Origin of the sequence: Rhizobium sp. C1, assembly GCF_021026335.1 — a bacterium.
Lineage (GTDB): Bacteria > Pseudomonadota > Alphaproteobacteria > Rhizobiales > Rhizobiaceae > Ensifer_A.
In genome coordinates this window covers 1-57,671 of record NZ_JAJNCY010000001.1, presented here as the reverse complement: position 1 = coordinate 57,671, position 57,671 = coordinate 1, and the positions used below count along the sequence as shown (strand labels likewise).

Sequence of the window (57,671 nt, the reverse complement as noted above, 5' to 3'; positions counted from 1 at the left end):
TCGGCTTGCACAGATCGTGGCAGCGGCTGTCGAGCGAGCAGCAGAGCGAACAGATCGGCGCGGAATAGGCCGGGCACCACGCCATATCCTCCGGCTCGAACGGATGTTCGCAGATTGAACAGGTGATGGTGGAAAGGTTCTTCCACTGTGCCCGCGGCTTGCGTGCAAGGTAATACTTGCCCTTCGTGGCCCAGGCGATGGCGGGCGCGGCAATGAAGGCAACCACGGGTGCGATATAGATCGCGAGCGATGCCGCCAGATCGCCGAAGGCGCCGAAATGCGCAGCAAGCGCAATCGCCGCCGTGATCAGCATCGAGCCCGTACCGACAGGATTGATGTCGTAGAGATGCGCCCGCTTGAACTCTATCCCCGGCGGGGCAAGCCCCAGCGGCTTGTTGATGAATAGATCGGCGGAAATCGTGCAGAGCCAGGCGGCCGCGATGATCGAGAAGACGCCCAGCGTCTCTTCTAGCAGCCGGTAGATGCCGAGCTCCATCAGAAGAAGCGCAATCGCCACGTTGAAGAAAAGCCAGACGACGCGACCGGGATGGCTATGCGTGAGGCGTGAGAAGAAATTCGACCAGGCGAGCGACCCGGCATAGGCATTCATCACGTTGATCTTCAGCTGCGAGACAACCACGAAGGCCGCAGTCAGGCCGAGCGCCACGGTATGGTTCGGCACCATGTAGCCAAAGGCGGTGACATACATATGTGCCGGATCGGCCGCCGAACCAGACGGTACGCCGGAGGAGAGCGCCAGTACCGCAAGAAACGACCCGGCCAGAAGCTTTGGCGCGCCAACCACCACCCAGCCGGGCCCGGCGAGAAACCGCATGATGCGCTGCCGGATCGTCGCCGGCTTGTGATCGGCGGGCAGGAAGCGCAGAAAATCCACCTGCTCTCCGATCTGCGACATCAGCCCGAGGATTACTGCGGAGGCCGCACCGAATTCGGCGAGATGGAAAGGCGCAAACTGCCCCTGGGGTGCCGGCGCATGTCCCACCCCGGAAAAGCCGAGCCACAGGATTACTTTCTGCCAGTCGGCAAAGGCGATGAAGATGAAGGGCAGGATATTAAGCACGATCCAGACAGGCTGAGTCAGCAGCTGGAAGCGCGAGATCAGGCGCACCCCGTGCGTGACCAGCGGAATGACGACCAGCGCCGAAACGACATAGCCGAGCCATGGCGGAATGCCGAAAGCCAACTCCAGCGCCCCGGTCATGATGGACGCCTCAATGGCGAAGAGCATGAAGGTGAAGCTCGCATAGATGAGCGAGGTCACTGTCGAGCCGATATAGCCGAAGCCGGCACCGCGCGTCAGAAGATCGATATCCACCCCGTGCCGAATGGCATAGCGGCTGATCGGTGTGCCGATGACGAGGAGCAGCAGACAGGCCGCAACGGTCGCGAAGATCGCATTGGTCGTACCGGAGGAAAGCGTGATGGCCCCGCCAACCGCCTCCAGCGCCAGAAACGAAATCGCCCCGATGGCCGTTTGAGAGATCCGCGCGGAGGAATATTGCCGCGCGCTCTTGGCCGTGAAGCGCAGCGCATAATCTTCCAGCGTCTGGTTCGCCACCCAGCGGTTATAGTCCCGCCGAACGGGTATGATACGCTGTCTGGCCGTCATCTCTGTCGCTTCACTGGCATGGACTATCAAAAGCACGGGCGGTGAAAGCGTTCAAGCGCAAGGCGCAGCGGACGATTACGTTAAACGACGTAAGAGAGCTCCTCGCATCCCTTGTGGGAGAGAAGACGCCATGGACGCCCGCGCCCAAAAAGCCAACATTTTCAGCTCTCCACCTCGCAATCGTCCCCGCTCTGCCCACGGGCTCTAGCCTTGTCCGCATCACCCGCGAACGAGGCCATGCCATGAGCGACACGACGCCCAACCTGAACCTGCCCTATATCCTGCCGTCGCAGGCCATGAAGCACATCACCCATAACGAGGCGCTGCAAATCCTTGATGCCGCGACGAATACGGTCATTCTCGCAACGCTGACAGCCCCGCCCGCCACACCGGCAGAAGGCGCCCTCTACCTCATCGGACCATCCGCCACCGGCACCTTTGCCGGCAAGGACGGGCGGCTTGCTTTCTTCATTGACGGCGCATGGATTTTCCTCGTGCCCCGCGCCGGCTGGCGGGCTTGGTTTGCACTAGACGGCCGCACACGGGTCTTCGACGGAACGGCATGGGTCGATCCACTGGCCAGCCCCGTCGTCGACCGGCTGGGGATTGCCGCCACACCGGACGCGACGAACCGCTTCACGCTTTCGTCAGAGGCAAGTCTCTTCAACCATGCGGGCAGTAGCCACCGCATGAAGCTCAACAAGCAGGCGGCAACCGACACGGCCTCGCTGCTTTTCCAGTCCAGCTGGTCGGGCCGGGCCGAAATCGGCCTACTCGGCAGCGACACGCTGCAATTCAAGGCGAGCGCGGACGGCAGCGCCTGGAAGATCAGCCTCGAACTCGGCAGCGACGGCGTCGCCCGCCTGCCCGGCCGACCGGTCGTCTCGGCAACGCTGGCCGCCGCAAGCTACACGCTCGCCGCAAATGATCTAGTCGGCGTGGATACGCTCAGCCTCCAGCAAGGGGGCTTCACCCGTGGCGGCGCGCTGGCAGGCGGACGCGGCAACGCGCTGATCGTGCCTGCCTCCGGGCTTTATGCGGTGTCTTTCCGCGCCAGCCTGCAGGCAACCGCCGCCGCCTCTCTCGCTCTCGCCGTCAATGGCAGCGCCTCGGGTCTGCGCTGGAGCGCCGGTGGAGCAACCTCGCCGATGGCGACAGCGACCGTCTCCGGCATCCTGTCGCTCTCGTCTGGTGACGCTGTGGCGCTGATGGCCGGCGGCCCGCTCAATCTGCAGACCGGCCTCAATGCCTACGAACTCGCCCTGCAATTTCTCTAGGCGTAGAAGCGGACGATCTCGGCACCTGCCGACCACATCATCTTCAGCCCGACCAGCAGAAGCAGCACGTTGATGATCTTGTAGAAGCTCTCTGTCGAGAACCGGCGGACGAGCTTCACGCCGAAATAGGTGGTGATCAGCGCCAGCGGCGCCAGTACCAGCGACACTTTCACGATATCAAGGTTCAACTCGCCCAGCATCAGATAGGGCGGCACCTTGATCCAGTTGACGGCGGCGAAAAACAGCGTGCTGGTTCCGATGAAGAGATCACGCTCGAGCTTCTGCGGCTGGACATAGATCTGGAACGGCGGCCCACCGGCATGCAGGATCATGCTGGTAAAACCGGCAATCACGCCCCAGAAAATCCCCGCCGGCACATCCGCCTTCTTGGCGGGTGCCAGCTCGGTCTTGGCAAAGAACAGGCTGCGGATGGCAAAGACGGTGGAAATCACACCGACGATGGCGCTGATGATGAATTCCGACATGTAGGCGGCCAGAAAATAGCCCGTCGCAATACCGACGACGGCGGCCGGCAGCAGGATTACGATATTGCGCCGGTCGATCGTGCCGCGATAGGTCCACAGACTATAGGCGTCCTGCACCAGGAGGATCGGCAACATGATCGCCGCCGCCTCGACAGGCGGCACGACCAGCGCCAGGATCGGCGTGGCAATGATCCCCGCCCCGGCAAATCCGCCCTTCGAAAGGCCGGCCACCCCCACGGCAAAAATGGCGGCCACCAGAAAGGCCGGATTATACAACAGCTCCACCCGTTTCCTCCCAAGGCAGCCTTACTATTTTTGCTTTTAATCGATTGAGCCGGCAGGTAAAGCCGCTATTCGCGCTTCCCCAGGTTTGCTTGCGTATGGCGACCTTCTGCGTTTTAAGCGAATTGACACGCTTCACGCGCATGATCGCGTGCAATGTCCGGAGAACTGCTCTCAATGCCCATGCCGAAACCGCTCGTCACCCATGTCGTCAGGCAGTTTCTGCCGAATCGCGGCGGGCTGGAGGACGTCGTGGCCAATCTCTGCAGACAATTGCCGGAACTCGGCTATCGATCGCGCGTCGTCACGCTGAACCGGCTCTTTGGCGAACCCGATCAGGAGCTTCCGGCCCGCGAGATCATCGACGGCATCGAGATCGTCCGCATCCCGTGGCGCGGCTCGACGCGCTACCCGGTCGCGCCACAGGTTTTCCGACATCTTGGCGACGCCGATCTCGTTCACGTCCATGCGGTGGATTTCTTCTTCGATGCGCTGGCGCTCGGCTGGCCGCTGCACCGCAAGCCGATGATCGCCACCACGCATGGCGGTTTCTTTCACACCAGAAACTATGCCGCGATCAAGGCGGTCTGGTTTAATACGCTCACCCGTGTCTCGACCTCTGCCTATCGCGAACTCGTCTGCTGCAGCCAGTCGGACCTCGCCCGCTTCGCGCCCATTGCCGGTGCGCGGGCCACCCTTGTGGAAAACGGTACGGATACGGAAAAATTCGCCGATCGCGCCAGCCGAGCGCCGGTCAAGGGCATGATCACCATCGGCCGTTTTTCCATCAACAAGCAGTTGCCGCGACTGATTGCCGCCACACGCGCGCTTGTCGAGCGTGATCCGCAATGGCGGCTGACCATCGCCGGCGTTCCCTCCGATTTGAGCGAAGCTGATCTCAGGCAGGCTATTGCCGAGCACAAGCTGGAACACGCCGTCAGTGTGGTGGTCGATGCCTCCAACACCGAAATTGCCCATCTGATGGGCGAAACGAGCCTCTTCGTCTCGGCCTCAGAATATGAAGGCTTCGGCCTCGTCGCCGTCGAGGCGATGAGCGCCGGGCTGATCCCGGTTCTCCATCCGAACGACGCCTACCAGACGCTGGCCGCCCGCCACGGGACCGTGCGCCTCGCCGACTTCTCCGACGCGAGCGCCGCAGCGGCCGCCATTGCCGCCAGTTTCGATGCACTTGTCGCGGACGGTAATGCGCGCGCGACGGCGATGAACGAGGCTTCCGATTACGCCTGGACACATGTTGCCCGTCGCTACGCCGATCTCTACGATCGCGTTCTGAAACGATAAGCTTGTGGAGACAACGACGATGCGCATGATCACCAGGAGCCTGCTCGCTCTTCTGCTATCGGCTTCCATGGCCGCGCCCGCGAGTGCCACCTGCTTTCGCGGCATCAACCTGTCGGGCGCGGAATTCAACGGCCGCGGGGCCAAGATCAACGAGAAATACACCTACCCGTCGCAGAAGATCATCGACTATTTTGCCTCGAAGAAGCTGAACACGGTGCGCCTGCCGATCCTGTGGGAGCGCCTGCAGCCTATCCTCAACCAGCCGCTCGATCCGGATGAACTGGCCCGCCTGAAGACTTCCGTCGTGCAGATGCGCAAGGCCGGTCTCGGCGTCATCATCGACCCGCACAACTTCGCCACCTATGACGACATCCAGATCGGTACGCGCGTGGTTTCAAACGCCGATTTCGCCGATTTCTGGCGTCGCGTGGCCGAGGAATTCGCCAATCAGGACGGCATCTATTTCGGCCTGATGAACGAGCCCTTCCATATGCCTGCCACCCAATGGCAGCCCGCCGCCAGCGCGGCCGTTGCGGCGATCCGGGAGACAGGCGCGAAAAATCTCATCATCGTGCCGGGCGTCGAATGGACCTCCGCGCGTGAATGGGAACGAGCAAGCGCCACCGAGATGATCAAGGTCACCGACCCGGCGAACAATTTCGCCTTCGAGTTTCACCAGTATCTCGACAGCGATTTCTCCGGCACGCACGACACCTGCCCGCGCGCCGCCGATGCCCTGGATGCAATCAACAAGGTGACCGACTGGCTACGGACAAACAAGCGACGAGGCTTCCTGGGCGAATTCGGCGGCAGCGGCAAGCCGGAATGCCTCAAGGGCATTGCCGATATGGTACAGGCCATGAACACGGCGAAGGATGTCTGGATCGGCTGGACCTATTGGGTCGCCGGTGACTGGTGGCCGGCGACCGAGGCCAACAACATCACGCCGACCAAGGACGGCGACAGACCTCAGCTGGCCTCACTTCTCGGGCCCGGACTTGAAGACAAGTCCTGTGCCGGGTTCTGAACCATGTCCTCTTCCGGCCTGACACCGTTGGCTGTGCCGAGAATGAACCATAGGAGACCGGCGGTCTTCAACGAATAGCCCGAATTCGAGATGATCATCAGAAGCAGCAGATAGATGATCGCCATGGTATGGAAATTCCATGCTCGCGCCGTCCGGCCTGGCGCGAAGACGAAGAGCGCCCAGAGCCCGACGAACCCGATGATCCCGAACTGCGTCAGCGAATAGGCGATCCCCGAATCCGCGGTGAACTTGTCGGTCACCTCCGTGCCCATGATCACCCCTGACCCGAGCTGCGTGATCAGATGCGCCGTCACGTTCAGGCGGCCGCTGATATCGTTCGGTCCCCCATTCGTGCCGCTGACCAGACCATAGATGGTCAGCAGCGTCAGGATGAGGAACGGCAGCACCAGCCAGACCGTGCGCGGGATGATCTGGAAGAACGGCCTGAGCAAGGTCATGACAATGCAGGAATAGAGACCGAAACGGGCATCGGCGAACACGATGAGCGTCAGCGCACAGACGAATGTCACCCAGCGCCAGATCCGCATTTCCTTCCGGAATAGCGCCCAGGCATAGATGATCACGCCGTAATTGCCCGTCGATACCGGTTCGAGGAAGATCGACGAGACGCGGTGTTGTCCAAGAAACGGGAAAATCGTGCGCGGCTCAGGTCTCAGACCGCTGATGAACAGGCCGCGCGTGTGGCCGAATGTGTCGGTCAGTGTCAGCGACCCGCGCGCAAGATAGTAGCCGAGCACGTTGAAGTTATCGAGGAACTTCTCGACCGCGAAATATTCGAACATGCCGAAGGCGACCACGAAAACCGCGGAAGACGCGACGAGAAAATCGGCAAACCGCAGATTGGCGATCCGGAGCCCTGCGAAATAGAAGGCGAAGGGCACCAGAATGTCGCGGATCGGCTTGGGGTCGAATTGCTGCCTTAAGGCGAACAGCACCAGCATATAACCGAAAAACACGCTGAAACTGAGATAGAGTCCAATCTTGCGATCAAGCGCGACGATCAACGCGCAGCCGATGCACACAAGTTCGCCGAGCATGACATAACTGTCGCGCACCGCGAACATGCGCGTGTTGACGAAGCAGAGGAACGTGTTGTTGAGCATCCCGCCGAGGACGGCGATGATCGCCAGCATGTAGAGGGAGCGCGACAGGCTCTGGCCGCGCTCTTCAGGCGTGACGGGCGCGCGCCCGCCCACGGGCAGAGGCGGAACGGTCCCCGTCATGCTCGCCATGTCAGGCCTGTCCTGTCGTCACGATCGCGCCGAGGAACTTGCCGCCCCATTGCGAAAGGCTGTCGATCAGGTTCTCGATTTCGTCCACAGACGTGTCAGGGCCGATGACCATGAACGTGCCGTCGGCGCGGTCGAGAATGTGCGGCAGCATAGCGATGGCAGCATCCCCCGCCCCGTTGGCGAGATGGACGATCGGGCCCTGATCTTCGCGGCGCACGAGTGACGTGCCGGGCGCGGCACGATAACGCAGTGATCCATCCCGCGGATCGCGCGGCGCAGCTAGGGCGACGCGGGGACCGCGCCGGACGAGACGGGACCGCGCCTGCGCAATTGCCTCCATGCCATCCGACAGAAGAACGACGGAGCCGAGATCGACCAGCGACGCAGCGACCCCGGAGATCACCTGATCGACATTATCGACGCCGCTGGCGGGATAGAACAGGATTTCGGCGCTCGCCGCACCGCTCCGACCGAAGCTGCTGCGAATGGTCTTGGCGGCGCGCTCGACTTCCGACTGTGCCGCCTGCACCACCGGCGACTGGAGCCGCGTCGCTGCGGGGGCTATGCGGATCACCGGCGAATTCGGCCGCGCCTTGCTGACTGGGGCGGACGAGGCGACTTCCGTCGTCGCCGCCGTCGTCGGCGGCGGTGTCGGTGTCGGCGTTGGCGGCGTTGGCGTCGGCGTTGGCTTCGGTTCCGTCACCTGAGGCGCGGGTGCGGGCTGCATACGGCCCTGACCGGGACCACCGGACTTGTCCGGGCGGCTGAGCAGTTCACGCAGAACCGCCAGCGCCGAACCCGCCGCCGCGCCGAACAGAAGGCCGGCAATGAGAAGGAGGATCTTCGGCGCGCCCGATGGTTTGACCGGCGGAACCGCAGCGGAAATGATGCGGGCCGAAGTCGGGTCCGCCGCCACCCTTCCACCCAGGGTCTCGGCCCTGGTCAGGGTGCTCTGATACATGTCCTTGAGCGCCTGTGCCTCGTTCTGCAACTGGATGAGCGTCGTTCGCGCTTCGCTGGATTGCGCCAGCGTCTTTTGCATGCTGTTGTAACGAGCCTGCAGCGCATCCCGGTCGCCGATGGCGCGCTGGTAATTGTTCTTCAGAGACGCACGAATCCGGTCCAGTTCCGCCGTGATCGAGGCGCGCATGCTGGCCGCCTGCGCACGGGCGGCCTTGAGCTGCGGATGCTGCTCGCCCAGATTGGCCGCAAGCTGCGCCTCCGAATCGAGCAGCTGCGCGTAGCGGGTTCGCAGGCTGACAAGCGCATTCGATTGCAGGGCCTCGGGGATGGATCCTGCCTGAATATCGGCCATGGTGATCTTCTGGGCCTGGTCGTAGATCGTCTTCTGCTGTTCGACGCGCGTCTTGGCAGCCGCGAGTTGCTGGTTCAGCGCTTCAAGCTGCTGGTCGGCGACAAGTCCGCCCGCGGGCGTGGAATAGAGCCCGTGAGTCGCCTTGTAGCTTTCGACTTCCGCCTGCGCCTTTTGCAGCTTGGCGCCAAGCGCATCGGCCTGATCTTTCAGCGAATTGCCGATACGCTGCGCCGTGCCGGAGCGGCTTGCGTTGATCTGGCTGAGATAGGCATCCGCCGTGGCGTTCGCGATATCCGCTGCAGTCTTGGCATTCGGATGCTTGGCGGAGATGACGAAGACAAGGGACTGGTCGGCGCGCTGCACCGACAGATCGTCTGCCAGCCCGTCCATGGCCTCGCGCCGTCGCTCTGCCTCGGTCAGAACCTTTCCGCCGATGAGATGCGCAAGGAAACCGCCGGAGCGCGGCGGCGCAATCCAGCTGTCGTTTTGCAGATTCAGCTTGTCGACGACGCTGCCCAGGATTTCGGCCGACTGCATGACGTAAAGCTGGCTGTCCGTCGTCGCCTGAGTGAGAGCACCGGCACTCCCCGCTGCATTCGGATCGACGGTCGGCATCTGCAGGGCAGCGGGATCGACAATCAGCGACACACTGGCGCGATAGGTCGGCGTCTGGAGAGATGCAAACCCCAACGCCAGAACACCGCAAAGCGCCGTTGACGCGGCTGGATAGATCCAACGGCGACGCAAGATGCCCGGCAGTTGAAAAATGTCGATATCCATACGCAATACGATCCCGATAAACTGACGAAACAAGAAATGGCTTCGGGCATCGAAACTGGCAGATTATGATTAATATTCGGTCAACCGGAGCGTGAGCCGATTCACCATGTTTTCCGCTTTGGATCAGGTCCGCAGCCAATCATTAACGCCGGTCTTTTATGCTCGGGCACATGACGTCTGACCTGGACCCGATAATGCCGCAACAACCAATGATGCATGACACGAAGCCGCTGATCTCGATGGTCGCCTCGACTCTCGGCCGCGATCAGGAGATGCGGCTTCTTCTGGATACACTGAGCGCCCAGAACGACGATGGCTTCGAACTGATCGTCGTCGACCAGAACCAGGACGACAGGCTGGTTCCCATCCTTGCGGCCTATGAGGGACGCTTTCCCATCCGCCATGTCAGATCGCTCGAAAAAGGTCTCGACCGCGGACGCAATCTCGGTGCGCGCCATGCCGCAGGAGACTGGCTGCTCTTTCCCGACGACGACAGCTGGTATCCGCCCGAGTTCCTGAAGACACTGCGCCGCCTTATCGCCACGGAGCCGGCCGACATCTATTCCGGCCGTTCGCTCAACAGGGACGGCAAGGAAATCATGGTCTCCTTCGTCGCTGAAGACGCGGAGATTTCCCGCCGCAACATCTGGCACGTTCTGATCGAGTGGGTCATCGTTTTCCGCACCGAAACCTTCCGCAAGGCGGGCGGCTTCGATGAAGATCTGGGAGCCGGGTCCGGCACGCCGTGGAATTCCGGAGAAGGCCAGGATCTCGTGCTGCGCTGCCTTTCGCAGGGCGCGAAAGGTCTGTTCCGTCGCGCGCTCTATGGCTTCCACCCGGAAGAACAGCCCAACACCAACCCCGATGCCCATATTTCCAAGATGCACGGCTACAGCCGGGGCAAGGGCTTCGTCATGCGCCGCCACGGCTATTCCCTGCTAGAATTCCTGCCGGAGTTGCTGCGCCCCGCCGCAGGCATCGTCGTCTATACGGCGACCGGAAAGCAGACGCTGGCGCGTCGCTCGCGCGCCATTCTGAGCGGTCGGCTCTATGGCTGGCGCAATTTTAAGCCACGATAAACCATGGCAGGAAATCGCCAGACCCGGCAACGCCTCATCTGTCTATGTCTTAAGCTTTGACCTCTAGGCTCTGCCCCGATATGGCACAACGTCGTGCCACGAGGGCAACGGCATGGCAATGGGGCCGAGCGGCGGGTTTGAGCGGGTCGTCTCCCGAACAAAGAGAGACACGGCATCCAGACAGGAAACTTTCCGGGGTGCCGGGATGTTTGACACCCAATGGGCGTGAGATGAAGACGGCAGATAGTGGCATCGTGAAGAATTCGGTTCTCAATGCGGCCGCCGGCCTGGCGCTGCTGCTGACCGGATTCGTCTCCTCTGTCATCGTCGCCCGCTTTCTGGGACCGGAAGCGAACGGCATGATTGCCTTTTCGCTCTGGATGGTCGTGACGGGCGCGCTCATTGCCGAACTCGGCACCGGCATTTCCATGCTGCGCATCCTGCCGCAGCTGGCGGCCCGAGGCTATGACAGCAACGCCCGGCGCGGATTTGGCGCCTTTCTCGCCTGGCCGGTGACGCTTGCGACGCTGGTTCTTGCGATCGCCGCGACCATCTGGCTGCATGTCGAAGGTCCAAGCCACGGCCTTCCCTCCACGCCGGCCATTGCACTGCTGACCGGCGGGCTGTTCATCGCCCAGTCGCTCGCCTCGTTTGCCAAAAGCTTTCTGATCGGCGAGCAGCAACTTGGCACCTTCTTTCGAATCTCTGCGCTGAGCGCGATCCTTCAGGTTTTGGGCGTCGGCATCGGCGCCTGGGGCTGGGGTATCGAAGGCGCACTGGCGGGCTATGCGTTCGGCCAGATTCCGCTGTTCCTCACGACATTGTCGGTATTGCGCAACCGACCCGACAGCTGTGGCATGGCCCCTCGCCAGATCGCCAGCACCTCTTCCCTCATCATCATCGAATTCATCGTCGCAGCAGTCTTCCTGACGCGGCCGGAAATCGTCTTCCTGCAGGAATTCAGGTCTGCGGAGGCTGTGGGCTTCTACGCGGTGGCGACCTCGCTGGCCAATCTGGCGCTGCAATTGCCGATGCAGCTGACCGGTAGCCTCGTTCCCTATTACGCCGCCCATTCCGAAAGAAACGGCAGCCTGAATTCCGACCTGCTGATGACGGTGATGCGCAACTTCGCCTATCTGACGCTTCCGATGAGCTTCGGGCTCGCCGCCGTCGCAGAGCCGCTGGTCACGAGCATCTACGGCCCCGCCTACCGCGAGGCCGGCTTCATCGTCACCATTCTGGCCGCGGGCGTCCCTGCCGCCGTATTCCTGCAACTGTGTACGCAATATGTCTTTGCGATGGACCGCCAGGACATCCGTCTGCGCACCACGATTGTCGGCGCGATCGTCATGGGTATAGGCCTTTTCGCCGCCGTTCCCCTCCTTGGCGGCGAAGGCGCTGCCGCCATGCGCAACATCACGCTGATCGCCATGGGCGCATTCATCCTGCGCTACATTCCGAAGTCGGGAAACAACAACGGCATCGTGTTGCGCCTCCTGCGTATCGGCACCGCCGCTCTGGCGACGGCCGCGCTGGCCTATGCCGCAACCCTGCTCGTGCCGGGCGTCGGCGGCGTCGTGCTCGGCATTATGGCCGGGGCGCTCATCTATGTCCCGGCGCTGCGCCTGATGCGCGCCGTGGACCCCGTCGACAAACTGACCCTTTCCAGCCTCTCGGTGCGTGTCCCCGCGCGTCTGCGCCCTCTTTATAGCCGCCTCATCGATATTGCCGCGCCCGATAATGCTCAGGTGCACACACCATGAACGCCCACATCCTGACAGAGACCTTTTTGCCCCATCCCGGCGAGCCCGTCCGCTTCGGGCAGACTGCCGCCATCTTCACCCCCGCCCTCCACCAGGCCGCCACGTCCGACACGGCGGCGCTTCTCGTCAGCCCCTGGGGCTTCGAGGACATGTCGGTGCGCAAGTTCTATCGCGAGATCTCCGAAGCGCTGGCAGCCGAAGGCATTTCCAGCATGCGTTTCGACCTGCCCGGCACAGGGGATTCCGCCGAGGCATCCGCAGACATCGCGCTGGACGACTGGCTCCATGCGATCGCGCAGGCCGCCCGCGAAACAGGCCGCCTCTCCGGCGCATCGAAGATCGTCCTGCTCGGTCACGGCCTGGGCGCCACGCTCTCAGTCCTCGCCGAAACGAGGATCGACAATCTCTCGGGCCTCGCTCTTCTCGCCCCCGTCACCTCCGGCCGCATCTATGCGCGCGAAACCGGCCTCTGGTGGAAGATGATTGCCGCCGATCTCGGCCTTGGTCCCGACTACACGGAGACGGCGACACTCTCCATTGCCGGCATGACCATGCCGGACAACATCGCCGCCTCCATCCGCAAGCTGCGCGACACAGACCTGACGCTCACACGCCCGCTTCCCGTTCTCACCGTGTGCCGCAAGGGCCGTGACAGCGACAGCCAGCTTGCCGATGCGCTGGCTGGCAAGGGTGCGACCGTGACCCGCCTGCCCTATGACGGCTTCGACGCTCTGGTGGTCAACCCTCTGGTTTCGCGCTCCCCAGCCCATCTTGCCACCGATATCGCCCGCTGGCTGCGCGGGATATCCCCGCTTGAAGCCCACGCCGCCCGGCCGGAGCAGGCGACACAGACCCCGATCACCGGCGACGGCTATCGCGAGATCGGCCACAGCTTCGCCGAACACGGCCGCCTCATCGGCACCTTCTGTCAGCCTGAAGGCGAACCGCTCGGCGCGCCGGTGCTGCTTGTCGGGACGAGCTACGACCGCGCCTCCGCCTGGGGCAATTCAGGCGCGGTGATTGCGCGCGAGTTGGCGCGGCGCGGGATCGCAAGCCTCCGCTTCGATGCTGCGGGCATTGCCGACAGCCCGGCTGTTGCGGGAGATCCGGAGCAGATGCTCTATTCGAAAAGCCTTGACCGCGACGTCGTCCTTGCGCTCGAGGAACTGAAGGCGCTCACCGGAAGACCCGCCGTGCTGGCGGGCCGCTGCAGCGGTGGTTACCATGCCTTCCGGGCCAGCCTTGCGAATCCGGAAGCGGCCGCCGGTGTGGTGGTCGTCAATTCCTACGCCTTCGTGTGGGATGAGAGCAAGACCGCGGAGGATGCACTGAAGAACGTCGCCCGCCCGCTTGGCGACTATTCGAAGCGCGCCATGAATCCGGAAACGTTTCGGCGCATCCTGCGCGGCGAAGTCAATCTGAAGGCCGCCGGATTTGCGATCCTTCGCGCGATCGGCGCCAAACTCTACAATAGGATCGAGCCGGCGCTCGGCAGCCTCTCCGCCGGAAACCGCCTGAAAGCACAGATACACGCAGCCTTCCGGACGCTTGCGGACAGGAAACTCCCCGTCGTCATCGCCTACGGCCGCCACGATCCGGGCCTGGAACAGAGCCGCATGGTCTTCGGTAACGACCTCTCGGGCCTCAACCGCTATACCAACGCCCGCTTCGTTTCCCTCGGCGACAGCGATCACAATGTCACGGTGCCGCAGGCCCGGCAAACGGTGCTGGAGGAGATTGCAAGGCTGGCACTGGAAGCGGCTCAGAAAGCCTAGACGGCTATTCCGCGGCCACCGGGACGCTCTTGCGCAGACCTCCGGGGGCTACAACGCCATCGGCAATCTTGACCTTCTCGCGGAAGCGTTCCAGCAACATGGGACGGTGATCGTCAATATTGTCGGGCAGGCAATGGGTCAGCTGGCCGCAATTGCTGCAGACCTGGTTTTCACAGCGCCGGCCTTCCAGATGCTGAAGGCGCAGCGCATTCATCTTGTCGGAATTCCAGATCTGGACGAGCGATTCCTTGCGCACATCGCCGATGATCAGCTTGCGTCCCCAGTCGAGGAAACAGGAGGACACGAGACCATCCGCATTCACGCTCATCGCGTAGAAGATATAGGGGCAGGTATCGGTCGGGCGCAGTGCCTGCTGATAGATCCCGACCTCTCCGATCTTGATGCCCGAACGTTCCTCGACATTGAATTCCGGCCAGCAGGGCGCGAAGTTCTCGATAAAGATGCGGTCGCAATGATCGCCGAACGTGTCGAAGAATTCCTGCCGCTGCGGCTCGGTGATGAGCTCGCCGGGAATCTTGATGGAGATTTCCATCTCCCCCTTGTTCTCGTAGAGCCACTTCACGCCGGCAACGAATTTGTCGAAATCGAAGTCGAAGCCGGTAAATTCGCGATAGGTCTCGCGCGTCATCCCGTCGACGGAGATATTGATCTTGTCGAGGCCAGCCTCGATGACCGGGCCCAGCCGCTCCGGTGTCAGGAAGGTGCCGTTGGTTGTCGTGTCGATATAGTCGACATAACCACTCTTCTTGGCATAGTCGATCATATCGGCAAGCCGCCGGTTCAGGAAGGGCTCACCGTCCTTGTACATGCGCAGAACCTTGATCGGCTTATTGAAACCAGCCAGATCGTCGATCGCCTTGGTGAAGACGTCATACTTCATCGCGCCTTGGAAACGGCCGGTCTCGGCGATCAGCTGCCGATGACCGGTCGGGCAGAAAGTGCATTTGAAATTGCAGGAACTGGCCGGATCGATGAAGACAATGAAGGGCGTTTCGATCGGTATCACCGTCTCGAGCGCGGTGCGCCCTTCGAGGTTGATGCGCGGCTTCAACTGGGCTTTCATATCTTTCTCCAAACAGCGGACGAAAGGGTCAAGGCCTTCCGCGCCAGATATAGGCCAACCAAAACAGATCGCGATTGCGCCAAACTTGCCTCCGGACCTTACCACGGATGCGAAGGCATCGCTAACTCTGCCGATCCCCTTTAGCACGAACCGATGGCAAGCCACGGGAAAGCCATTGCCTGCTATGAGAATCCCCATATTCACCAGCCTCGGGGACGCTGTGACCGCCGCACGGGAAAAGACGCCAGACGCTCCGGAAAACGCAGGCCTGCTGGCTGCGCGAGTGTTCGAATCTGCGCCATCCAGATCGGCGGCTCAGGCTCTTCTGCGGGAGATTGCGGAAGCGAAGAGCGACACGCAGCCTCTCCTGCCCGCCCAGCCTCTTGCTCTCTATGGCGCCGGCGACCTCGGCCGGCTCGCCCGGGATCACCTGCGCTACCTGGACATCCCCATCGCCGCCGTCATCGACCGCAACGCGGACACAATCGCTGCCGATCCGGGCTGGGCCGGAATTCCGGTCCTCCACCCCGACGCGGTAGAGCCCGCCTTCAAGCACGAAGCCATGCTTGCCGTCAGCATTGCCACGAGTCCTTTCGCCCCGCTGCAGGCCTCCCTGCGCGATGCGGGCTGGACGCACGTGGTCCCCTATTACGACATCGCCGAGAGCTTCCGCGACCGTCATCCCTTGTCGAACGGCTGGAGCGCGGAGCGCTTCTCGAGCGATGAGGTGGCGGCATTGACACGCGTACTCGATGGCTGGAGCGACGACCGTTCCCGCGCCCACCACCTGCAATTTCTTGCCTGGCGGCGCCTTCGCCGGGAGTGGAGCTTTGGCGACGCGCCCGTGACGGTCGGCGACCGCTTTTTCATTCCCGAGATGCTCGCTGTCCTGACGGAAAGCGAGCACTATCTGGATGGCGGAGCGCATTACGGTCTGGTGGGACGCCGCTTTGTCGAGGAGCGACAGGGGCGCTTTCAGTCGCTCACGGCGATCGAACCAGACGAGCAGAGCCGGAGGACGCTTCACCAGACACTTGCCACCCTGCCCGCCGATCAGGCCGCAAGATGCAGGGTACTCGATACCGTTCTGGACGAGACGCCGCAGAACCGCAACTTTCACGAGGGCCTCGGCTATGCCTCGCAGATCGCTTCGACGGGCAGGACAAGCCGACATACAGCCAGCATCGACACACTCGATCTCACCCCCACCATCCTCAAGCTACATCTGGAAGGCCACGAGCTTCCGGCCTTGAAGGGCGCGACCGCGACACTTGCCGTGCATCGGCCCATCCTGATGGCAACCGTCTATCACAATGCCGACGGGCTTTATGCGACGGCGGATTGGCTGATGCACACGCTTACCCGCTACCGCTTCCTCTTCCGCCTCCACAGCTGGTGCGGGACGGGCGCGGTGATTTACGCTATTCCGGAGGAACGCGGATGAGGCTTTGCCGCGCGATCACGGATCGACCCGCGCTGCCCTGACATCGCAGTGCCCGAACAGGACCGAGGGACATGGACCCGAACGAAGAATTCCGCCAATACGTCGCAAGAAACATCAAGGGTATCGGCGAAGACCGCGATTTCCTTGGTCTTTCCAACATCTGGAACCGCGAGGCGATTCATCATCGCTATGCGCTGAACTTCTCCTGGCTCGGGCGTCCGATCGTGCAGGTGCCGCAGGATACCTACGCCATCCAGGAGCTTATCTGGGCCTGCCGTCCCGACCTCATTATCGAGACCGGCATCGCGCATGGCGGTTCGCTGGTCATGAGCGCGTCGATGCTCGCCATGCTGGACTATTGCGATGCCGTGCAGGCGGGGCAGGTTCTCGACCCCAAGGCCGGCCGCCGGAAGGTCGTCGGTATCGACATCGATATCCGCGCCCACAACCGCTCCGCCATCGACGCGCATCCGCTGCGCCACAAGATCACGATGATCGAAGGCTCCTCTGTGGCGGACGATGTTTTCGCCAAGGTCCGGAAAGAGACGGAAGGCCATGAGCGGATCATGGTTTTCCTGGATTCTAATCACACGCATGAACATGTTCTGGCCGAGCTCGAACTCTATGCACCGCTAACCACCAAAGGCAGCTACTGCGTCGTCTGGGATACCGGCGTCGAAGATCTGCCAGATTTTATGTGCGCCGACCGCCCGTGGGGCAAGGGCAACAATCCGAAGACCGCCGTGTGGGCCTATCTGAAAGCGCTCGAAGAGGAAGGCCGAAACGGTCGCGACGGCGCTCCGCTCCACTTCGAAATCGACAAGGTCCTCGAGCACAAGCTTGCCATTACGGCCTCTCCGGACGGTTTCCTGAAACGGGTCTGATCCCGTGCCCTGCATCTGAAGCACCCGCGCAAGGCAGCCTCGAAGGGTACTGCCACAAGCCTGATGCTTCGAAGCTGCCCTCGGGCTGTACCTCAGCATGGGTGAGGAACATGCCTCAGAACCGTGAAACGCAGCCTCCGCCGGCGAGCCGAACCTCGCCGGAAGGCTTGCCCTCGCCGCTGAACACGATGCGGCGCGGGCGGCCCGGCGCGAGATGGAACCAGTTGTCGGAAAGCTCGAAGCCGGCCACGTCGATCTGAACGGTCTCAGCGAAAAGATCGGTCGAGATATCCAGTGCAAAGCCCTGATCCGACTCGACAAGTTCGAGCGTGAATGTCGCATCGCGCCGCGCCGCCGAACGTCCAAGCGGGAAATGGAAGGCGCTGGCAATTTCGGCACCGCTGGCCGTCTCGATCAGCCGCGCCAGGGTCACGTCATGCGACGGCGGGCCGAAGCGGAAGGAATAGGCCGTGTCGAAGAAAGCGCCGAACAGATCGGTTGCCGGTATTCTTGAAGCCGAATGCGGCGCAAGCGTCACATCGCGCCGCCCCGAGACAACGGGCACCGCACCATCGCGCAGGCAGACAAGCTCGACAGTGACATCCCTGCCCTCCCCCAGATCGTTGACGACATGGACATCGATCCCGTTCGTCCCCTCATCCGTCAGCAAGACCTGCACCGGACGGAAGGCGCGGCGCACGGCATGCCAGACAGGCTTTGCCCTGCCCGTCGCATCGACCAAGCCCCAGCCGGGACCTGGCAACAGATCCTGAAACGTCCAGAGAAGCGCGCCCCGGCACGACGAGCCCGCGCGCCGCCATTCGGCAAAGGTCGCCTCGATCACCTCGCCGGTCACCGCGCGCGACAGATCGAGATAGAGACCGGGATTTTCGCGCCGCAGCCGCTCCGGCTCAGCCTCGTAAAGCAGCTTCAAATAGAAATCCCGCACATCCTCGAAATCCCAGCTCGCCCCGCGGTCACGCGGCACCCGCGCCTTCCAGCGTGGATCGTGCACGGGAGCGACGGGCAGATGCTTGTCGAGAGTCCCCTGCTCCGGCACATGGGCAAAGGCGAGACTTTCGGCGGCGAAACGCACATGGGCGCGGCGCGCGTCTTCGAGCGGTCGCATATACGCCCCGACGCCATAGTAATGCGTCACGCCGGCATTGGGGAAAAACGGCATTGCCCCGCCGGAGGGGGAATTTGGAACCCACACGCAATCCGGTCGATGTTCGCGCACCAGCTCAGGCAGGATGTTTTCGGTGAGGTCCGATTTGTAGACGCTCTCCGGCAGGCCGAGCATTGCCGCCTGCTGGTAGACCTCCGAGCCGCCGCAGACGACGGCGAGCGACGGCGAGGCAGAGGTGCGGTCGAGCAGTTGCGTGACCTCCTGCTTCAGGTCGGCGAGCCAAGCCTCGTCGCTGGCCGGATAATCGAAATTGGCCAGCATCAGTTCCTGCCAGACCATCAGACCGAGTTCGTCGCAGAGCTTGAAGAACTCCGCGCGCTCATAGGCCATGGTCCCGCCGATGCGGATCATGTTCATGTTGGCGCCCGCGGCTTTTTCAAGCCACGGCCGATAATCCTCGCGCCCGCCCGGCAGGCTGACGATATCCGCCGTCGTCCAGACCGCGCCGCGGCAGAATACCGGAACACCATTCACCTTCAGCCCGAAACCCTGCCCGTCCGCATCGCGGTCAACATCGATATGGCGAAAACCGGAGCGGCCCAGCAGCAGGGTTTTGCCACCCCATTCGAGCGTCACGTCGTGCAGAACTGGCTCGCCATGCGTACGCGGCCACCACGCCTCCACATCCGGAAGAACCAGCACAGCCGAACCGTCCACCACCTTGGCGGTCGCCCCGGCACAGGACACGACCGCGCCCTCGGCATGATCGATCCGCACCGTCAGATGCCCATAACCTTGAGCATCCCGCCGCGCCGCAATCCGCGCTTCGCCCGGCTGATCTTTTAACTGACGGATAACCGAAACCGGCCTCCATGGTCCGACGGCTTGAACCTCCGGGCACCAGCCCGGCATGCGCCCAAGTGTAGTGGTACGGAACAGCCGGACGCCCGCCGGCGTGATCATCTGCGGTCGCCAGCGCGCCCGCGGCCCCTTCTTGTTCAGAAGCGGGCCCAGCGCCCGGAAGCAGATTGCCAGCCGGTCGCCGCCCTGAAGGTGAACGGTAACGTCATGGCTCAAGTACATGCTTTGACTCGAAAGAATGCGATCGCCGTTCAGCCAGACCTCGGCCACGGTTGCCAGCCCCTCGAAGCGCAAGACGGCATCGCCCGGTTCCTCATACAGACGCAGCACATACCACGCGTCGCGATCATCGAGCGGCGTGGGGTTTGTACGATCAAACCGCCCGGCGGCCTCCAGCGCCTGAGCCACTGTGCCGGGGACGAAGGCGGGGATGAAATCCTCGATCCCTACAATCTCGTCCGGGCTCACGCACGCCCCCGCCGGCGTCAGTTCCATCACCCAGCCGTCATCGAGACGGCGGATCGTCGGTTGGGCGGATGGGGTGGCGTGGTTGGTCATGGTCTTTCTCAGTATCTAGTCGCCCAGCGACAGCGAATGGGAACGTCATCGCGATCACCATGACGTCGTCATCCCGTACTTGATCCGGGATCCAGCGCGCGAAGTCCTTCGCGCATAAGACTCTTTACCTAGAGTCCTTTCAGCCCGCAGACGCGGGCTGGCTGGATGCCGGATCAAGTCCGGCATGACGGACAATTTGTGGCGCCCCGCTCCATCTTTCTCCCCCACAAAGGGGGAGATTGGAGGGCGCTCACCCCAGCGCCCTGCCCGCACTCTCCATCAGCTTCTCCCAGGCCTCCGCCGCCGGCTCCAGCGCAGCGTTCAGCGGGTCGAACTTCTTGCGTGTCACTGCCCGCGCCAGCTGGAACTGCGCCGATTTCATCACTTCCGAAATCCGCATCGCATGCGCGGCAGACTCGGCAAAATCCGGCCCCAGCCAGTCGAAATAGCTGCCGCAGAGCTCGAAATTCGCACCCGCCTGCCGCAGCGTATTGAACGCATATTTATGAAAGAAGCCGAAGGGACGTTCGGCGACTTTCGCGGCGGCCTCGGGGAACATCGCGGAAAAGGCGGCGATCGGGTTTTCGGCCGGCCGCCGGTCGTAGTGATACTGGCCGAGCGAAAGCGCCTCTTCGCGCAATTCGCGCTCGACGGGATAGAAATCCGGCAGCTTGACGAATTCGGTATAGGGCAGGAACGGCAGCCCGCCCTCCGGCGCATTCATCTGGAACAGCCCGTCGAAATCCTCGCCCGAAAGGTGGAAGAAGCCGGCATTGTGGAAATAGTCGAGCTCTTTGTTCTCGAGATCCATCCGGTTGATCGCGACCGTCGTCTTGCCGTGCTCCTGCTTGTAAGCCACACCCTGCGTGTCGGGCATGTAAAACGAGTCCATCTCGACGAGGCAGATGCGACCGCGCGCCGCCTGCTCCGCGACATGGGTCTCGACCCTGTCGTAGATGGCCAGTTCGGTGACGACAATTCCGTAAAGCGTTTCAAGGTCTTCCAGCGGAACCTTGAAGAAGGTCATCTGGTCGCCCTCGAAATCCTGGATCAGCGTGAAGGCCAGCATGGATTGCGGCGCAAGGCCTTGCGCTGCCAGAAGCTCGATCCAGAGATCGGTATAGCAATTGGTTTCAGGCCACATGCGCTCCGGGGAATGGAGCGCATGCGGCTGATAACCTTTGGGCGTGACGTTCAGAATGCCCGTCATCGGATCACCCGAAGAGGGCGTCGCGGACCTCACGCGGCCACAGCTTGGGATCGAGCCCGTGGTGGTGGAAGAGCGCGAGCGCGATGCGCTCCAGACCGAAGCCGACGCAGGCCGTGTGCGCCGTTTCGCCGTCCACGGTCTTCAGGTCCCAGGTCTTGCCGAAATGATCCTGATGATAGTTGAAGCTCATGCAGGCCGTCGGCTTGGAGACCGATGTGATCGGGATGAGCAGTTCGAACTTCAGATTCTGGTCGCGCTGGTTGTTCTTCATGAGACGGCCGGCGCGGCCGAAGAATGGGTCGTTGGCGACGTCGATATCGACCGGCAACGCCACCTGCGCCATCAGTTCCTTGCCCTTTTCCATCCATTCCTGGCGGAAGGCCATGACGTCCTCCGGCTTGCCCATGCGGACGAACTCGCGCATGCGGAAGAGCTGCATGCGGGCCGGGTCCATCGACGGCTCATGGCGGAAGCAGTAGGACTGGATGTTGAAGAGACCGCCGCCTGCCTGCAGATTGCCGCGCTTGGCGACGATCGGATAGAGCGGATAGCACGCCGCCGGCGTGAGCACGATGTCGGAGGCCTTCTGGCCGCCCGTCCAGTCTTCGCCCGCCGCCATGCACTGGATGAGATCGGCATGCGCCAGATCGTCGCCGCAGAAGCAGTGAACGGTACCCGCCAGCTGCGGGAAGTTCTTCATGTAGCCCGAGCCCTCGAAATAGCTGCGGTTCATGCCGGGGGGGAAGCGGATCACTTCGGCACCCGTTTCGCCCGAAAACTTGTCGATCAGGCGCTCGAAGCCAGTGATGACATCTTCGAACATGCCGGAGCGGGCGTAGAGGCCTTCGACGCCGGTGTCGATGAGAAGGCCGCTGTCAAAAAGTCGATCAAGAAAAGTCACTTGCATATCCATCACGTTAAGCCATCAGGCTCGTATCGAGTTTGTGGACGGTGAGCATTGTCGCGGTGTTCGACAGGATGCGATCGTTGGAAATCATCAGCTGGGCCGAATGCGCATCGCGCAGATGGCGGCCAAGGCTGTAGGGTGTGCCGTTCTTGTAGCCGGCAATGCCGCAGATCATCATGGCTTGATTGATGACCGAGAGGATTTTCTGCGAGGTTGCGATCTTGACGTTGTTCATCGCCACCGCAAAGCCCATTGAGGACAGCTGCGCCGGATCTTCCTTGGCGGCCTCGAAACGCTCGATGCCGGCAATGGTGTTGGACTTGATCAGATGCAGCTCGGCCGTGGCTTCCGCCAGACGCAGTGCGCCAGGCGGCGTGACGCCGGGATTGGCGCGCGCTGCGGCGCGAACAAAGGCCTGCGCACGGGTGACGGCGTTGAGCGCGATGCCGTACCAGACGCCCGACCACAGAAGGTGGCAGGTGGCGAGCATGGATTCAGCAGCGATTTCGGCGAACGGCTTCGGCAGGATCTGTACGCTCGGTGCTTCCGCCTTGAACAGGAATCCGTCCGAGCAGGTGCCGCGCATGCCCAGCGTATCCCAGACATGGGTTTGCTCAAGCGTATACTGGTCCTTGAGGAACACGGTCATGACCTGATCGGTCGAAGCGGCATCCTTGTGGCTTCGCGAGGTGATCAGAATCGCATCGGCATATTTGCCATAGGAAATGACACTCGCTTCCTTGGTCAGGCGGCAGATATCGCCATCGACCTCGATCGCGCAGATCGAGTTGCGCAGGTTGCCACCGATGCCGGCTTCGGTGGTCGCCGAGCCAAGCAGCAGCTGCTCGCGCACGATGCGATGCATGAAGGCTTCGTGCCATTCGTCGCCCGTGCCGTGAGACACGCAGCTTGAAAGCTTGATGTGATGCATGGCGAAGATCATCGCCGAGGACGCGCATTCCTGCGCGATGATCGAGCAGATTTCGGCGATCTCTGCGATCGTGGCGCCCTCGCCGCCCAGCAGGATCGGGATCTGGATACCAAAAAGGCGCGCTTCCTTCATCGCCGCAACGGCCTCATGCGGGAAGCGGCCTTCCTTGTCCACGGCATCGGCATGCTTGGCCGCAATGGCGGCAACCTGACGGGCACGTTCTACGAGCCCGGCCCCACGGATCTCGGACATCATGTTCATCACGCAGCTTCCTGACCGTCAAGAATTGCCGTAACGGTCTCGGCGATGGCATCGATAGAAGCGAACGACTTGCGATTGAGAAGGTGGTCCGGAAACTCGATGTCGAAGGCATCTTCAATGCCGAGCATGAGCTGAACCGAGGCAAAGGACGAAAGACCCGCTGCGTAGAGATCCGCGCCGTCCGCCAGCGTGTCGACTGCTACAGGCAGTCCCCCGAGCTTGCCCAGAAGTTCCCTGATCTTGTCCTTCATCGTCTTCTCCTTCGCAAAACAGACCGCGATATTATCCCTAGAATGATGGCGAAAGAAAACCACAGGCGGGATAAAATCGACCTAAAGAATATGGACAAAATTTCCTTAACCCGGAGGTAGTGTTCCATATCGGGACCGCTTGACAACATACTCGGTAGTATGTTCAATTTTCCCAACAGCCGCCGGTCTCGGAGCGGCTCCGAATGGGAGAGCACGGAATCGCATGACCGCGAATGCGTCCACACAAGGCATAGCGAGGGCGATTGCCGGCGTTGCTGCCTCCCCGGGTACCCTCACGGCCGCTCTGGTCGAGGAAGGCCAGATCGACATTCTGAACATGGCGGCGCAGTGTTTTATGGCGCGCGGCTATGCCTCGACCAGCATCGATGATGTCGCCCGCCGCCTCGGCTCCACCAAGGGACGCATCTACCATTTCTTCGCCTCCAAGGCCGACCTCTTCTTCGCCGTCGCCGAAGTCGGCATGCAGTTCAATTATGCGGCCATCGATGCCAGTCTGAAAAGTGAGGCGCCTGCCATGGAGCGTCTGCGCGACATGGCGTTTGCGCACTGCCTGTCGATGATAGAAACCCAACCCTTTCAACATTCCGTCTGGCAGGGTGTCGAAATCCATCTGCGCGGCTCGACGACGCCGGAACAGCGGGAACGCCTGAATGCGCTGATCGAGACCCGCGACCATTATTCTGCACTGTTCCGCAAGGTGATGGAAGAGGCCAGGGCAGAGGGCGCGATCCATTACGACGACCCCGGGATCGCCCGGCAGCTGATGTTCATGACACTGAACTCGCCGATCTTCTGGTACAAGCCGCGCCCCGGCGAAACAGCGGAAGACCGCAAAAACATTGCCCGTCAATGTACGGACTTCGTGCTGGCAGGGCTCGGGGCAACACCCACGGCCTGACGCCGGCATCGACCAACAAACCGGTGTCGAACGCCCGAGGAGGGGCAGGCTTTGCCCGGAGCCGAATGAAGGAGGAGTTTGAGCCATGCAGACAGGCCCCGCCCAACTGGGCAAAAGCCCCGACCGAGCAGCGCCGACAAGCGGCCGGCGCTCGCGTCAAGGTGCGCGGATGGCACGAGCCCCCCTGCCCTGCTCCGGCATTCGCCCCACCTCCCTGATCGGACCTTCGTGATCCCGCGCCCGCCGGCGTGAACCGGCGCGCATTTTCCTGGGGCCGGGTTATCCAGAAACCGCACCCCGCAGCCATATGACATTACAAGAAGGAACCCCCGGCATGAGCCAAGCGGTCAAGACGAGCCTTGAAGGCGATATCTTCCTGATTGAAATCGACAATCCCCCGGTCAACGCCGCCTCGGTGGCGGTCCGCACCGGTGTGGTCGATGCAATCGCAGCCTTCGAAGCCGAAACCAGCGCGAAAGCCGCTGTGCTTTATTGCGCCGGACGCACCTTCGTCGCCGGCGCCGACATCAAGGAATTTGGGAAGGCCGCGCTTGAGCCCTTCCTGCCCGACGTCATCCAGAAGGTGGAAGACGCGTCGAAGCCCGTCGTCGCCGTCGTTCATGGCACCGCCCTTGGTGGCGGCCTCGAACTCGCGCTCGGCAGCCATTACCGCGTCGGCATGAAGGGCGCGAAGATCGGCCTGCCGGAAGTCCATATCGGCCTCATTCCGGGCGCCGGCGGCACCCAGCGCCTGCCGCGCCTGATCGGCTTTGAAGCCGCTGCCGACATCGCCACCACCGGCCGTCAGGTCTCCGTCGGAGAAGCCCTCAAGCTCGGCATTTTCGATCTGCTCGATGAAGGCGCGGACCCCAAGGCCGCCGGCCTCGCCTTTGCGCGGAAGATGATCGACGAGGGCATGGCACCGCGCCGCATCAGCCAGAACGACGAGAAGGTCGCTGCCCGCAAGGGCGACAAGGCCTTCTTCGACGGCATGCGCGCCGCCGTAGCCGGCAAGGCGCGCGGCCAGATCTCGCCCGTCGCCTGCATCGATGCGCTGGAGCTTGCCGCCAACGTGCCCTTCTCGGACGGCATGAAGGGCGAGCGCGCCATCTTCATGAAGCTTCTCGCCGATCCCCAGCGCGAAGCCCTCATCCACGCCTTCTTCGCCGAACGCGCGGTCTCCAAGGTCCCCGGCCTTGAAGCCGGTCAGGCGAAGGAGATCAAAAAGGCCGGCGTTGTCGGCGGCGGGACGATGGGCTCCGGCATCACGCTCTCCATGCTCTTCGCCGGCCTGCCGGTGACCATGGTCGAGCGCGACGAGGAACAGGCCGCGCGCGGCCGCGCCAATGTCGAGAAGGTGCTGAACGACGGCGTCGCCCGCGGCAAATACGATCAGGCCTATCGCGACCGCCTCGCCAACGAACTCTATTCGGTGACGACCGACTTCAACGCGCTTGCCGATTGCGATCTCATCATCGAGGCGGCCTTCGAGGACATGGAGGTCAAGAAGGGCGTATTCACGACGCTCGACAAGGTCGCCAAGCCCGGCGCGATCCTCGCGTCCAACACGTCCTATCTCGACATCAACCAGATTGCGGCGATGACAAGCCGGCCGGAAAGCGTGCTCGGCCTGCACTTCTTCTCGCCCGCCCATATCATGAAGCTTCTGGAGATCGTCGTCGCCGACAAGACGTCGCCGGATGCGCTGGCCACCGGCTTTGCGCTCGCCAAGAAGCTCGGCAAGACCGGCGTCCGCGCCGGCGTCTGCGACGGCTTCATCGGCAACCGCATCCTGGAACGCTATCTGCGCATCGCCGCCCACATGGTCGAGGAAGGCACGAGCCCCTATGCGATCGACAAGGCGGTCGTCGATTTCGGCTATCCGATGGGTCCGCACCAGATGGGAGACCTCGCCGGCCTCGACATCGGCTTCATGGCCCGCAAGCGCCGCATCGCCGAAGGCTACGAGGGCCGCTATGCCTTTGAATATCTGGACTGGCTCGCCGAACAGGGTCGCTTCGGCCAGAAGACCGGCCGCGGCTGCTACATCTACCCCGCCGGCGCGCGCAAGGGCATCGAAGACCCCGAATTCCTCGCGGCCATCGACGACATTCGCAGACAAAAGGGCATCCCGCAGAAGCCGGAACTCTCGGCCGACGAGATCATGCGCCGCTACATGGCGGCCATGATCAACGAGGGTGCGAAGGTGGTCGAGGAAGGCATTGCGCTCCGCCCGCTCGACGTCGATGTCGTCATGCTCGCCGGCTACGGATCGCCGCGCTATCGCGGCGGCCCGATGAAATATGCCGACATGCGCGGTCTCGACAAGGTGCTCGCCGACATCCGCGAGTTTGGCAAGGAAGACCCGGACTTCTGGGCTCCCGCCAAGCTGATCGAGGATCTGGTGGCCAGCGGCAAGAATTTCTCGAGCCTCAATGGGAGTGAATGAAACACATCGGGGGCGAACCCCCTCACCTGCGATTTCTAACACTTAGCTGAAGCTAAGATGTTGAAATCGCTTCCTCTCCCACAAGGGAAGAGGCGGCCTCCACACTTCCTCTCCCCTTGTGGGAGAGGATAGCCTGCCCCAAGAGCGCAAGCGATTGGCTAGGCAGGCTTGGTGAGGGGGTCAGCTGCAAACAGAGACGTTCAAAGGAACCACACGATGCGCGAAGCCGTCATTCTCTCCACCGCCCGCACGGGCATCACGAAAGCCTTCCGGGGCGAACTCAACGCCACCCATGGCGCCGACTTCGGCGCGGCTGCGGCCAAAGCCGCCGTCGAGCGCGCCGGCATCGACCCGAACCTGCTCGAAGACGCGATCTTCGGCTGCGGGATGCCGGAAAGCGCCACCGGCGGCAACATTGCCCGCCATATCGGCGTCCGCGCCGGCCTGCCGCTCTCGATGACCGGCGGCACCGTGTCGCGCCATTGCGGCTCCGGCCTCTTTGCTATTGCCCAGGCCGCCTCCCAGATCACCCAATATGGCGCCCCGGCCATGCTGGCGGGCGGGCTGGAATCGATCTCCATCGTCCAGAGCCACCTCAACATGTTCATGTACGAGAACGAATGGATGCTGGCACACAAGCCGGCCATGTACATGCCGATGATTGAGACCGCCGACATCGTTGCCGGCCGCTACAACGTCTCGCGCGAGGCGCAGGACGAATATTCCTATCAGAGCCAGATGCGCACCGCAGAGGCCCAGAAGGCAGGACGCCACGCGGATGAAATCATCGCCATGACCACCAAGATGGCCGTGCAGGATAAGGAAACCAAGGCGATCAGCTATCACGAAGTCACCTTCGACAAGGACGGCTGCAACCGCCCTTCCACGACGCTCGAAGGCCTTCGCGCGCTTGAACCCGTGCGCGGCCCCGGCCAGTTCGTCACCGCCGGCAATGCCTCGCAGCTCTCCGACGGAGCCTCCGCCTCCGTGCTGATGGAAGCCAAGGAAGCCGAGAAGCGCGGGCTTGAGCCCATGGGCGCCTTCCGCGGCTTCGTCGTGGCCGGTTGCGAGCCCGACGAAATGGGCATCGGCCCCGTCTTCGCCGTGCCGAAGCTGCTCGAACGCGCCGGGCTCAAGGTCTCCGACATCGGCCTCTGGGAGCTCAACGAAGCCTTCGCAAGCCAGGCGCTCTATTGCCGCGACCGCCTCGGCATCGATCCGGCCATCTACAACGTCAACGGCGGATCCATCTCGATCGGCCATCCGTATGGTATGACAGGTGCGCGTCAGGTGGGCCATGTCCTTTACGAAGGCAAGCGCCGCGGCATCAAATACGCCGTCGTCACCATGTGCATCGCCGGCGGCCAGGGCGCTGCTGGGCTGATCGAGATTTACTAAGCTTGTCAGGGAAAAGTGGGAACCGGTTTTCCCGATAGACAAGCGGAAGCAAGAGAAACGAGAGTCTGTCTGGCCAGACAGACTCGAAGGAGGAAACAGATGGACCTGAACTTCTCTCCAGAAGACCTCGCCTTTCAGGCCGAGGTCCGCGCCTTCCTCAAGGCGGAACTGTCGCCGGCGCTGGCCGACAAGGTGCGGCATAACAAGACGCTGACCAAGGAAGACATGGTCGGCTGGCATGCCACGCTCAACAAGCGCGGCTGGCTGGCGCAGGATTGGCCGAAGCAATATGGCGGGGCCGACTGGACGCCGGTCCAGCAGCAGATCTTCGATGACGAGGCCTCCGCCGCCGGCGCGCCACGCATCATCCCCTTCGGCCTCAAGATGCTCGCCCCCGTGCTGATGAAATTCGGCTCGGAGGCACAGAAGGCGCATTACCTGCCGCGCATTCTCGACGGCACCGACTGGTGGTGCCAGGGCTATTCGGAACCAGGCGCCGGCTCCGACCTCGCCTCGCTGAAGACGCGCGCGGTTCGCGACGGCGACCATTATGTCATCAACGGCCAGAAGACCTGGACCACCCTCGGCCAGTACGCCGACATGATCTTCTGCCTTGTGCGGACCGGAACCGAAGGCAAGCCGCAGGAAGGCATTTCCTTCATCCTGGTCGACATGAAATCCCCCGGCATCACCGTGCGTCCAATCATCCTTCTGGAAGGCACGCATGAGGTCAACGAAGTCTTCTTCGACAATGTCCGCGTGCCGGCCGAAAACCTCGTCGGCGAGGAGAACAAGGGCTGGACCTATGCCAAGTATCTCCTGACCCACGAGCGCACCAACATCGCCGGCGTCGGCGCATCGAAGGCGGCTCTTGCCGAGGTGAAGCGCATCGCGAAAGCCGAGACGGTTCGCGGCGTGCCGCTTGCCGACGACCCCTATTTCGCCGCCCGCGTGGCGCAGGTGGAAATGGAACTCGACGCGCTCTCGACCACGAACCTCCGCGTTCTCTCCTCGCCGGATGCGGCCGCCTCTGCCGGCTCGATCTCCTCCATGCTGAAGATCAAGGGCACGGAAATCCGCCAGTCGATCAACGATCTCGCCCGCCGCGCCATCGGCCCCTACGCCATGCCCTTCGTCTCCGAAGCGCTGGAGGAAGGCTATAACGGCGAGCCCGTTGGCCCCGAATATGCCCTCGGCGTCGCGCCGGATTACTTCAACAACCGCAAGATCACCATCTTCGGTGGCTCGAACGAAATCCAGCGCGGCATCATTTCGAAAATGGTCATGGGACTTTAAGGGGAGCACGGCACATGGACTTTACCCACACGGAAGAACGCCAGCTCTTCAAGGACTCAGTAGCGCGCGTCATCGCCGACACCTACACGCTGGATGCCCGCAACAAGGCCGCCGAAACCGATCTCGGCTTCAGCGCGGAGAAATGGGCGCAATTTGCCAAACTCGGCGCCATCGGCGCGCTGTTTTCGGAAGAGGATGGCGGCTTTGGTGGCGCGCCCTTTGACGTCACGGTTCTCTTCGAGGAACTCGGCCGCGGACTCGTCAACGAGCCCTTCCTCGCCACCGCCATCCTCGGCGGCGGGCTGATCGCCGAACTCGGCAATGCCGAGCAGAAGGCCGTCATCGAAGAGATCATCGCCGGCACGAAGCAGCTCGCCTTTGCCCATGGCGAACCGAAGAGCCGCTACGATGCTAGCCATGTCGAAACCACCGCGAAGAAATCCGGCGACGGCTGGGTGCTGAACGGCGCCAAGGCCGTGGTGCTGAACGGCAGCGCTGCCGACACGCTCATCGTCTCCGCCCGCTCCTCGGGGGCGGCCTGGGATGAAGACGGCCTCTCGCTCTTCCTCGTCCCCGCCGATGCCGCCGGTGTCGCGCGCCATTCCTACCCCTCTATCGACGGCCTCCATGCCGCAGAAGTGCGTCTCGACAACGTCGCGGTCGGCGCGGATGCGCTGCTGGGCGCGGAAGGCAAAGCATGGCCGGCCATCGAGAAGGTGATCGCCCGCGCCAATCTGGCGCTCGCCTCTGAGGCCATCGGCGCGATGGAAGTCGCCCGCGACATGACCATCGAATACTTAAAGACCCGCAAGCAGTTCGGCGTCGTCATCGGCAAGTTCCAGGCGCTGCAGCACCGGATGGCGACCGTTCTGCTCGAAATCGAGCAGGCGCGCTCGTCCGTCATCAATGCCGCCGGCCGCTTCGATGGCTCGCGCGTCGAGCGCGAAATGGCCGTCTCGTCCGCCAAGACGCTCGCCGGCAAGATCGGCCGTCTGGTCGCGGAAGAGGCCATCCAGATGCATGGCGGCATCGCCATGACCTGGGAATATGCCGTCGGCCATTTTGCCAAGCGGCTGGTGATGATAGACCATATGTTCGGCGACGTGGACTACCATGTCGCGCGCTATGTGGCTCTGTCGAAGGAAGCAGCTTAAGTGCAGGCACTTGTGTTGGAGGAAAAGGGCCGGTTGAGTCTTCGGGATTTTCCCATGAGCCTCGACCTCGGCCCGCACGACGTCCGCATCGCGATCCACACGGTCGGCATCTGCGGCTCGGACGTGCATTACTACACCCACGGCAAGATCGGCCCCTTCGTGGTGAAGGAGCCGATGATCCTCGGCCACGAGGCGGCAGGCACGATCACCGCGGTTGGCGCGGAGGTCACGCATTTGAAGGTCGGCGACCGCGTCTGCATGGAACCGGGCATTCCGGATCTGAATTCCAAGGCCGTGCGGCTCGGCATGTACAATGTCGATCCCGCCGTCCGCTTCTGGGCAACGCCGCCGGTCAATGGCTGCCTGACGCCGGAAGTCGTCCACCCTGCCGCCTTCACCTTCAAGCTGCCGGATAATGTCAGCTTCGCCGAAGGCGCGATGGTGGAGCCGCTCGCCGTCGGCATTCAGGCGGCCCTCAAAGCCGGCATCAAGCCGGGCGACACCGCCGTCGTCATGGGCGCCGGTCCGATCGGGATGATCACCGCGCTCTCGGCACTCGCCGGCGGCTGCTCCCGCGTCATTGTCTCCGATGTCGCGCAGCCGAAGCTCGACATCATCGGCGCCTATCCGGGCGTTGAAACAGTGAACGTCCGCAACACGAAGCTTGTCGACTACGTGCACCAGACGACAGAAGGCTGGGGCGCGGATATCGTCTTCGAAGCGTCGGGTGCCGCGCCAGCCGTGCTCGACGTCGCCAACGTGGTCGCCCCCGGCGGCACCTGCGTCATGGTCGGCATGCCGGTCGATCCGGTCCCGGTCGACATCGTCGGCCTGCAGGCCAAGGAAGCGACGCTGAAAACGATCTTCCGATACGCCAATGTCTATGACCGCGCGATTGCGCTCATCGCATCGGGCAAGATCGACCTCAAGCCGCTGATCACGGAAACCTTCGCGTTCAGGGATTCGGTGGCGGCTTTTGATCGCGCTGTTGAGGCGCGGCCGACGGATGTGAAGTTGCAGATTGTTTTGTGATATTGGGCCGAGGGAGCAAGAAGCCCCCCTCACCCCGCCTCCGCTTCGCTCGGCGACCCTCTCCCCAAGGGGAGAGGCGGAGCAGCACAGCTGCGACAATCTCCCCTTCTCCCCGGCGGGGAGAAGATGCCCGAAGGGCAGATGAGGGGGCGGCCCGCAAGGGCCGAGCCATTTAAGCCCCCAGCGCCACCTCGACACTCGCACCCTTCTGCCGGTCCGACTCCTCGGCCGCGTCGAGCAGGAATTGCAGCGCCGCCCCCCGCTCGAAATCCGGGATCATCGGCCCGTCGCCATTGATGGCTTCGATGAAGACCTCATAGACCTTCTTGACCTCCGGCGTCTCGATCTCGCGCCAGGTCTGCGTCGCCATGTCCTGTGAGCCGAGGCAGGCGAGAAGCTTGCTCTCGTGCTGAATGTAGCGCACTTCCAGTCCGCCGCCATCGCCATAGATGGAAAGCTTCAGGTCGTTGTGGTGACCGGAAGCAAAGCGCGTGGCGGTGATGGTGCCCATTGCACCATTGGCAAGCTCGAGATGGCAGACGAAGCTGTCGTTCACGTCGAGATCGTACTCCCCGATCCGGTTGCCCTCGGCCTTCTCGAATGTCTTGAGACGGCCGGAAATCGAAACCGGGAAGCTGCCTGCAATGAAAGTTGCGTAGTCGAGAATGTGGATACCGACATCGCCCAGCACGCCCTTCGAGCCATGCTTGGAGGAGAGCCGCCAGAGCCATTGCGGCTCGGTGCGCCAGTCGCCCCAGGCGGCCTGCGTCAACCAGCTCTGCAGATACTGCGCCTCGAAATGCCTGACCGGACCGATCATCCCCTTCGCCACCATCTCGGCGGCGCGCTGCAGGGCGGCCCCGTTGCGGTAGGAGAGGTTCACCATGTTGACGACGCCGGCAGCCTTGGCCGCATCCGCCATTTCCTTTGCCTTGGCATAATCGGTCGAAAGCGGCTTTTCGCAAAGCACATGCTTGCCGGCCTTCAGCAACGCCATCGTGGTCGCGTAATGCGCGGAATCCGGCGTCACGTTCGTCGCGGCGTCGAATTCGCCCCAGGCCAAGGCTTCATCAAGCGTGGCAAAGCGGTGTTCGATCTGGTGCTTGTCGCAAAACGCCTCAAGCTGCACCGGCCGCGTGTCCACACCGGCCACGACCTCCACGCCGTCGATGGCCTTGAAGGCTTCGGCGTGATTGTTGGCCATGCCGCCTGTACCGAGAATGAGAAGTCTGATCGTCATGTCCACAACTCCTTACCGCAGGCCTTGTTCGCCAGCCTGATGCAGCTTCGGGCCGCGCTCCTCGATCTTCTCCGGCGCCTTGTCCACCGGCACATTCGGCGCATCGGTCGGCTTGGCGACGCGCGCAAGCGGGTTATAGGCCCACTTCACGGCGTTACGGATGACGGTCTGGACATTCGCGTCGTGATAGGTCGGATAGGTCTCGTGACCGGGGCGGAAATAGAAGACATTGCCCGCGCCGCGCTTGTAGGTGAGCCCTGAACGGAACACTTCCCCGCCCTGGAACCAGCTGACGAACACCGTTTCCAGCGGCTCCGGCACGCCGAAGGGCTCGCCATACATTTCCTCGTTCTCAAGCTCGAAATGATCCGGCAGGCCCGCCGTGATCGGATGGTTGCGGGAGGTGACCCACAGCCGCTCACGTTCGCCCGCCTCGCGCCAGGTGAGATTGCAGGGCGCACCCATCAGCCGCTTGAACGGCTTGGAAAAATGCGCCGAATGCAGGAAGATCATCCCCATGCCCGACCAGACGGCCTCGCAGACGCGCTCGACGATCTTGTCGTCCACCTGCCCATGCGCCGCATGACCCCACCAGACCAGCACATCGGTCTCCGCGAGCCGCGCCTCGGTCATGCCATGCTCGGCATCCTGCAGCACGACGGACGAAGCCTGAATGCCGTCGTTTTTGTTGAGCGCCGATGCGATGCAATTGTGCATGCCGTCAGGATAGATGCTGCGGACGGTTTCGCTCTTCTGTTCGTGGACGTTCTCGCCCCAGACGGTGACGCGGATGGTCATGACTCTCTCCCTAGATGATGTTGGGCTGACTGTGCCAAGAGAAACGGTGCGGCACAAGGAAAAATCCAAAGCGCTTTGGAACTCACGAGATCACAGTTTGTTTCAGGCGAAATTGTGGGGTTCTGCGAAGTTTTTTAGCGCCGCCGTTCGGCTCGAATCAGAATTGCACCACCCACCAGCGACAGCGCCGCCATGGCAAACCAGGTGAGCGCGTAGGAGAGGTGTGAATTTGGGAACTTGACGATCGTCAGTCCGCCGACCGGCAGGCCTCCCTGGTTCGGCGTGTCGTCCGCATCGATGAAGAACGGCGCAACGCGGGAAAGCCCCGCCGTCTTGCCCATGGCCTCGACATCGCGCGAATACCAGCGGCCCTCGGCAGGATCGTTGGAGCGGAGCAGCGTGCCGCCGGGCTCCGTGATGCGCAGCAGGCCGGTCACCTGAACCGGCCCTGCGGTATCGCCCTCCGCGCGACTTGAAGCCTCTTTCCGGTCGGTCGGAACCCAGCCGCGATTGACATAGACGATCGCGCCGTTGTCGAGCTGCAGCGGCGTCAGCACCCAGTAACCGGGACCGCGCTCGGTCGAGGCGTAGACGAGTGCGCTCCTGTCATGAAGAAAGCGGCCGGACGCGGTGACGTGCCGGTATTCGTCATTGGCGGCATCCACGGAGCCCCAGGCGGCTTCGTCGGGCAGCTGAGCAGCGGGTGCATGCACACGCGCATCAACCCGCGCGATGAGATCCAGCTTCCAGGAAAGTCGCTCGATCTGCCAGGCGCCCAGCGCGATGAAGACCGAGAAAAAGAAAAGCGTCAGAAGCCCGATGCCGATGAGGCGCGATTTGCGCGGGGCTTTAGGAGCATTCGGTTCGGGGACGGTATCTTCGGAGACGGGTCTATCGTTCATGATCCAGAACCTCCCCTCCCCATGACTGCAAAAGAAAAAAGGCGGCTCGTCGATCAGGCGAGCCGCCTCGGATCACATCAGGGAAGCTGCTTGGCGGCTTCCGGTGTCAGTTCCGGCATCATGTAAGTGTTCAGGTTATGCATGACCCAGAGCGAGCCCGAAAGTGCGATCAGCACAAGCACGACCGTGAAGAGCAGAGCCATCATGTTCCAGCCGCCTTCGGACTTGGTGTCCATGTGAAGGAAGAAGATCATGTGAACGATGATCTGCACCAGGCCGAGTCCCATGATCAGGACGCCCGTGACGGTCTTGTCCTCGATCACGTTACCCATGACCAGCCAGAACGGAATGGCCGTCAGAATGACGGACAGCACGAAACCGGTCATGTAGGACCCGAATGTTCCGTGGCTGGCATGGTCGCCGTGATGATGATCGTGGTGGCCGTGATCGCCGTGGGCGTTCGAATGTGCGTGAGACGCCATATCAGAGGACTCCCATAAGATAGACGAAGGAGAAGACGCCGATCCAGATGACGTCCAGGAAGTGCCAGAACATGCTGAGCGTCATCAGGCGGCGCTTGTTGGCCGGGTTGATGCCGAACTTGCTGATCTGGACCATGAGCACGGCCATCCAGACGAGACCACAGGTGACGTGCAGACCGTGGGTGCCGACGAGCGTGAAGAAGGACGACAGGAAGGCGCTGCGCCAGGGGCCTGCGCCCTCTTCGATCAGGTGATGGAACTCATAGAGTTCGATCCCGAGGAAGCAGGCGCCGAAGAAGAAGGTGACGACAAGCCAGCTGACCAGCAGTCCCTTGTTGCCCTTCTCCATCTCAAGCATGGCAAAGCCGTATGTGATGGAGGAGAACAGCAGCATCGCGGTGTTGATCGCAACCAGCTTCAGGTCGAACAGTTCCTTTGCCGTCGGACCGCCGGCAAAGGAATGGCCGAGCACCGCGTAGGTGGCAAACAGGATCGCGAAGATGAGGCAGTCGCTCATCAGGTAGATCCAGAAGCCGATCATCGTGCTCTGTTCGGGGTGGTGCTCATCCTTCATGTAGAAGGTGAGCCCCTCTGCCGGCGTGGCGGTATGGTGCGTATTGGCGCTCATCGGTTCACTCCGCGGGCAGCATTTGCGTACGGCGGGCTTCTACAGCGGCGACCTCTTCGGCCGGGATATAGAAATCGCGGTTGTAGTTGAAGGTGTGGTGGATCGTCTTGCCGATGATCGCCACGAAGGACACCAGCGCCAGCCACCAGATGTGCCAGACCATGGCGAAGCCGAAGGCAACGCTGAGACCCGCAAGGATGGCGCCCGTGCCGGTATTCTTCGGCATGTGGATCGGGATGAAGCCGGAAAGCGGACGCTTGTAGCCGTTCTGCTTCATGAACCACCACTCGTCGACGTCGTGAACGACCGGCGTGAAGGCGAAGTTGTATGCCGGTGGCGGCGACGAGGTCGACCATTCCAGCGTCCGGGCATTCCACGGATCACCCGTTTCGTCGCGCAGCTCGTCACGCTTCCAGATCGAATAGAGGATCTGGATGATGAAGGAGCCGATGCCGAGCAGGATCAGGAAGGCACCGAAAGCGGCAATGATGAACCAGATCTGCAGAGACGGATCGTCGAACTGGTTCATGCGGCGGGTTACGCCCATCAGGCCGAGCACGTAGAGCGGCATGAAGGCGAAGTAGAAACCGATGAGCCAGAACCAGAAGGACATCTTGCCCCAGAATGCGTTCAGGCGGAAGCCGAAGGCCTTCGGGAACCAGAAGTTGATGCCGGCGAAGACGCCGAACACGACGCCGCCGATGATCACGTTATGGAAGTGCGCGATCAGGAACAGCGAGTTGTGCAGCACGAAGTCGGCCGGAGGAACGGCCAGCAGAACGCCGGTCATGCCGCCAATGACGAAGGTCACCATGAAGCCGATCGTCCACAGCATAGACACTTCGTACTTGATACGGCCGTGATACATCGTGAACAGCCAGTTGAACATCTTGGCCCCTGTCGGGATCGAGATGATCATTGTGGTGATGCCGAAGAAGGAGTTCACGCTGGCGCCGGAGCCCATGGTGAAGAAGTGGTGCAGCCACACGATGTAGGACAGGATGGTGATCACCACCGTGGCGTAGACCATCGACGTATAGCCGAAGAGGCGCTTGCGGGCGAAGGTCGAAACGACTTCCGAGAAGACGCCGAAGACCGGCAGCACGAGGATATAGACTTCCGGGTGGCCCCAGATCCAGATCAGGTTCACGTAGAGCATGGCGCTGCCGCCATCCGTGTTCGTGAAGAAATGCGTGCCGACATAACGGTCGAGCGTCAGCAGTGCGAGCACGGCCGTCAGAACCGGGAAGGCTGCGACGATCAGGATGTTGGTGCAGAAAGCGGTCCAGGTGAAGATCGGCATCTTCATCATGGACATGCCGGGCGCGCGCATCTTGAGGATGGTCGCGATCAGGTTCACACCCGATAGCAATGTCCCGATACCTGCGATCTGCAGACCCCAGATGTAGTAATCCACCCCGACATCCGGACTGTAGGTGATGTCGGAGAGCGGCGGATAGGCGAGCCAGCCGGTCTTTGCGAATTCACCGACGAAGAGCGAGATCATCACGATGATGCCGCCGGCAACCGTCATCCAGAAGGAGAAGTTGTTGAGGAAGGGGAAGGACACGTCGCGGGCGCCGATCTGCAGCGGCACGACGAAGTTCATCAGACCCGTCACGAACGGCATCGCCACGAAGAAGATCATGATCACGCCGTGCGCGGTAAACACCTGGTCGTAGTGATGCGGCGGGAAATATCCTTCATTGCCGTTGAAGGCGATCGCCTGCTGGAAGCGCATCATCAGCGCGTCTGCGAAACCGCGGAGCAGCATGATGATGGCGAATACGATGTACATGATGCCGATCTTCTTGTGGTCGATCGACGTGAACCATTCCTTCCAGAGATAGCCCCAGAGGCGGAAATAGGTGAGCGCGCCCAGCACGGTCAGCCCGCCGATCGCCACCCCGATAAAGGTCACGACAAGAATGGGCTCATGATAGGGAATGGCTTCGAGAGTGAGCTTCCCGAACAGCAATGATGTCCAATCCGCAGTCATCGGATTACCTCAACTTTGTTCTTGCAAATGAAATTGTGTTCAACCGGCCGCTGGGAGCGCCTGAAGCGCAAGGGAAGCGGCCGGGACTCTTCAGGTATACGGATCAGGTGGCGGGCCGGATGGCCTTTTCCTCACGCGCAGCAGTCGTCGGCTCCGGAATGCGGCAGATCAGACCCTTGTCCATCGCCATCATCTCGCTCATGCACATCTTGCCCGGCTCGACGCACATATCGACGATCTTGCTGTAAAGCGACGCGTCGGTGGAGGCGTAATGGCGCACGGGCTCCTTGATGCTCGGCTTTTCAAGCTGCATGTAGGTCGCACGGTCAAGCGTCGCACCGCCGGCCTTCACGTCGGCAACCCACTTGTCGAAGCCCGCCTGGTCGAAACCATGGAACTTGAAACGCATGTGGGAGAACCCGGCACCGGAATAGTTGGCTGAGAAGCCTTCGAATTCGCCCGGCTTGTTGATCACGGCGTGAAGCTTCGTCTCCATGCCGGCCATGGCGTAGATCTGGCCAGCGAGCGCCGGAATGTAGAAGGAGTTCATCACGGTAGCGGAGGTGATCTTGAAGCGGATCGGCGTATCGACCGGAGCGGCCAGCTCATTGACGGAGGCAATGCCGAGCTCGGGATAGATAAAGAGCCACTTCCAGTCGAGCGCCACGACTTCAACCGTCAAGGGCTTGTGGCCGGCCGAGAGAGGCTGCCCTTCCGCGATCCGCTCGAGCGGACGGTAGGGGTCGAGCGTATGGGTGCTGATCCAGGTGATGGCGCCCAGCGCGATGATGATTGCCAGCGGCGCAGACCAGATAACAACCTCGAGACGGGTTGAATGGTGCCACTCGGGATCATACTTGGCTGTCGTATTGGACTGGCGATAGCGCCAGGCAAAAAACAGCGTCAGGAAGATGACCGGAACCACGATCAGGAGCATCAGCACAGTCGAGATCACGATGAGGTCGCGTTGCTGCGCCGCAATATCGCCCGACGGCGACATCACTACCATGTTGCAGGAAGCAAGAGGCAAGGCCAGTGCCGCAACGAGCGCCGCCTTTGAGAACATCTTTGTTTCAGGTCGCATTTTCTGATTCCAGCTTCATCCCTTCCCTCCCAAAACGGGCAGGTAAATGATATGGATCAAGAACGCCATAGGCTGAGTTGCCGCAGCGCAAGAAAAATTGTGGCGAATTTAGGCCTTGTGCGTTCGAGAACACTTTAAGACATTGATGTTAAAGTGCTTTGACGATTTAGGTTGCAATTGCTCATGAGGCCATTTGACGCAGCAATTTTGCAGGCGCATAGTGTTCTTCAAGACGCCGCTTCGGGAGTCGAACCAATTTGGGAGAATTTGGTTCGAAACAAAATGTCCGCAGCCGCGTTTTCTGCAGGAGGAGCAGCCTATGAGTTCATACACAGCTACAGCAGACCACCCCAGTTCGTTCTCGCCCAGCTCGTCGTCCAGCGAGCGCGATGCGCGGCAGATCAATGCCGACAGCACGGTTGACCCCGGTAATATCGCGCTTGGCGTGATCATCGGCCGATCATCGGAATTCTTCGACTTCTTTGTATACGGGATCGCCTCGGTCCTTGTTTTCCCGCAATTCTTCTTTCCCTTCACCGACCGCCTGACAGGCACTCTCCTGTCGTTCGCGGTCTTCTCTCTCGCCTTCCTGGCCCGTCCCGTGGGCACGGTGGTATTTACCGCGATCGACCGTGCCTATGGCCGCGGCACCAAGCTCGTCGCCGCCCTCCTTGTCCTCGGCGGCTCCACCGCCTCCATGGCCTTCCTGCCGGGATATAACGAAATCGGCCACTGGGCGATCGCCCTTCTCATCGTCTTCCGTCTCGGCCAGGGCTTCGCGCTCGGCGGCGCTTGGGACGGTCTGGCCTCGCTTCTCGCGCTCAACGCCCCGCCGCATCGTCGTGGCTGGTACGCCATGATGCCGCAGCTCGGCGCGCCGATCGGCTTCATCTTCGCAGCCGGCCTATTCGCCTACTTCCACTCGGCGATCAGCCAGGCCGACTTCCTGGAATGGGGCTGGCGCTTCCCGTTCTTCGTCGCTTTCGCTATCAACGTCGTGGCCCTTTTCGCCCGCCTTCGCCTTGTCGCGTCCACGGAATTCGGCGCGCTTCTCGACCGGGCAGAACTTGTCCCCGTGCGTACGGTCGATCTCGTGAAGAACCACGGCGTCGACCTGCTGATCGGCACGTTCACGCCGCTTGCCAGCTTCGCCATGTTCCACCTCGTCACCATCTTCTCGCTGAGCTGGGTGACGCTCACCACAGACCATGACATCTCCAGCTTCCTGCTGGTTGAATTGGTCGGCGCGATCGTCGGCACGGGTACGATCGTCCTGTCTGGCCTGCTCGCCGACAAGATCGGCCGCCGCGGCCAGCTGACGGTGTCCGCCGTGTTGATCGCCATCTTCAGCATCATTGCGCCGGTCCTGCTGTCGTTTGGCGCGCGTGGGCTTGATGCCTTCGTCATCATCGGCTTTGCGCTCCTCGGCCTGTCCTTTGGCCAGGCCGCCGGTGCGGTCGCCTCGCGCTTCGGCAAGGTGTACCGCTACTCCGGTGCGGCGCTGACATCCAATATGGCATGGCTGATCGGCGCAGGCTTTGCCCCGCTCGTCGCGCTCGGCCTCGCTACGTCCTTCGGCGTCGCCTATGTCGGCATGTATCTGCTCTCCGGCGCCGTCTGCACCATGGGTGCCATCGCATTCAGCCGCAAGCTGGACACGATGGACGACTGATCGGACGGCCTGGTCATCCGCAAACTGCAGGAACGGCGCCCCTCGGGGCGCCGTTTCGCGTTTCAGGAGACCTCGAACTTTGCCGCCAGCGACGCCGAAAGCTGCGCGGCGAAACGCGCGGCCGCTACCGGCAGGGTTCTCCCCTTCAACTGCCCCATGTAGAGCACTCCAGCTGGCACATCGCGTCGATCCAGCGGGCGCGAAACAAGCTCGCCGGTGCTTGTCTGCTCCGAAAGGCCGATGGGTATCTGGAAGGACAGAATATTCTCCGCCACCGCATGATTTCGGAGGAATTCGAAACTGTCGGATTCGATCACCGGCTCCACCCGCACGGAGGCGGTCAGCAGCGCCATGTCGATGAGATGACGCACCCCATAGGGAGCGGTTGGCAGCGCGATCGGATAGGCTAGACAATCGCTGAGCCGCAAGACATCCTTCGCCGCCAGCGGATGATCCCGTCCCATGACCACATAGACCGGCTGGAACACCCGCATCAGCGTCATGAAATCGGCAAGCCGCACTGGCTCGAACACAATGGCGATATCAGCCGTATGATCGACCAGCGCCCGCTCAGCCGCCTCGCGGTCGCGCACGTGTACGCCGAAGGTCACATTCGGATGCTCCTTGCGGTAAAGCGAAATCTCCATCGGCAGGAAATAGGGCAAGAGCGCCTGACTGCAGGCAATCGATACATGCCCGCGCCGCACACCGGACAGGTCGGCGATCTGTGAGCGCACACGTTCCATATCGGACATCTGGTTGCGAATATGATGGATCAGCAGCTCGCCTGCGCTCGAAAGCCGGACCCCATGCGGCAGCCGCTCGAAGATGGGAACCCCGAGCTCATCCTCGATCGCCAGAATACGCCGGTTCAGCGCGGTGGAGGTGATGGCAAGGCTTTCTGCCGCACCCCGGATGGAACCGGCTTTCACCACGGCATCGATGTAGCGGAAGGTCGTCAGGTGGCGCATTGTCGTCTTGTCCTCCTGCTGCATTTTTTGCAGCGGTCTGGCCAAAACATAGCACAAGACATTTGCACCGCCATCCTAATAACGTGTGCCTGTCGTTGAGGCGCGACGGTCTTTATCAGAGGCAGGGGCGCGCAGAGGAAATCAATTTTGAAACTTTTCGAACCGCACCGGGGAGCATTGCAATGACGAAAATCTGGACACCCAATCGCCGCCAATTTCTGAAGACTTCAGCCGGCGTCGCCGGCCTTGCCGCCGCTTCCAGCCTGCTTCCGGGCGGCATGGCCCGCGCAGCCGGTCTTACCGTCGGTTTCATCTATGTCGGCCCGAAGGACGATTACGGCTACAACCAGTCGCATGCCGAGGGTGCCGCGATCGTCAAGAAGATCCCCGGCGTGAAGGTCGTTGAGGAAGAGCGTGTGCCGGAAACCGTCGATGTCCAGAAGACGATGGAATCGATGATCAATTTCGATGGCGCGACACTCCTCTTCCCCACCTCCTTCGGCTATTTCGACCCCCATATCCTGACGCTGGCGCCGAAATACAAGGACGTCCGCTTCGAGCACTGCGGCGGTCTCTGGACTGAAAAGAACCCGAAGAATGTCGGTTCCTATTTCGGCTATATCGGCCTGGGGCAGTATCTGAACGGCATCGCCGCCGGCCACGCCACCAAGACGAAGAAGATCGGCTTCGTCGCCGCCAAGCCGATCCCGCAGGTCCTGCTGAACATCAACTCCTTCCTGCTCGGCGCACGCGCGGTTGATCCGACCATCACCTGCCAGGTCATCTTCACCGGCGAATGGTCGCTGGCCGTCAAGGAAGCGGAAGCCACCAACGCGCTGGCCGATCAGGGCGTTGATGTCGTCACCTGCCATGTCGACGGCCCCAAGGTCATCATGGAAACCGGCGCCGGCCGCGGCATGTATCTCTGCGGCTATCACGCCAACCAGTCGAAGCTTGCGCCGGAAAAGTACCTTACCGGTGCCGAATGGAACTGGGGCAAGGTCTATACCGACATGGTCAACGCCACGCTCAAGGGCGAGACGATCCCGAACTTCGTGCGCGGCGGCCTCTCCGAAGGCTTCATCAAGATGAGCCCGCTCGGCCCCGCTGTCAGCGAAGCCTCGCGCAAGCAGTTCGAGTCGACCCAGGCCACCATCCTCAAGGGCGGCTTCTCCGTGATCAAGGGGCCACTGAAGGACAACAAGGGTAATGTCGTCGCGAAGGACGGCGAGGCTTTCGCCGAGACCGACGTCAAGCTCGAGAGCATGAACTACCTCGTCGAAGGCGTCATCGGGTCGACCTCATGATGGGCTTTTCAGGTTCTTCGACATCGCTTGGGAGGCGAAGGGCTAGCGGATCAGGTTTCGCATCATGGGCCTTAATCCCAATGCTCCCACCACGCTCGGCAGACTTCTTCGTGCTTCAGGCGGATTCGCGAGACGAGCCGCCCGCACCTCAGGTCTCCTGGGAGAGCCATTTCCGGAAACTCTCCGAGGGATAGGCGGCGCAAGGCGAACGCGGGCTGAACACTGCCCGGAATTCCGCTTCCGCTCCCACAAACCGAAAGACTGGACCTGGCTGCGCGCTACCCGGCGCGCAGCTCCTACCAAGACCCGAAGGAACAACAGGCCATGACCACCGAAGCAGGACTTGCCGCCCCGGCGACGGGTGCCATCAATGCCGAGACGGCCGAAACGTTTGCCCGCAAGCTGGACGCGGTACTGCTGCCGCTTGCGGCGCTCCTCGTCGGCATGTCGATCTTCTCGATTTTTCTTCTCTTCCTCGGCAAGTCGCCGATCGAGTTTTTCCAGATCGTCTACAAGGCCGGGTTCGGCACCGCCTTCTCCTGGACGAATACACTCGCCCGCGCCGCCCCTCTCCTTCTGGCCGCCCTTTGTGTCGCTCTGCCCGCCCGTCTCGGCCTCGTCATCATCGGCGGTGAAGGCGCAATCGTTTTGGGTGGCGTGGCCGCCGGCGCGGTCGCCATGCTCGCGCCGGGCCTCCCCGGCCCGATCGGCATCATCTTCATGGCCATCGCCGCTTGCGTTGTCGGTGGCGCGTGGATCGGCGGCATCGGCGCGTTGCGGCACCTTCGCGGCGTCAACGAAACCATCTCCTCGCTCCTCATGGCCTATATCGCCATCGCGCTCATGAACCACCTTGTGGAAGGACCGCTGCGCGATCCGGCGAGCCTCAACAAGCCCTCGACTGCGCCGCTGCCGGATGCATGGCGCATCGGCGAAATCCCCGGCGTCGGCGTTCACTGGGGCCTTGCCGTCGGCATCATCGGCTGCATCGTCTGCTGGCTGCTCATCGAGCGCACCACCTGGGGCTTTGCCGCCCGCATCGTCGGTGGCAACGTGAAAGCCGCGCAAATTCAAGGCCTTCCGGCAGGTCTCCTGATGATTGGCTTCACCGCACTGGGTGGCGCTTTCGCCGGGCTCGCCGGCATGTTCGAGGTCGCCGCCGTGCACGGCTCGGCCAATGCCTCGCTCGCCGCCGGCTATGGTTACACGGGCATCCTCATCGCCTTCCTTGCCCGGCATAACGGCCTCGCCATCATTCCCGCCGCTATCGTCTTTGCCGGCTTCGAGGCCTCCAGCGGCCTGATCCAGCGTCGCCTCGATCTGCCCGACGCCACCATCCTCGTGCTCGAAGGCATCGTCTTCATCACCATCCTTCTCTCCGACGCGCGGCAGGACAGGGTCAGCATCGTCAAGCTCATGAAGGGAGCCAGCGCATGACGACCGATATAGGTCTCTGGGGCGTGCCCCTTGCCATTCTCGGCGGCGCGATCCGCGTCTCCACCCCCTTCATCTTCGTCTCCGTCGGCGAGGCGCTGACGGAACGCTCCGGTCGTGTCAACCTTGGCCTCGAAGGCACTCTCGTCTTCGGCGCGATGAGCGGTTATGCGGTTGCCTACCAGACCAATTCCGCCTGGATCGGCCTTCTCGCTGCCGCCTTCTTCGGCATGCTTTTCGGCCTCTTTCATGGCTGGATCTGCAAGCTGCCCAAGGTGAACGACATCGCACTCGGCATTGCGCTGATGATCTTCGGTTCCGGCCTCGCCTTCTTTTTCGGCAAGCCCTACATCCAGCCCGTCGCCCCGCATCTGCCGGCCATCTCGCTCGGCTGGTGGTCCGACGTGCCGCAGGTGCAGGCAGCCCTTCGTGTCAATGTTCTCTTCATCGCCGGCATCGCGCTCGCCATCGCCGCCTCCTGGATGCTCAAGAACACCAAGGTCGGCCTGACCATCCGCGTCGCCGGCGACAGTGCCGACGCCGCCCGCGCGCTCGGCATCGACGTCAACCGCGTCCGCCTCTGGTCGACCGCCGCCGGCGGGGCGCTGGCCGGCATCGGCGGGGCCTATCTCTCGCTCTATTATCCCGGCAGCTGGAACGAAGGCATCTCCTCGGGGCAAGGCCTGATGGCCGTGGCGCTCGTGATCTTCGCCCGCTGGAGCCCGATCAACTGCGCCTATGCCTCGCTTCTCTTCGGCGGTGCGGGCGCACTCGGCCCGGCGCTGCAATCCGTCGGCGTCACGCAGGGCTATTACCTCTTCTACGCCGCGCCCTATGTCCTGACGCTCGGCCTTCTCATTGCCACCAGTTCGACCACGCGGGCCATGACCTCGGCCCCCGGCGAACTCAGCATCACCAAATAACGACTGGAGACCGCAACGATGACCACCGTCAAGGCAGACCCCTATCTCTGGCCCTATAACGGCGACCTGCGCCCGCAAAACACCGCGCTGATCATCATCGACATGCAGACCGATTTCTGTGGGCCAGGCGGCTATGTCGACAAGATGGGCTATGACCTGTCACTGACCCGCGCGCCGATCGAGCCGATCAAGAAGGTCCTGACCGCCATGCGCGAAAAGGGCTACCACATCATCCACACCCGCGAAGGCCACCGCCCCGACCTTTCCGACCTGCCGCCCAACAAACGCTGGCGCTCGCAGCAGATCGGCGCCGGCATCGGCGATCTCGGCCCCTGCGGCCGCATCCTCGTGCGCGGCGAACCGGGCTGGGACATCATCGACGAGCTTTATCCCATCGCCGGCGAGATCATTATCGACAAGCCCGGCAAGGGCTCCTTCTGCGCCACGGACCTCGAACTGATCCTGCGCACCAAGGGCATCGAGAACATCATCCTCACCGGCATCACCACCGATGTCTGCGTCTCGACCACCATGCGCGAGGCCAACGACCGCGGCTTCGAATGCCTGATCCTGGAGGACTGCTGCGGCGCGACCGATCCGGGCAACCATGCTGCCGCGATCAAGATGGTCAAGATGCAGGGCGGTGTCTTCGGCTCCGTCTCCGACAGCGAAAAACTGGTGAGCGCCCTGCCATGAACCACGTGCTCGACAAGACTCCTCACCCGCCGACCCGCGCGCTTTCGCTCGAAACGCTCGGCATGACCATGCGCTTCGGCAATTTCACGGCGCTCCGCGATGTTTCGATCAAGGTGCCCGCCGGCTCCTTCCATGTGCTGCTGGGCGAAAACGGCGCCGGCAAATCGACGCTGGTCAAATGCATCATGGGCTTCTACCAGCCCACATCGGGTCAGTTGACGGTCGATGGCCGCGAGGTCGAGGTTGCCCATCCCCGCGCCGCGCACGATCTCGGGCTCGGCATGGTCTACCAGCATTTCACGCTGGTGCCCTCGCTGACCGCTGCCGAAAACCTCGTCATCAGCCGCGCCGACGTGCCGGCGAAAATCAACTGGGCGCGCGAGCGCGAAGCTCTTGCCGCCTTCATGGCCACGATGCCCTTCCAGGTGCCGCTCGATGTCCCGGTCGGACGGCTTGCCGCCGGCGAGAAGCAGAAGCTCGAACTTTTGAAGCAGCTCTATCTCGGCCGCAAGTTCCTCATCCTCGACGAGCCGACCTCGGTGCTGACACCGTCCGAATCCGATGAACTGCTCGGCATGGTGCGTGGGCTCACCACGTCAGGCGATCTCACCTGCCTGATGATTTCCCACAAGTTCCGCGAGGTCACCGCCTTCGCCGATGAGGTGTCCGTGCTTCGGCGTGGCGAATATGCCGGCGGCGGCAAGGTCGCAGACCTCTCGACCGCCGACATGGCCGCGATGATGATCGGCGAAAAGGAACTCGTCCGCTCCGCCAAGCGCGTCGAGACCTCCGGCAATGTCGTCCTTGAGGTCAAGGGTGCCAAGGCCCCCGACCGCTCCGGCTTCAAGACCATCGAGATCGGCGATCTCAAGGTCAAGGCCGGCGAAATCGTCGGCATTGCCGGCATTTCCGGCAACGGCCAGATGGAACTGATGCAGATGCTCGCCGGTCAGCGCCCGCTGGACGAGGGCGAAATCCGTGTCAAGGATACACCCTACAAGGCCACCCGCACCGAGGCCCGCAAATTCAATGTCCGCTACCTGCCGGAAGAGCCACTGAAAAATGCCTGCGCCCCGAAGATGACGGTCGCCGAAAACATCTTCTTCCGCGATTTCGACGCCAGGGGCGGCAAGAACCAGTTCTGGCTCGACACCCGCCGCATGATGGCGGAGGCCGCGCGTCTGGTCGGCGAATACAAAGTCAAGACCGCCTCGCTTGCCTCGCAGATCGCCTCGCTCTCCGGTGGCAATGTGCAGCGCGCCGTGCTCGCCCGCGAACTCACCGGCGAGGTCGATCTGCTGGTCATCGCCAATCCCTGCTTCGGCCTCGACTTCTCGGCGGTCGCCGAAATCCGCGCCCGCATCATGGCCGCCCGCAATGCCGGAACCGCCGTGCTGCTGATCAGCGAGGACCTCGACGAGATCCTTGAACTGTCGGACAGAATCCTCGTCATGTCGGAAGGGCACATCGCCTATGAGACACCGGCGGCGAGCGCCGAAATCGGCGAGATCGGCAAATACATGGCAGGGCATCACTGATGGCGACGATCAAGGCACGACCCTTCGACTTCAACCTCGAGCGCAAGAAGACGGCGCTGATCGTCATCGACATGCAGCGCGATTTTGTCGAGCCGGGCGGCTTCGGCGAAACTCTTGGCAATGACGTGACCCGCCTGCAGGCCATCATCCCGGCCACTGCCGCGCTGATTGCCGGTTTCCGCAAGGCCGGGCTGACCATCGTCCACACCCGCGAATGCCACCGGCCCGACCTTGCCGACTGCCCACCGGCCAAGAAGGATCGCGGCAATCCGAAGCTCCGCATCGGCGATCCGGGCCCGATGGGCCGCATCCTGATTTCCGGCGAGCCGGGCGCCGATATCGTGCCCGAGCTTTACCCACAAGAAGGCGAGATCGTCATCGACAAGCCCGGGAAGGGCGCGTTCTACGCCACGCCCCTTGGCGACATGCTGAAGGAGCGCGGCATCACCCAGCTGGTCTTTGCCGGCGTAACGACGGAAGTCTGCGTGCAGACGACCATGCGCGAGGCGAACGACCGAGGCTATGAATGCCTGCTCGCCGAGGACGCGACCGAAAGCTATTTCCCCGAATTCAAGAAGGCCGCCATCGACATGATGACCGCGCAGGGCGCGATCGTCGGCTGGGTGGCCCCCGTTTCCAGCATCGTGGAGGCCCTGTCATGACAACTGCGATCAACATGCCCGAATTCCTGCAAGGCGGCTGGCGGGAATGCCAGTTCGAATACTTCCGAGACGGCGTCGAAATCTGCCGTCTCGTGCGCGGCGAACCGGAACTGGCGCTGCTGCGCTATCAGCCCGGCGCGGAAGTCCCTGCCCATATTCATGAGGGCCTCGAGACCATTCTTGTGCTCGAAGGGTCCCAGAGTGACGAAAACGGGCTTTACGAAACGGGAGCCCTCGTCACCAATCCGCAAGGAACCGTACACTCCGTTCAGTCGCAAGAAGGTTGCGTGATCCTCATCCAGTGGGCCAAGCCCGTGAAAATCCTCGAGTGAAAAGAGAATGACGCCTGTGAATATCGAAAGCCTGCCCTTTACCCTGTCATCGCTGCACAACGCCTATGCCGGCGGCCTCAAACCCGAGGCCGTCGTCGCCGAAGTCTATCGCCGCATTCGGCTTGCGAACGATCCCGGCATTTTCATCCACCTGCCCGCAGAGGCTGAAACGGTTGCCGCGGCGGCAGCCCTCGGGGCCTATGACGCCGCAAAGCCGCTGTGGGGCATCCCTTTCGCCGTTAAGGACAATATCGACGTGGGCGGCATGCCGACCACCTGCGCCTGCCCGGACTTCGCCTATCAGGCCGGCGAAGACGCCTTTGTCGTGGCGCGCCTGAAGGAAGCCGGCGCGATTGTCATCGGCAAGACCAATCTCGATCAGTTTGCCACCGGCCTTGTCGGTGTGCGCACCCCCTATCCGGCACCCAAGAATGCCATCGACCCTGAAATCGTACCCGGCGGATCGAGCGGCGGTTCCGGCGTCGTGGTCGCGCGCGGCATTGTCACGTTCTCGCTGGGCACCGACACGGCCGGCTCCGGCCGGGTTCCGGCAGCGCTGAACAACATTGTCGGCCTCAAGCCCTCGCTTGGCAGCCTTTCGGCCACCGGCATGGTGCCGGCCTGCCGTACGCTCGACACGATCTCCATCTTCGCGCTGACTGTCGACGACGCCTTCGCTGCCTTTGCAGCCGCGACACGCTACGACGTGACCGACGCCTATTCGAAGCGCTTTGCGCCGATGAAGGTGACGACGCCCGCCAAGGGTTTGCGGATAGGCGTTCCGGACGAAAAGACCCGGATCTTCTTCGGGGACGACGCCCAGGCCGCGTCCTTCACCGCGACTTGCGAAGTGCTGAAGAAACTGGGCCACGAAATCATCGAGATCGACTTCACACCGCTCTATCAGGTCGCGGCCATGCTTTACGAGGGCGCATGGGTAGCCGAGCGCTATGCAGCCACGGAAAGCATCATGAAGGAGCGTCCGGAGATCATGCATCCGGTCACGCGCCAGATCATCGGCGGGGCTGAAAAGCTTTCCGCCGCCGACGCATTCAAGGGCATCTACCGTCTGGCGGACCTCAAGCGGAAGGCCGAGCCGCTGCTTGAGGCGGTAGATTGCCTTTGCGTACCGACCATCCCCCGCTTCTTCAGCGTCAAGGATCTGGAAGCGGACCCGATCGGTCCCAACTCGAAATTCGGCACCTACACCAATTTCGTCAACCTGCTCGACATGGCCGGCATCGCCGTACCTGTGGCGACCCGCAGGGATGGCCGTCCCGGTAGCGTGACGCTGCTCGGCAAAAGCGGCGCGGACGGGCTGCTTGCCGGCATCGCCCGCACACTGCATGAGGGCGCAGACGTGGTGCTCGGAGCGACTGACTGGCCGCTGCCAGCGCAGAACGCGGCAACCTCGCTACCCGGGCCTGATGCGGGCGAGATGGCCGTGGCGCTTGTCGGCGCGCATATGGGCGGCCTGCCGCTCAACCACGAGGTCGCCGGTCGGGGTGGCCGCTTCCTCTACGCCGGCCGCACCGCTCCGCAATACCGCCTCTACGCGCTGGCCGGCGGCCCGCCGAAACGGCCGGGGCTGGTGCGCAGGGAAGATGGCGCGCCCATTGCGCTCGAAGTCTGGTCGATCCCGCTCGCGCGCTTCGGGGAATTCATGGAGGGCATCCCCTCGCCGCTCGGCATCGGGACGATCCAGCTGGAAGGCGGAGCGACCGTCAAGGGATTCCTGTGCGAGAGTGCAGGCCTCGCCGGCGCAGAGGACATCACGAGCTTCGGGGGCTGGCGCGCCTATCTCGAACAGCGGTGACCCCGGCATGAAAAAGCCCGGCCATGCAGATAGCGGGGCCGGGCAAGGGAAAATGGGATCTGTCATGCGCCCGCTGTCCGGCCGCGCCCGCAGGCGGGGCAGGACAGCTGGATATCAGTCACGCACTCTTTCTGCGGATGCGCGTGTAAACGATATTGCGGTTCTCACCGTAGAAGACATCGACATCGACCCTGTTGCGATCGACGGCGGCGTTGACGATCTGCCACATATCCGCTTCCGATCTCAGCAGCAGTGGCCAGTCCATGAAGGTTTCCATGTACCCGTCGGTCCGGATCTCTTGACTGTAATTGGCAAAGAGATAAGCCCCGCCCGGCTTCAGCATCTCGATGAGACGCTGCGTGAGACGCACTGCCACCGCATAAGGCAGATAGTCATAGAGACCCGATGCATAGACGAGATCGAACGTGCCGAGATCATAGCTGCGGCGCATCAACCCGCTGACATTGCCGACCATCGGGAGGATCGACGTTCCGGGATTGGCCCGTGCAACGACATCAACGCTCTCGGCGTCCTGATCGAGCGCAACCCAGCGGCCGAGCCGGCCCGATTGGAACGACTCGGAAAGCTCTGCCTCGCGAAGATAGCCGCAGGCAACCGCCAGAACTTCGGCCTTCTCCGCGTGGGCAGAAGCCGCATCCACCTCTTTCGCCAGAATTTCACGGCGCTCCCGCGCGGCGACAGACGTGGTTGCCTCGACCGTATAAGCGAAGATCTCAGACCCCAGACTGGAAGCGGCGGCCACGACCTCCGCGGCTGCGGGGTGTTTGTAGATGATGTCGAGAAGGCCGGCATCGCCCGAATAGCCGCGCGGTTTTTCAAACGACCATTTCGTGAAGGGATCCTGCAACAGGAATTGTGATACGGGATGGGCCTGCGCCACCGGGATCAGATGCTTCCAGACACCGGCGCCGGAAGAAATTCGCAGATCATGCAGATCAGCGGCCAGACGGGCGACAGTCTCGCTCGTGTCGGCGTGGCGTTCGAAGCGTTGGCGCGCCAGTTCGAGAACCAGCGCAAGCTGGGCCCGCTTCTCTCGCAGCTTGACCTCGTCAATGACCTCTTGGGCGCCTCTGCCCAATCTGGCAACCAGGGCCGGGGTGATCATGCTCTGCTCATCGATATGCGATTTCGTCGACTGCATCTACGCAACTCCTCAATCGAGCGCCTTACATTCACAGACAAAGCCTATCGCAATTCGCATGATAAGGAAGTTTTTAATTAAATTTTGGTTAATTTGCATCTTTCTGCTTATCTCGATCTAAACCCTTGGCAAGAAAGCAGCTTGTTTCGTTTACCGGCAGTTAGCAGAAATGGCAGTAAAAGAGACATCTGCAGGTAAAGATCGGACGCTGAATCCCTAAGGGTGAGGAAACCGCCAATATCGAGGGAAAAGGGTAATATGGAGCTGACTGACGAAGTCGCGCGACGCGCAGTCGCAGCCCTGCATCGACCTTGGTGGAAGCCGGCCGATCCCTTTTTGCTATCGTTGCTCATGCAGCGCGACGCCGAGCAGAATATCCGCACGGTCCGTCTCGGCATCGTCGCCGCCGCCTTCGTCAACAGCCTCTTCTGTTTCCTCGATTATCTGCTCCTGCCCGACGTCGCCAACACCCTGATCATGGTGCGCCTCGGCGTAGGCATTCTGTTTGTGGCCGTTGTCGAACTGGCCGCCAGAAACACAAGATCGCTGCCCCTGATCCATCTTTCAGCTGCGCTGGGAATAGTGGTGGCCGCAATCGGCTGGCTCATCCCGGCTCTGCAGACGGGCCAGCAGGTCACGCTTTCGCAATTCATGATCTTCGGGACGATTTTCGTCCTGGGCGCCAACCTGTTTTTCAATTTTCGGTTCTGGCTCTCCGCGCTTTCGTCTGCGACGGTGACGTTCGCCTTCGTCTATGGCCTGATGGTTTCGCTCGATACGAACGACATCGCGCGCTGGGTGTTGTCTCTCTACTTTGTCTCGATCCTGGCCTTTTCGCTCTATCTCTCCTGGCGCCTGAGCCTGGAACGTTACAACTCCTTCCTGCACTCCCTGCAGGCGCAAATTCAGGAGAAGGTGGCGATCGAGAAGGGTCAACAGCTCGAAAAAATTGCCGAGACCGATCCGCTGACGGGCCTGCGCAACCGCCGCGCCATCAGCCAGGACTTCCTGAACCTGACGCGCAACGGCCTTGCGGAAAACGAACAGATCGGCCTGATCCTGATCGACGTCGACTATTTCAAACGCTTTAACGACAGTCTTGGACATCACGCAGGCGATGAATGTCTGATTGCGCTGGCGCGCCTGTTTTCGGAGACGGCGGCAGAGGTTGGCGCCGTCGCGGGCCGGCATGGCGGCGAGGAATTCGTGATCCTGTCCAAGGTCAATTCCCCAGGACGTCTGGTGGAACTGACCGAACTTTTCTGCCGGCGCGTGGAAGCGCTGGCCATCCCGCATCCGGATCGCGGAGACGACCGTCATATCATCACGATCAGTGCCGGCGCGACGATGACGCGCAACGATGGCAGCCTGGAACTGACAATTCTGCTCCAGCAGGCCGACCGCGCGCTCTACACCTCGAAATTTGCCGGCCGCGCCACTTTCACGATCTACGATCCGACGGAAGCCGCCCGCGACGCCTCCGGCAAGAACCTCGCCGAATTGCTCAAGCTCGCCATTTCGCGCAATCTCGTCTCCCTGGTCTATCAGCCGTTCATCGACACGAAGTCCAATGACGTCATCGGCTATGAGAGCCTGATGCGGATGCGCGATTTCGATGGCAGCGTGATCAGCCCCGCGGTTTTCATTCCCGTTGCAGAACAGACCGGCGCGATCCACCAGCTCGGCCGCTGGGCGATCGAGCGTGCCTGCCACGACATCGCGACCCACGGTCTGGGCGAGGTCGTTTCGGTCAACGTCTCGGCCGTCCAGCTCAAGACGCCGGGCTTCCCGCTTCAGGTCACCGAGATCATCGGCCAGTATGGCATTTCGCCAAAGAAACTGGCGCTCGAGGTGACGGAAGGCATCGATATCGCGCTGGAAACACAGGCGCAGAAGAATATCGAGCAGCTGCGCTCCTTCGGTGTTCAGGTCTGGCTCGACGATTTCGGCACCGGCTTCGCCGGCCTTGCGTGGCTGCGCCGCTTCGATTTCGACGTCGTCAAGATCGACCGCGCCTTCCTTCACGACTGCGAGACAACGCGCGGCTCCAGCATGTTGCATGACATGGTGCGGCTGCTGCGCAATCGCGGCGTTCATGTCCTGGTCGAAGGGGTCGAAACCAAAACCCAGGTCGAACTTCTCAAGCGTCTGGGCGTCAATACAATGCAGGGCTATTATCTCGGCCGGCCGGAACCCCTTGCCACCGTTCTGGCGCACAGGGCGGCAACGCATTGGGGCTAGATGCCCCGGTGTCTTCAGGACATCTCATGTCGCCCCTTGCCGCGCCGGCATCGCTCTGAACAATAGCGCACGGTGTCCCAGTCCCGCGCCCACTTCTTCCGCCAGACAAATGGTCTTCCGCAGACCGCACAGACTTTCTGCGGGAGTTCGCTTTTCTTTTTGGGCCGAGCCTTTTCCATCTGGTGGTCTACGCCAGCAAGAGCGTGCCGGATCGGTTCATGAAATCCGCTCGCCCGCCCTCAGCGTAGTCACCGATATTGTGGAGAATTGCGCCGATGTTGCTGGATACAAACGGATTTGGCCCCTCAGGCAAGCCTGAACGCGAGCCCCACCCCAGGCCGCAGCTGACCCTGAACCAGCAGAAAGTCCTTTTCTGGATCACTGGCTTCAATCTGGTCCTGATGCTGGTTGCGCCCATTGGCGGCGCGACGCTTCTGGAAATGGTGTTTTCGTGGCTGCGATGACAAAAGCGCCGCGCCGGAGATCCGGCACGGCGCAAAGGTCTCGCTTGGAACCCGTCTTACTCGGAAATCAGCCTGTTGGCCGCCGACACGATGGCCTCGAGTGACGAGGTCACAATATTGGTATTGATGCCGGCTCCGAAGAGCTTGCGGCCCTTGGCAGAGACTTCGACATAGGAGATGGCCGAGGCATTCGAGCCATGCTGGAGCGAGTGCTCGGAGTAATCATTCACCGTCATCTCGAAGCCGAGATAGGTCGAGAGCGCATTGACGAAACCGTCGATGGGCCCGGTTCCCCTGCCCTCGATCCGCTTCTTCTCGCCCTTGTCGGTAATCTCGGCCGCGACGATGCGCAGACCCGGATGCGCCGAATCGACATAGGAATGGTGATCGACGAACTTCAGCCGTGCGCCCGGCTGCGTCACATAGCGCTCGATAAAGTGATCGTAGATGCGCTTCGGCTGAACTTCCACGCCCTCTTCGTCAGTGATCCGCTGAATTTCGTCGCGGTACTCGACCTGCAGGTTGCGCGGCAGGTTGATGCCGTAATCTTCCTGCATGATATAGGCGATACCGCCCTTGCCCGACTGCGAGTTGATGCGGATGATCGCCTCGTAGGAGCGGCCGACATCCTGCGGGTCGATCGGCAGATAGGGCACTTCCCAGAGCGGCTTGTTGGCAACCTTGATCGCCTTCATGCCCTTGTTGATCGCATCCTGATGCGAGCCTGAGAAGGCCGTGTAGACCAGTTCGCCGACATAAGGATGACGTTCCGGGATTTTCAGCTCGTTCGAATATTCATAGACGGCCTTGATCCGCTCGATGTCGGAGCAGTCGAGCTTCGGATCCACGCCTTGCGTGAACATGTTCAGCGCAAGCGTCACGATATCGACATTGCCGGTGCGCTCGCCATTGCCGAACAGCGTGCCCTCGACACGGTCAGCACCCGCCATCAGGCCGAGTTCGGTGGCAGCGATGCCCGTGCCGCGGTCGTTATGCGGATGCAGCGAGACGATGACATTGCCGCGATCGTGGATATTGCGGCACATCCATTCGATCTGGTCGGCATAGATGTTCGGCGTCGCCATTTCGACGGTCGCCGGCAGGTTGAGGATCAGCTTGTTATCCGGGGTCGGCTGCATGACCTCGATGACGGCATTGGAGATTTCCAAAGCCACTTCGAGTTCCGTGCCCGTGAAGCTTTCCGGCGAATATTCAAAACGGAAACCGCCGCCGGCCTTCTCGGCCATGTCGCGGATCATCTTGGCCGCATCGACGGCAATCTGCTTGATGCCGGCAACATCCTTGCCGAACACCACGCGGCGCTGCAGTTCGGAGGTCGAGTTGTAGAAATGCACGATCGGCTTCGTCGCGCCTTCCAGCGCCTCGAAGGTCCGCGTGATCAGCTCCGGCCGGCACTGGACCAGCACCTGCAGGGAGACATCTTCCGGCACACCGCCCTCTTCCACACACCAGCGGGCGAAGTCGAAATCGGTCTGTGAGGCGGAGGGGAAACCGATCTCGATTTCCTTGAAGCCCATGTCGAGCAGCAGCTGGAACATCCGCGCCTTGCGATCATGGCCCATCGGATTGATGAGCGCCTGATTGCCGTCGCGCAGGTCGACCGAGCACCAGATCGGCGGCGTCACGATGGTCTTGGAAGGCCAGGTGCGGTCCTGCAGGGCAATCTGCGGATAGGGTTGGTACTTCACGCCTGCATTCGGCATGCCGTCCTGGGGGTGGTAGGTCTGCTTGATCATCGCTTCTTCTCGAAACTTCCAGTCGCGATCGCTCTTAGCGCACGGGCGCAGGTTTGGCGATACACGAATGCGGGCAAAACGGCCCGAAATTCAGTTCATGGGGTGATTGCGAAGAAGCGATTTGAGAGCCCGAGGCGGTCTTTCGGCCGCCGGGCGCTTCTTCAGAGGACCCGGCAACCGCGCGTAAGGCCGAGAAGAAGAAGCGATTTGACGGCAGCAGAACGGCTCCGCATGACCTGATGGCCGCGGGCGATTTCGTTCGAAAATTTCTTCAAGCTGTTCGTCATGGCGCTGCATATACCCGTTGCCCGCGAAATTGGCAAGCGCTTGATCAAATTTTCCGCTTGATGCCCTTTCCGAGTGCATAAACCGCGACCCCCGCAAGCAGCCCCCAGAAGGCGCCGGAGACACCGGCAAAGCTCTGGCCGGACGCCGTGACCATGAAGGTGACGGCCGCCGCCTCGCGCGTATCAGGGTCCTTGAAGGCGGCACTGGCCGAGGCCGAGAAGGCCCCGAAGAGCGCTAGCCCAGCAACCGCCTCAATGAGGATCGGCTGTGCCTGTGCGACAAACCAGGTGATGAAGCCTGTGAAGAGACCGAAGAGAACGTAGAAGATGCCTGCCATGATCGCCGACCAGTAGCGCCGACGCGGCTCCGGATGCGCATCCGGCCCGGCGCACATGGAAGCCGTGATGGCAGCGAGGCATACGCTATGGCCGCCGAAGGGCGCGGCGAGGATCGTGAGGATCCCGGTCCCCGCGAGCAGCGGCCCCGGCGGCGGCTCGAAGCCATTGACCTTGAGCACGGTGATGCCCGGAATGTTCTGCGAGGCCATGGTCACGAAGAAGAGCGGCACGGCAATCGAGATCATCGACTGCCACGTGAACCCCGGCGTGACCCATTCGAACGGCAGACTTGTCGCCGGGAGGCTAGTAAAGGCCCCTGCCGGAAACTGATAGACGGTGATCGCCGCAAAGGCGAGCAGCGCCGCCGGCACCGCCATCAAGCGGTTCCAGGCGCCGGCAATCGCCCAGGCGGCAAAGATGATCAGCCCCGCCGCCGGGAATGCGGCCACGGCCTTCACCGGCGCAAAACACAGTTCCATCAGCACGCCCGCCAGCATGGCGCTCGCCACGGCCTGCGGGATCTTCGTCACCGCATTACCGACCGGCCGAACCAGTCCCGCAATCACAACCAGCACATTCGCCGCCAGAAACGCCCCGACCGCCACGCCGAACCCACCGGCCACCGCCCCAGTGCCCGCCAGCAGCGCCGCCCCCGGCGTCGACCACGCGACCGACACCGGCATCCGCGTCCACACCGACAGGATGATCCCGAGAACCCCCATCGCCACCGAAAGCGCCGCCAGCCCCGAAGCCGCCTGCCCGGGTGTCGCGCCGACGACCGTCAGACCGTGCAGGATGACGGCAAACGAACTGGCAAAGCCGACGAATGCGGCAAGCAGCCCCATGGTGAAGGCTTGCGGGGAGAAATCTTTGAGCATGATGGGGCCGGATGTTGATCTGGTTGTGGAGGGAGACAGACCAGAGTGGGCGGAGATTGGCAAGGTCGCGCGACGGCAAAGCGGTACACAACCTTCTGAAGTGATCCGGAAAGCTCCGGTGTCAACGGCTCCCCCTCTGGCTGCCGCCATCTCCCCCACAAGGGGACCGTTGCAAAATTCGGGTGATGTGATTCACTTGGTTTGCAGCGGTTTGGAGAGGATGCGATGTCGGTTCGAGGGTCTGGGCAGTTCAGTTTTGTGGATGCGCTGATGCCGCAGGGCGGTGGAGGTCGTCTGGAGCGGCTTTCGGGTCTGGTGAAGTG

Annotated in this window: 47 protein-coding genes (1 of these 47 running past the window's edge); 25 read left to right on the top strand and 22 right to left on the bottom strand. The window is 62.1% G+C overall.

All coding sequences use genetic code 11. The features are described 5' to 3' along the window. Nucleotides 1-1,630, bottom strand: the start of a protein-coding gene (locus tag LQK83_RS00240; RefSeq protein ID WP_230835288.1) for a hybrid sensor histidine kinase/response regulator. 1,760 nt of this gene lie to the left of the window's left edge; the window shows 1,630 of its 3,390 coding nt (coding positions 1-1,630); its start codon is at nucleotides 1,628-1,630; its stop codon lies off the left edge, out of view. 242 nt (nucleotides 1,631-1,872) lie between these two features. Here LQK83_RS00240 and LQK83_RS00235 point away from each other — a divergent pair, with 242 nt between their 5' ends. After that, nucleotides 1,873-2,907 carry a DUF2793 domain-containing protein gene (locus LQK83_RS00235; protein WP_230835287.1) on the top strand — a complete coding sequence of 345 codons (1,035 nt, stop codon included), beginning with the start codon at nucleotides 1,873-1,875 and terminating at the stop codon, nucleotides 2,905-2,907. Here LQK83_RS00235 and LQK83_RS00230 read toward each other — a convergent pair. Then, the gene (locus tag LQK83_RS00230; protein ID WP_230835286.1) at nucleotides 2,904-3,677 is read right to left on the bottom strand and encodes a sulfite exporter TauE/SafE family protein; all 774 of its coding nucleotides are present in this window, start codon (nucleotides 3,675-3,677) and stop codon (nucleotides 2,904-2,906) included. The two genes, LQK83_RS00235 and LQK83_RS00230, sit on opposite strands and share 4 nt — an antisense overlap. Nucleotides 3,678-3,851: 174 nt before the next feature. On the opposite strand from LQK83_RS00230, the gene LQK83_RS00225 reads away from it, so the two are divergent. Beyond that, entirely contained in the window at nucleotides 3,852-4,976 is a 1,125-nt protein-coding gene (locus LQK83_RS00225) for a glycosyltransferase family 4 protein (protein ID WP_230835285.1), read from the top strand. Between the two features lie 19 nt (nucleotides 4,977-4,995). After that, nucleotides 4,996-6,003 (top strand): glycoside hydrolase family 5 protein, encoded by a 1,008-nt coding sequence (locus tag LQK83_RS00220; protein ID WP_230835284.1) that lies wholly within the window; start codon nucleotides 4,996-4,998, stop codon nucleotides 6,001-6,003. On the opposite strand, the gene LQK83_RS00215 is transcribed toward LQK83_RS00220, so the two are convergent. Together LQK83_RS00215 and LQK83_RS00210 are read right to left on the bottom strand one after the other, a co-directional pair. Continuing rightward, nucleotides 5,946-7,256, bottom strand: a complete 1,311-nt coding sequence (locus tag LQK83_RS00215) for a UDP-phosphate alpha N-acetylglucosaminyltransferase (RefSeq protein WP_230835283.1) — start codon at nucleotides 7,254-7,256, stop codon at nucleotides 5,946-5,948. The two genes, LQK83_RS00220 and LQK83_RS00215, sit on opposite strands and share 58 nt — an antisense overlap. Nucleotide 7,257: 1 nt before the next feature. Further along, the gene (locus LQK83_RS00210; RefSeq protein WP_230835282.1) at nucleotides 7,258-9,351 is read right to left on the bottom strand and encodes a GumC family protein; all 2,094 of its coding nucleotides are present in this window, start codon (nucleotides 9,349-9,351) and stop codon (nucleotides 7,258-7,260) included. Nucleotides 9,352-9,545: 194 nt separating this feature from the next. On the opposite strand from LQK83_RS00210, the gene LQK83_RS00205 reads away from it, so the two are divergent. The 3 genes from LQK83_RS00205 to LQK83_RS00195 all read left to right on the top strand — a co-directional run bounded on the left by LQK83_RS00205 (nucleotide 9,546) and on the right by LQK83_RS00195 (nucleotide 13,968). Beyond that, nucleotides 9,546-10,430 carry a glycosyltransferase family 2 protein gene (locus LQK83_RS00205; protein ID WP_230835281.1) on the top strand — a complete coding sequence of 295 codons (885 nt, stop codon included), beginning with the start codon at nucleotides 9,546-9,548 and terminating at the stop codon, nucleotides 10,428-10,430. Nucleotides 10,431-10,660: 230 nt separating this feature from the next. Beyond that, entirely contained in the window at nucleotides 10,661-12,193 is a 1,533-nt protein-coding gene (locus tag LQK83_RS00200) for a lipopolysaccharide biosynthesis protein (RefSeq protein ID WP_230835280.1), read from the top strand. Then, complete coding sequence (locus tag LQK83_RS00195; RefSeq protein ID WP_230835279.1) at nucleotides 12,190-13,968, top strand: alpha/beta fold hydrolase; 1,779 nt, start codon at nucleotides 12,190-12,192, stop codon at nucleotides 13,966-13,968. Before LQK83_RS00200 ends, LQK83_RS00195 begins: the two co-directional genes overlap by 4 nt. A gap of 4 nt (nucleotides 13,969-13,972) precedes the next feature. Here LQK83_RS00195 and LQK83_RS00190 read toward each other — a convergent pair whose 3' ends face one another. Continuing rightward, entirely contained in the window at nucleotides 13,973-15,052 is a 1,080-nt protein-coding gene (locus tag LQK83_RS00190; protein WP_230835278.1) for a radical SAM protein, read from the bottom strand. A 220-nt stretch (nucleotides 15,053-15,272) separates the two neighbouring features. Between LQK83_RS00190 and LQK83_RS00185 the strand changes: the two genes are divergently transcribed. Next, nucleotides 15,273-16,496 carry a hypothetical protein gene (locus LQK83_RS00185; RefSeq protein ID WP_230835277.1) on the top strand — a complete coding sequence of 408 codons (1,224 nt, stop codon included), beginning with the start codon at nucleotides 15,273-15,275 and terminating at the stop codon, nucleotides 16,494-16,496. 71 nt (nucleotides 16,497-16,567) lie between these two features. Next, nucleotides 16,568-17,380 carry a cephalosporin hydroxylase family protein gene (locus LQK83_RS00180; protein WP_230835276.1) on the top strand — a complete coding sequence of 271 codons (813 nt, stop codon included), beginning with the start codon at nucleotides 16,568-16,570 and terminating at the stop codon, nucleotides 17,378-17,380. A gap of 115 nt (nucleotides 17,381-17,495) precedes the next feature. Here the strand turns inward: LQK83_RS00180 and LQK83_RS00175 are convergent, their stop codons facing one another. The 5 genes from LQK83_RS00175 to LQK83_RS00155 all read right to left on the bottom strand — a co-directional run bounded on the left by LQK83_RS00175 (nucleotide 17,496) and on the right by LQK83_RS00155 (nucleotide 23,488). After that, nucleotides 17,496-19,928 (bottom strand): glycoside hydrolase family 2 protein, encoded by a 2,433-nt coding sequence (locus LQK83_RS00175; RefSeq protein ID WP_230835275.1) that lies wholly within the window; start codon nucleotides 19,926-19,928, stop codon nucleotides 17,496-17,498. Between the two features lie 250 nt (nucleotides 19,929-20,178). After that, on the bottom strand, nucleotides 20,179-21,138 hold the full coding sequence (locus tag LQK83_RS00170; RefSeq protein ID WP_230835274.1) for a DUF1839 family protein: 960 nt from the start codon (nucleotides 21,136-21,138) through the stop codon (nucleotides 20,179-20,181). A gap of 4 nt (nucleotides 21,139-21,142) precedes the next feature. Beyond that, nucleotides 21,143-22,051, bottom strand: a complete 909-nt coding sequence (locus LQK83_RS00165) for an amino acid--[acyl-carrier-protein] ligase (RefSeq protein ID WP_230835273.1) — start codon at nucleotides 22,049-22,051, stop codon at nucleotides 21,143-21,145. A gap of 4 nt (nucleotides 22,052-22,055) precedes the next feature. Next, complete coding sequence (locus tag LQK83_RS00160; RefSeq protein WP_230835272.1) at nucleotides 22,056-23,237, bottom strand: acyl-CoA dehydrogenase family protein; 1,182 nt, start codon at nucleotides 23,235-23,237, stop codon at nucleotides 22,056-22,058. Continuing rightward, nucleotides 23,237-23,488 (bottom strand): acyl carrier protein, encoded by a 252-nt coding sequence (locus LQK83_RS00155; protein ID WP_230835271.1) that lies wholly within the window; start codon nucleotides 23,486-23,488, stop codon nucleotides 23,237-23,239. The genes LQK83_RS00160 and LQK83_RS00155 overlap by 1 nt, the downstream gene beginning before the upstream one ends. Nucleotides 23,489-23,711: 223 nt before the next feature. On the opposite strand from LQK83_RS00155, the gene LQK83_RS00150 reads away from it, so the two are divergent. The 6 genes from LQK83_RS00150 (at nucleotide 23,712) to LQK83_RS00125 (ending at nucleotide 31,736) form a co-directional block, all read left to right on the top strand. Beyond that, nucleotides 23,712-24,407 carry a TetR/AcrR family transcriptional regulator gene (locus tag LQK83_RS00150; protein ID WP_230835270.1) on the top strand — a complete coding sequence of 232 codons (696 nt, stop codon included), beginning with the start codon at nucleotides 23,712-23,714 and terminating at the stop codon, nucleotides 24,405-24,407. A 334-nt stretch (nucleotides 24,408-24,741) separates the two neighbouring features. After that, a complete protein-coding gene (locus tag LQK83_RS00145) occupies nucleotides 24,742-26,856 on the top strand; it encodes a 3-hydroxyacyl-CoA dehydrogenase NAD-binding domain-containing protein (RefSeq protein ID WP_230835269.1) in 2,115 nt (704 codons plus the stop codon). 216 nt (nucleotides 26,857-27,072) lie between these two features. Continuing rightward, nucleotides 27,073-28,254 carry an acetyl-CoA C-acyltransferase gene (locus LQK83_RS00140; protein WP_230835268.1) on the top strand — a complete coding sequence of 394 codons (1,182 nt, stop codon included), beginning with the start codon at nucleotides 27,073-27,075 and terminating at the stop codon, nucleotides 28,252-28,254. A gap of 99 nt (nucleotides 28,255-28,353) precedes the next feature. After that, entirely contained in the window at nucleotides 28,354-29,550 is a 1,197-nt protein-coding gene (locus LQK83_RS00135) for an acyl-CoA dehydrogenase family protein (RefSeq protein ID WP_230835267.1), read from the top strand. Between the two features lie 14 nt (nucleotides 29,551-29,564). Then, complete coding sequence (locus LQK83_RS00130) at nucleotides 29,565-30,704, top strand: acyl-CoA dehydrogenase family protein (protein ID WP_230835266.1); 1,140 nt, start codon at nucleotides 29,565-29,567, stop codon at nucleotides 30,702-30,704. Further along, nucleotides 30,705-31,736, top strand: coding sequence for an NAD(P)-dependent alcohol dehydrogenase (locus LQK83_RS00125; RefSeq protein WP_230835265.1), 1,032 nt, complete (start codon nucleotides 30,705-30,707; stop codon nucleotides 31,734-31,736). Between the two features lie 172 nt (nucleotides 31,737-31,908). Here the strand turns inward: LQK83_RS00125 and LQK83_RS00120 are convergent, their stop codons facing one another. From LQK83_RS00120 to cyoA, 7 genes are all read right to left on the bottom strand, one after another. Next, nucleotides 31,909-32,970, bottom strand: coding sequence for a Gfo/Idh/MocA family protein (locus LQK83_RS00120; protein WP_230836233.1), 1,062 nt, complete (start codon nucleotides 32,968-32,970; stop codon nucleotides 31,909-31,911). Nucleotides 32,971-32,988: 18 nt separating this feature from the next. Then, a complete protein-coding gene (locus LQK83_RS00115; protein ID WP_230835264.1) occupies nucleotides 32,989-33,774 on the bottom strand; it encodes a ThuA domain-containing protein in 786 nt (261 codons plus the stop codon). 134 nt (nucleotides 33,775-33,908) lie between these two features. Then, nucleotides 33,909-34,676 (bottom strand): SURF1 family protein, encoded by a 768-nt coding sequence (locus tag LQK83_RS00110; protein ID WP_230835263.1) that lies wholly within the window; start codon nucleotides 34,674-34,676, stop codon nucleotides 33,909-33,911. A 77-nt stretch (nucleotides 34,677-34,753) separates the two neighbouring features. Further along, on the bottom strand, nucleotides 34,754-35,158 hold the full coding sequence (gene cyoD / locus LQK83_RS00105; protein ID WP_230835262.1) for a cytochrome o ubiquinol oxidase subunit IV: 405 nt from the start codon (nucleotides 35,156-35,158) through the stop codon (nucleotides 34,754-34,756). Between the two features lies 1 nt (nucleotide 35,159). Then, on the bottom strand, nucleotides 35,160-35,786 hold the full coding sequence (gene cyoC, locus LQK83_RS00100; protein WP_230835261.1) for a cytochrome o ubiquinol oxidase subunit III: 627 nt from the start codon (nucleotides 35,784-35,786) through the stop codon (nucleotides 35,160-35,162). 4 nt (nucleotides 35,787-35,790) lie between these two features. Next, nucleotides 35,791-37,785: a cytochrome o ubiquinol oxidase subunit I gene (gene cyoB, locus LQK83_RS00095; RefSeq protein ID WP_230835260.1), complete on the bottom strand. Its 1,995-nt coding sequence runs from the start codon at nucleotides 37,783-37,785 to the stop codon at nucleotides 35,791-35,793. A gap of 103 nt (nucleotides 37,786-37,888) precedes the next feature. Further along, the gene (gene cyoA, locus LQK83_RS00090) at nucleotides 37,889-38,869 is read right to left on the bottom strand and encodes a ubiquinol oxidase subunit II (RefSeq protein WP_230835259.1); all 981 of its coding nucleotides are present in this window, start codon (nucleotides 38,867-38,869) and stop codon (nucleotides 37,889-37,891) included. A gap of 319 nt (nucleotides 38,870-39,188) precedes the next feature. Between cyoA and LQK83_RS00085 the strand changes: the two genes are divergently transcribed. Beyond that, nucleotides 39,189-40,541 (top strand): MFS transporter, encoded by a 1,353-nt coding sequence (locus LQK83_RS00085; protein WP_230835257.1) that lies wholly within the window; start codon nucleotides 39,189-39,191, stop codon nucleotides 40,539-40,541. 62 nt (nucleotides 40,542-40,603) lie between these two features. Here LQK83_RS00085 and LQK83_RS00080 read toward each other — a convergent pair whose 3' ends face one another. Continuing rightward, nucleotides 40,604-41,512: a LysR family transcriptional regulator gene (locus LQK83_RS00080; protein ID WP_230835250.1), complete on the bottom strand. Its 909-nt coding sequence runs from the start codon at nucleotides 41,510-41,512 to the stop codon at nucleotides 40,604-40,606. Between the two features lie 182 nt (nucleotides 41,513-41,694). On the opposite strand from LQK83_RS00080, the gene LQK83_RS00075 reads away from it, so the two are divergent. The 8 genes from LQK83_RS00075 to atzF all read left to right on the top strand — a co-directional run bounded on the left by LQK83_RS00075 (nucleotide 41,695) and on the right by atzF (nucleotide 50,220). Further along, nucleotides 41,695-42,819, top strand: coding sequence for a BMP family ABC transporter substrate-binding protein (locus LQK83_RS00075; RefSeq protein ID WP_230835249.1), 1,125 nt, complete (start codon nucleotides 41,695-41,697; stop codon nucleotides 42,817-42,819). 324 nt (nucleotides 42,820-43,143) lie between these two features. Then, a complete protein-coding gene (locus LQK83_RS00070) occupies nucleotides 43,144-44,256 on the top strand; it encodes an ABC transporter permease (protein ID WP_230835248.1) in 1,113 nt (370 codons plus the stop codon). Next, nucleotides 44,253-45,176 carry an ABC transporter permease gene (locus LQK83_RS00065; protein ID WP_230835247.1) on the top strand — a complete coding sequence of 308 codons (924 nt, stop codon included), beginning with the start codon at nucleotides 44,253-44,255 and terminating at the stop codon, nucleotides 45,174-45,176. The genes LQK83_RS00070 and LQK83_RS00065 overlap by 4 nt, the downstream gene beginning before the upstream one ends. A gap of 18 nt (nucleotides 45,177-45,194) precedes the next feature. Continuing rightward, the gene (gene biuH, locus LQK83_RS00060; RefSeq protein WP_230835246.1) at nucleotides 45,195-45,872 is read left to right on the top strand and encodes a biuret amidohydrolase; all 678 of its coding nucleotides are present in this window, start codon (nucleotides 45,195-45,197) and stop codon (nucleotides 45,870-45,872) included. Continuing rightward, nucleotides 45,869-47,410, top strand: a complete 1,542-nt coding sequence (locus LQK83_RS00055; RefSeq protein WP_230835245.1) for an ABC transporter ATP-binding protein — start codon at nucleotides 45,869-45,871, stop codon at nucleotides 47,408-47,410. The genes biuH and LQK83_RS00055 overlap by 4 nt, the downstream gene beginning before the upstream one ends. Then, nucleotides 47,410-48,072, top strand: a complete 663-nt coding sequence (locus tag LQK83_RS00050; RefSeq protein WP_230835244.1) for a cysteine hydrolase family protein — start codon at nucleotides 47,410-47,412, stop codon at nucleotides 48,070-48,072. Before LQK83_RS00055 ends, LQK83_RS00050 begins: the two co-directional genes overlap by 1 nt. After that, a complete protein-coding gene (locus tag LQK83_RS00045) occupies nucleotides 48,069-48,404 on the top strand; it encodes a cupin domain-containing protein (protein WP_230835243.1) in 336 nt (111 codons plus the stop codon). The genes LQK83_RS00050 and LQK83_RS00045 overlap by 4 nt, the downstream gene beginning before the upstream one ends. Before the next feature lie 7 nt (nucleotides 48,405-48,411). Then, entirely contained in the window at nucleotides 48,412-50,220 is a 1,809-nt protein-coding gene (atzF, locus tag LQK83_RS00040; RefSeq protein WP_230835234.1) for an allophanate hydrolase, read from the top strand. Nucleotides 50,221-50,338: 118 nt separating this feature from the next. Here the strand turns inward: atzF and LQK83_RS00035 are convergent, their stop codons facing one another. Continuing rightward, nucleotides 50,339-51,382 (bottom strand): class I SAM-dependent methyltransferase, encoded by a 1,044-nt coding sequence (locus LQK83_RS00035; protein ID WP_230835232.1) that lies wholly within the window; start codon nucleotides 51,380-51,382, stop codon nucleotides 50,339-50,341. A gap of 258 nt (nucleotides 51,383-51,640) precedes the next feature. Here LQK83_RS00035 and LQK83_RS00030 point away from each other — a divergent pair, with 258 nt between their 5' ends. Then, nucleotides 51,641-53,623, top strand: coding sequence for a putative bifunctional diguanylate cyclase/phosphodiesterase (locus LQK83_RS00030; protein ID WP_230835230.1), 1,983 nt, complete (start codon nucleotides 51,641-51,643; stop codon nucleotides 53,621-53,623). A gap of 14 nt (nucleotides 53,624-53,637) precedes the next feature. Here LQK83_RS00030 and LQK83_RS00025 read toward each other — a convergent pair whose 3' ends face one another. After that, nucleotides 53,638-53,802, bottom strand: coding sequence for a DUF2256 domain-containing protein (locus LQK83_RS00025; protein WP_230835228.1), 165 nt, complete (start codon nucleotides 53,800-53,802; stop codon nucleotides 53,638-53,640). Nucleotides 53,803-53,898: 96 nt separating this feature from the next. Here LQK83_RS00025 and LQK83_RS00020 point away from each other — a divergent pair, with 96 nt between their 5' ends. Continuing rightward, entirely contained in the window at nucleotides 53,899-54,087 is a 189-nt protein-coding gene (locus LQK83_RS00020) for a hypothetical protein (protein WP_230835226.1), read from the top strand. Nucleotides 54,088-54,143: 56 nt separating this feature from the next. Here LQK83_RS00020 and leuA read toward each other — a convergent pair whose 3' ends face one another. Further along, entirely contained in the window at nucleotides 54,144-55,844 is a 1,701-nt protein-coding gene (leuA, locus tag LQK83_RS00015) for a 2-isopropylmalate synthase (RefSeq protein WP_230835224.1), read from the bottom strand. 331 nt (nucleotides 55,845-56,175) lie between these two features. After that, the gene (locus LQK83_RS00010; RefSeq protein ID WP_230835222.1) at nucleotides 56,176-57,348 is read right to left on the bottom strand and encodes a benzoate/H(+) symporter BenE family transporter; all 1,173 of its coding nucleotides are present in this window, start codon (nucleotides 57,346-57,348) and stop codon (nucleotides 56,176-56,178) included. Nucleotides 57,349-57,671 lie beyond the last annotated feature (323 nt).

Bases quoted from the DNA above. Each gene is read 5' to 3' on its own strand.
- LQK83_RS00235 (WP_230835287.1), top strand. From the start codon at position 1,873: ATGAGCGACACGACGCCCAACCTGAACCTGCCCTATATCCTGCCGTCG.
- LQK83_RS00225 (WP_230835285.1), top strand. From the start codon at position 3,852: ATGCCCATGCCGAAACCGCTCGTCACCCATGTCGTCAGGCAGTTTCTG.
- LQK83_RS00220 (WP_230835284.1), top strand. From the start codon at position 4,996: ATGCGCATGATCACCAGGAGCCTGCTCGCTCTTCTGCTATCGGCTTCC.
- LQK83_RS00215 (WP_230835283.1), bottom strand. From the start codon at position 7,256: ATGGCGAGCATGACGGGGACCGTTCCGCCTCTGCCCGTGGGCGGGCGC.
- LQK83_RS00210 (WP_230835282.1), bottom strand. From the start codon at position 9,351: ATGGATATCGACATTTTTCAACTGCCGGGCATCTTGCGTCGCCGTTGG.
- LQK83_RS00205 (WP_230835281.1), top strand. From the start codon at position 9,546: ATGCCGCAACAACCAATGATGCATGACACGAAGCCGCTGATCTCGATG.
- LQK83_RS00200 (WP_230835280.1), top strand. From the start codon at position 10,661: ATGAAGACGGCAGATAGTGGCATCGTGAAGAATTCGGTTCTCAATGCG.
- LQK83_RS00195 (WP_230835279.1), top strand. From the start codon at position 12,190: ATGAACGCCCACATCCTGACAGAGACCTTTTTGCCCCATCCCGGCGAG.
- LQK83_RS00190 (WP_230835278.1), bottom strand. From the start codon at position 15,052: ATGAAAGCCCAGTTGAAGCCGCGCATCAACCTCGAAGGGCGCACCGCG.
- LQK83_RS00180 (WP_230835276.1), top strand. From the start codon at position 16,568: ATGGACCCGAACGAAGAATTCCGCCAATACGTCGCAAGAAACATCAAG.
- LQK83_RS00175 (WP_230835275.1), bottom strand. From the start codon at position 19,928: ATGACCAACCACGCCACCCCATCCGCCCAACCGACGATCCGCCGTCTC.
- LQK83_RS00170 (WP_230835274.1), bottom strand. From the start codon at position 21,138: ATGACGGGCATTCTGAACGTCACGCCCAAAGGTTATCAGCCGCATGCG.
- LQK83_RS00165 (WP_230835273.1), bottom strand. From the start codon at position 22,051: ATGGATATGCAAGTGACTTTTCTTGATCGACTTTTTGACAGCGGCCTT.
- LQK83_RS00160 (WP_230835272.1), bottom strand. From the start codon at position 23,237: ATGAACATGATGTCCGAGATCCGTGGGGCCGGGCTCGTAGAACGTGCC.
- LQK83_RS00155 (WP_230835271.1), bottom strand. From the start codon at position 23,488: ATGAAGGACAAGATCAGGGAACTTCTGGGCAAGCTCGGGGGACTGCCT.
- LQK83_RS00150 (WP_230835270.1), top strand. From the start codon at position 23,712: ATGACCGCGAATGCGTCCACACAAGGCATAGCGAGGGCGATTGCCGGC.
- LQK83_RS00145 (WP_230835269.1), top strand. From the start codon at position 24,742: ATGAGCCAAGCGGTCAAGACGAGCCTTGAAGGCGATATCTTCCTGATT.
- LQK83_RS00140 (WP_230835268.1), top strand. From the start codon at position 27,073: ATGCGCGAAGCCGTCATTCTCTCCACCGCCCGCACGGGCATCACGAAA.
- LQK83_RS00135 (WP_230835267.1), top strand. From the start codon at position 28,354: ATGGACCTGAACTTCTCTCCAGAAGACCTCGCCTTTCAGGCCGAGGTC.
- LQK83_RS00130 (WP_230835266.1), top strand. From the start codon at position 29,565: ATGGACTTTACCCACACGGAAGAACGCCAGCTCTTCAAGGACTCAGTA.
- LQK83_RS00115 (WP_230835264.1), bottom strand. From the start codon at position 33,774: ATGACCATCCGCGTCACCGTCTGGGGCGAGAACGTCCACGAACAGAAG.
- LQK83_RS00110 (WP_230835263.1), bottom strand. From the start codon at position 34,676: ATGAACGATAGACCCGTCTCCGAAGATACCGTCCCCGAACCGAATGCT.
- cyoD (WP_230835262.1), bottom strand. From the start codon at position 35,158: ATGGCGTCTCACGCACATTCGAACGCCCACGGCGATCACGGCCACCAC.
- cyoC (WP_230835261.1), bottom strand. From the start codon at position 35,786: ATGAGCGCCAATACGCACCATACCGCCACGCCGGCAGAGGGGCTCACC.
- cyoB (WP_230835260.1), bottom strand. From the start codon at position 37,785: ATGACTGCGGATTGGACATCATTGCTGTTCGGGAAGCTCACTCTCGAA.
- cyoA (WP_230835259.1), bottom strand. From the start codon at position 38,869: ATGCGACCTGAAACAAAGATGTTCTCAAAGGCGGCGCTCGTTGCGGCA.
- LQK83_RS00085 (WP_230835257.1), top strand. From the start codon at position 39,189: ATGAGTTCATACACAGCTACAGCAGACCACCCCAGTTCGTTCTCGCCC.
- LQK83_RS00080 (WP_230835250.1), bottom strand. From the start codon at position 41,512: ATGCGCCACCTGACGACCTTCCGCTACATCGATGCCGTGGTGAAAGCC.
- LQK83_RS00075 (WP_230835249.1), top strand. From the start codon at position 41,695: ATGACGAAAATCTGGACACCCAATCGCCGCCAATTTCTGAAGACTTCA.
- LQK83_RS00070 (WP_230835248.1), top strand. From the start codon at position 43,144: ATGACCACCGAAGCAGGACTTGCCGCCCCGGCGACGGGTGCCATCAAT.
- LQK83_RS00065 (WP_230835247.1), top strand. From the start codon at position 44,253: ATGACGACCGATATAGGTCTCTGGGGCGTGCCCCTTGCCATTCTCGGC.
- biuH (WP_230835246.1), top strand. From the start codon at position 45,195: ATGACCACCGTCAAGGCAGACCCCTATCTCTGGCCCTATAACGGCGAC.
- LQK83_RS00055 (WP_230835245.1), top strand. From the start codon at position 45,869: ATGAACCACGTGCTCGACAAGACTCCTCACCCGCCGACCCGCGCGCTT.
- LQK83_RS00050 (WP_230835244.1), top strand. From the start codon at position 47,410: ATGGCGACGATCAAGGCACGACCCTTCGACTTCAACCTCGAGCGCAAG.
- LQK83_RS00045 (WP_230835243.1), top strand. From the start codon at position 48,069: ATGACAACTGCGATCAACATGCCCGAATTCCTGCAAGGCGGCTGGCGG.
- atzF (WP_230835234.1), top strand. From the start codon at position 48,412: ATGACGCCTGTGAATATCGAAAGCCTGCCCTTTACCCTGTCATCGCTG.
- LQK83_RS00035 (WP_230835232.1), bottom strand. From the start codon at position 51,382: ATGCAGTCGACGAAATCGCATATCGATGAGCAGAGCATGATCACCCCG.
- LQK83_RS00030 (WP_230835230.1), top strand. From the start codon at position 51,641: ATGGAGCTGACTGACGAAGTCGCGCGACGCGCAGTCGCAGCCCTGCAT.
- LQK83_RS00025 (WP_230835228.1), bottom strand. From the start codon at position 53,802: ATGGAAAAGGCTCGGCCCAAAAAGAAAAGCGAACTCCCGCAGAAAGTC.
- LQK83_RS00020 (WP_230835226.1), top strand. From the start codon at position 53,899: ATGTTGCTGGATACAAACGGATTTGGCCCCTCAGGCAAGCCTGAACGC.
- leuA (WP_230835224.1), bottom strand. From the start codon at position 55,844: ATGATCAAGCAGACCTACCACCCCCAGGACGGCATGCCGAATGCAGGC.
- LQK83_RS00010 (WP_230835222.1), bottom strand. From the start codon at position 57,348: ATGCTCAAAGATTTCTCCCCGCAAGCCTTCACCATGGGGCTGCTTGCC.